Below are 55,617 nucleotides of genomic sequence, written 5' to 3'. Positions count from 1 at the left end.
GTACGCCCACCGGGCGAGGTCCCGGACGTCCACGCTCTGCCCGGGCACACCGCGGACGAAGACGCGCCGGTCGCCGAGATCGAGGTCCGCCGGAGCGGCCTCCATCACCTCGGCGGCGAAGGTCAGCAGCAGTTCCCGGACCTTGCCGGCGGCGCGCTCGCTCGCGCCTCCGGCGAGCACCGCGCTGCGGCTGGCGAAGGTGCCGTGCCCGTACGGCGTCTGGGCGGTGTCGCCGAATCTGACCCTGATGTCGTCCAGCGGGACGCCGAGCTGGTCGGCCACCATCTGAGCCATCGTCGTCTCGTGGCCCTGGCCGTGCGAGTGGGTGCTGAGCTGGACGGTCACCTGCCCGGACGGGTCCATCCGCACCATCGCCGTGTCGTACCCGAAGATGATCGGCACACCGCGCTTGACGAACTCGGAGGTGGCGTGCGCGCTCTGCTCGGTATAGCAGGCGAGGCCGATCCCGAGGTGGCGGCCCTCGCGGCGCCCCTCCTCCTGGAGCCGGAGCAACTCCTCGTAACCGCCGTCCTCCAGGACCTTCTCCAGCGACTCGGTGAAGCTGCCCGAGTCGTAGACGAGGCCGGTCACCGACTCGTAGGGGAACTCCTCCGGCCGCACCAGGTTGCGGCGCCGCACCTCGACCCGGTCGATCCCCACGGCCCTCGCCACGGCGTCCATGGCGCGTTCGATCGAGAACGCGGCGGCCGGCCGGGAAACACCGCGATAGGGGCCCAGCGGGCACTTGTTGGTGGCGACGCTGTACGCGCGGCACTCGTAGTTACGAATCCGGTACGGGCCGGGCAGGATGCCGAGCGCCATCCCGGTGTCCATGGTGGACGTCCACGGGTACACCGAGTACGCGCCGCAGTCCACGTGGACCACCGCACGCAGGCCGGTCACCACCCCGTCGGCAGTGTGGGCGACTTCTAGCTCGTGGTGGTGTTCTCTGGCATGGATGGACGCGAGCATGTGCTCGACCCGGTCCTCGATCCATTTCACCGGCCGCCCGGCGCGCTTCGCCAGGAGGCACACGGCGATCTCCTCCGGGAACAGGTGCCCCTTGATCCCGAAGCCGCCGCCGACGTCCGGGGCGATCACCCGGATCCGGTTCTCCGGCATGCCGAGCACGTCGGCCAGTCCGGTGCGGACCAGGTGCGGGATCTGCGTCGCGGTGTAGAGGACGAGCGTGTCCTCGGCGACGTCGTAGTCCGCGATGCACCCCCGCGTCTCCAGCGGAATACCGGAATGGCGATTGCTGACCAGCTTCAGCCTCAGCACACCGTCGGCGGATTCGAACGCGCCGTCGACGTCGCCGTTCCGGAGGTGGCGTTTGATGAACAGGTTGTCTGTCCAGGTCTCGTGGAGCAGGGGCGCGTCCTCGGCGATGGCCGCGGGGATGCCGGAGATCACCGGCAGTTCGGCGTAGTCGACGTCCACGAGCTCGCACGCGTCCTCCGCGAGGTAGCGGTCGTCGGCCGCCACGACCGCCACGGTCTGGCCCGCGAAGCGCACCCGGTCCGTCGCCAGCGCGGGGAACTCGGTCGACTGCCAGGTGTCCATCGTGGAGTCGCAGATGATCCCGCGGGCGGCCCCCTCCAGGTCGCGGCCGGTGAGCACGGCGTGCACGCCGCCGGCCGCGACGGCGTCCGTCACCCGGACGTCCCGGACGTCGGCGTGCGCGACCGGGCTGCGGACGAAGGCCGCGTGGAGCATCCGCGGCAGCACGATGTCGTCGACGTAGCGCGCCTTGCCGAGAAGGAAGCGCGGGTCCTCGGTGCGCTTCACACGGGCGCCGAGCAGCTTCGGCTGGACGGCGTTTCCCGTCGCCGTCATCGTGACGCCTCCGCCGCGGCGTGCTTGATCGCGTCGACGATGAACACGTATCCGGTGCAACGGCAGACATGGCCGCTGAGGGCGTCACGGATCTCCTGGTCGGTCGGGTCCGGGTTGTCCTCCAGCAGGCGTGCCGCGGCCAGGACCATGCCCGGCGTGCAGAACCCGCATTGCAGGCCGTGTTTCTCCCAGAACGCGCGCTGTACGGGATGCAGCTCGCCCGGGTGATCCGCCAGCCCTTCGATCGTGGTGATCTCCGCGCCGTCCGCCTGCACCGCGAACATCAGGCACGAACGGACCAGGTCACCGTCGAGCCGCACCGTGCAGGCGCCGCACGCGCCGTGCTCGCAGCCGACATGGGTGCCGGTCAGGGCCAGGTCCTGCCGCAACGCGTCGCACAGGAGCCTGCGGGCGGGAACGGAGATCGAACGGCGGTCGCCGTTGACCGTGACGGAGACGGTGTGCAGGTCACTCACGTCGGTCACCCATCCTGTCCAGCGCGGCCGTCCAGGCCCGCGCCACTAGTGTTTCGACCAGGTGACGTCGCTCCGCGTCGGACGTCTGGCCGCCGATCTCGTCCCGGACGGCCCTGCCAACGTCGGCGGCGACGACATCCGCCGGTGGCGTCGAGGACAGGGTGTATTCCGTGGCCGTCGCCCGCAGCGGACGCGGCCCCAGCCCCGCGACACCGATCCTGGTCCGCGGCACCGCTCCCGCGGTGGTCGCGAGGTCGACGGCGACCGCCGAGAGGGCGAAGTCACCTGACTTGCGGGCGAACTCCTCGAATCCCCACGTTCGCTGCGTCTGGACCGGCACCCGCACCGCCGTCAGTACCTCGTCGGCCTCCAGCGCGCTGACGAAGTGCGACACGAAGAACCCGGCCGCTGGGATCGTCCGGGCGCCGCGCGGGCCCGTCACCTCGAATTCGGCGTCCAGGGTCACCGCGACGCACGGCAGTTCCGCGGCGGGGTCGGCGTGCGCGAGGCTGCCGCCGATCGTGCCCCGGTTGCGGATCGCCGGGTAGCCGATGACTGCCGACGCGGCCGCCAGCAGCGGGCAGTTCGCCGCCACCAGCTCGGAGCCGGCGATATCGGCGTGCCGGATCATCGGGCCGATCTCCAGGAATCCTTCGCGAAGCCGGAGGCCGGACAGTCCCTCCACACGCCCGAGGTCGATCACGACCTCGGGCCGGGCCAGCCGCAGGTTCATCAGCGGCACCAGGCTCTGGCCGCCCGCGAGCAGCTTGGCGTCCTCTCCGTGCCGGACGAGAAGGTCGAGGCACTCGCCGAGCGAACGGGGCGCGTGGTAAGCGAAGCCGGCCGGCTTCATCGGCGCGCCTTCGCCGGCTTCATCGCGTCGACCACGATGTCGCCGTCGAGCACGATCGGCTCGTCGTCGAGGAAGAGACTGCAACCGCGCATCGGAACGTCCAGGTGGCACGCCGTGTCGTTCGGGCCGCCCAGCTCGTTGTTGGGACCGGTGGAGAACATGACGTTGCCGTACACCGACCGCAGTTCCATGCCCATCCCGCCGGGGAAGGACGGCTCCCGCAACCCGTGCCAGTGAGCCCGCTCGTCGATGCCCCAGCCGACGTGCGACATCCCGTAGCCACGGGGATCGTCGAACGACTCCATGTACGACTTGATCAGCTCGGCGTCGTGGCCGCCGCGGATGTCGGTGATGAAGCCCTTCTCGATGGTGTACTCGACCGGTGTGGTGACGTAGACGTTCTGCGGCAGCAGCACGTCCCCGGGGCCCAGCACGATCTTGCCGTCGACCCCGTCGTCGGCGGCGCCGGTGAAGACGAACGCCGCGGGCCAGTGGTCCCAGCGCCCCGCCTGGTCCGTGTATCCGTACTCGCTCACCGTGGGATACACGCCGAGCCGGTAGGTCACGTCCGTGCCGTGCGGGCCGGTGATGCGCATCGTGCCGGCCTTGGCCAGGAGCTCGGCGCCGGCCTCGACCCTTTCCCGGTGTTCTCCGGTTGGGAACAGCCGGGCGAGAAGGTCCACCGGCTCCACGGCGGTGAGCACCCGGGTGCCCGCCGCCTGGACGGCGAACTGCTCGGGCGAGAACAGCAGGAACACGCAGTCGATGAGCAGGTCGGCCCTCTTGAGAGCCTCGACGGCCTCGGGAGTCCTCGCCAGCTCCGAGGCGCCGACCGTCCAGTTTCCCGACTCCGGCAGCGGTTCCGGCAGGACCAGGTGGTACGCCTGGCACCCCAGGCTCCGCGCGGCGTACAGGAACGTCTCGGCCCGACGGGCGTGCCGCCGGCCCTGTGAGAGCACCACGACCGTCTCCCCTTCTTGGGCGGCGCACAGTCGCAGGTGTCTGCGGAACAGCTCGTAAACCTCATGCTGGTTGACCATCTGAAACTCCATCGCCATTCGGGCCATCAGGGCAGTGCCGACGTGGACGGGTCGAGGAGGTGCGCCAGGAGCACCGCCCAGAACCCGGGCCAGTTGTCCCAGGGCACCATGTGCCCGGCGCCGTCCACCGAGACGATCGGAACGTCCGGGTTGGCCGCGGCCAGCTCCCGCGCCCCGTCTTCGGTGACGACCGGGCTCTGCGCGCCGCGGATCAACAGGGCCGGGGGACGGACGGATCGCCAGTGACGGAAGAAGTCCTCGCGATGGAAACCGTCATGGGTCTCGAGCACCGCGGTGCGGTCGCAGGTGGCGAGTTCCTGCGCCCTGACCCGCAACTGCTCCACCGGCCAGTTCGGATAGTGAGCGCGGACCTCCTCGGCCGTCGTCCCCCGGTAGGCGGCCAGCAACTGGGCCTCGAAGCCGGCCCGGCTGGTCGGATATGGAGCGCGGCCGGGGCCCGACAGCGGCGGATCCACCAGGACCAGCCGGTCATGTTCGCCGCCGCTCCGCACGCTGTAGGCCGCCGCGATCCGCGCCCCCAGCGAATGTCCGATCACGCTCGGCCTCGCCAGTCCCAGTTCCGCGACGAGACCCCGGACGTCATCGGAGTAATGCCGCAGGGTGTATTCGCCAGGGCTCGCGACATCCGTACCGCCCCGCCCGCGAAGGTCCGGCACCAGTACCCGGTACCGGTCGGCCAGGGCCAGCGCCAGGAATTCCACGGTCAGGGCGGGGCTGGTGATACCGGGCAGGACGACGACGTCCGGGCCCTGGCTCCCGTACCGGAGCACGCGATGACGAAGACCGTTGGCATGCACGTGAAGCGACTCTCCCGCCGGTTCGATCACGGAGCGCACCCCAGCAGCGCGCCGCCCTGGGGCACCACGGGCTCCAGTCCGAGCGAAGTCAGCAGCTCGCGGGCGGTCGCGGTCGCCGCGGAGAGCACCGGCAGCCCCAGCGCGTCCTGCACGGGCTGGATGGCCTCCAATGACGGCATCTGCACGCACGCGGACAGCACCACCGCCTGCGCGTCCCGCAGATCGAGCCGCTCGGCGTGGGCCGGCAGGCCGGCGGGGTCCAGCCGGGCGACCGCCCGGTTGTCGTCCACTTCCAGGCTGATCGAATCGCAGACGGTGACCCCGTACCCGGCCAGGTACTCGATGAGGCACTGGGTGAGCGGCTCGACATAGGGCGTCACGATGGCCACGGTGGAAACCCCGAGGACCCGGAGTCCGCGGACCAACGCGCCCGCGCTGCTGGTCACCGGCGCGGTGCAGCTCGCGCGGGCGGCCGCATCGGCGATCCGCGCCTCGGCTTCCTCATGCGCGTTCGGTCCCTGAGCCGCGATGGCGATCAGGCAGGCATAAGCGATCGCGTCAACGTCCGCGTCGGCGACCTCCGCCGTGCAGCGCTCCATCTGGTCGACCAGTCGCCTCAACGATTGCGGATCGACCGCGTGCAACGTCGCACGACTGGAGTGGAAGGTGAAGCCGCTCGCCACGGGGTGGCGGCGCAACAGCTCGGGCAGCTCGGTTTCCATGGTGGTGTTCGAACTCGGCACGACGAGCCCGACCCGATGTGGTGACCGCACAGTCATCCTCTCCGTGATTCGCGACGCCCGGAGTTCGCCGTCCCGCCCAGGTAGTCGATCGCCTCTCGCGCATCGATCACGTCGGCATACTTCTGCTCCATGTCGAACAGGGCGGCGTCGTGCGGACCGGCCGCCCGATCCGCCACGCACTCCCGCGGGACGAGAGGGGCCCAGCCGTACGACAGCGCGTCGACCACCGTGGCCCGGACGCAGCCGCTCGTGGTGGCTCCGCAGACAACGAGGGTGTCGACCTGCCAGGAGACCAGTAGCGAGGCGAGGTGGGTTCCGAAGAAGGCCGAGGGCCCCTTCTTGATGACGACGACGTCCTCCGGACGCCGGGGCAGTCGTTCGTCGATCTCCACAAGCCGGGTCCCGGTGCGCAGTCCGGCCATCCCGGGGGCCTTCGCCAGCCACATCCCGCCCTCGCCGGGGTGATCGTAGGCGATGGTCGTGAAGACCACCGGCAGGCCCGCGACGCGTGCGCCGCCGAGCACCTCCCCGGTGAACTCGACCGCGGCCGTCATGTCCGCGCCCGTCGGGCGGCTCGGGTCGGTGAACCCGACGGTGAAGTCGACGACGAGGACCGCAGGCCGCACGCCACGGGGCACGGACCCGCCGAAGCCGGCGTGCCGGTACCGCTCCACGACAGCCCGGTCGGGCACGTTCTGCTCCTTCAACGCGTGTTGCACTGGTTGATGCAATGCATTGCGCAAACTTAAGCTATCGATTGCAGCCCGTCAAGGACGCCGTTCACCAGGCCGCGCTTCCAGGCCGCCCGGCCGCGAGCGCCGACGCGGATCGCCCGGCGGACGCCCGCGCGCCCAGGTACCGGAGCCGGTATCCCGGCGGGTGACCGCCGCCCTGCCCGGTCTCCGACGCGGCCGGTGTCCGACGCGGTCCGGTCTTCGACGTGGCCAACTGCGCCAACGTCAGTCCTGGCTCACTCGCCGGTCACTGCTGCATCCTCGGGTCCTGGGTGGGATTGGCATACATGCGCGGGCAGCCACGATCGACCGCATTGGTGCGCAGTTCGTAGTGCCAGGGTTCGTTCCTGTAAATCTGGCACAGCCCGTACTCGGCGCCGTGCTCGGACAGCCACGCCGTGGCATTGGAGCGCCCGATGTCGATCGCCTTTCCCTTCACGTGAAGTGAGGTCGCCGCGGTGGACACCCATTTGGCGGCCACTTCTTTGGACCCGTATTTGGAGATCGCCTTGCGAAGAAGCTGATTCTGGTACGCCGGGGAACGCCAGCCGCTGTTGACGTAGAACTTGATTCCGTCGTCCGCGGCGTCCGTCGCGGCCCGGCGGACGGCCCTGAGGAGGTCTGGATCGAGTTTGGCCACGGCAGGAATCTCGTCGTCGAAGACCGTCACACCGCTGGGGACGACGCCGTCGGCCTGGCCGATCGCACGATGCCCCCGGGAGCGATGAACCTTCCTGCCAGGCGAAGCGCGTTCCTCGCCCGGAGGACGATTCAAGGATGAGGCGGCGGAGGGGGTCAGGGACACGGCCGAGGAGGGCGGGGAATTCTGCGACCGGTAGCCGAGGGCCGCGCCGATCATCGCCATGGCGACGATCAGGCTGATGCCAATGACCAAGTAGATCCTGCGTCGCGCTTTTCGCGCTGATGGCTGAATTTGATGCATGCTGCCAGTCAAGGCAGTGGGGTGTTGCCGGGGCGTATGGGTTTTTCGATATTCCGACGATATGTTCCGGCTTATAGCATTGATCGAATGCGGGTGTTGATCTTCGAGGAAGAACCCTTTCTCGCGGAGACCGCAAACGCGCCCCCAACAGGCCTCGTGTGCGTGCCCGGCATACCGGGCACGCACACGAGGATCCCGTCTCTTTGTTTCGGCTGGCGGTGGCCGCGCGTCAGCCCTGACCGATGACGGCCCGGGTCTCCTGCTCGATGATCTCCGACAGCGGCGCGCCGTCGCGGTTGGTGAGGATGACGCCGACCCAGCCGGTGTCGGGATAGATCGTCCAGTTGGCGCCGACACCCGGGTTGGCTCCGGCGCGGCTCCAGACCCACGGGCCGCCGACGATGCTGACCGGCATCCGATAGGCCCCGAACGACGCGTCAGCGGGGGCTGCCCGGCGGGCCAGACCGCCAACCTCGGGCGCAAGGGGGAGCTTGGCCCCGGTGAACAGCTCGGCGTAGTGCCGGTCCAGCACCGTGCCGTCGCCCAGCGCACGCGCGAACCGGACCAGATCCGGCGCGGTGACGAAGCCGCCGTCCCCGGGGGCGTCGATGGTGGTGGGGCGAGGCCGAGCTGCTGGACGAGCATGGCAGGCTCAGGTGGGTCTACTGCGAAGAGATCCCTTTCCGCAAGGCACCTCCATCAGGAGGCCAACTGCCCGGCTCCGGGCCAGGAGATCTTCCGACGTCGCCGAAGTTCGACGAGGGACCGATGCCCACGCCTCCGTTGAACGCCCGCCCGGCCGTCGAAGTCAAGAACCAGGAAGCGTTCCCACCGCGTACAGAATTCGAAACACCTTCGCAGGGCATTGCCGACGATGAAGGACAGTGAGCAACTACGCATCTTCAGTGACCGTGCAGGAGACAACTCCCAACCGACTCCGAGTCTTGTCTCTGTCGCGTTCGAAGCAACGCGGCTGACCCAGGCGCGCAGGCTGGCCGCGCTCACCAAGAAGGAAGTCGCCGCACGTATCGGAGTGTCCCCTGCGGCTGTCGGCCAATACGAGACCGGAGCGAGTAGACCGCGCCCTGACCTAATGCCGCTGCTTGCTGACGTCCGGTCCGTGCCAATGACCTTCTTCCTGCCCGGACGCCCTCATGGCAAGCTCGACGGGTCCATGGCACATTTCCGCAGCCTGCGTTCGGCTCGGGCTTATCAGAGGGTTGTTCGTTAGGGGTTGTCCTGTTTGATGGCGAAGCGGCCGGGTTGGGGTTCGGTGGCCAGGTCTCGGCCGACGAGGCGTTTGAGTTTGGCGCGGATGCCTTCGATGGTGTTCTTGCCGGTGGCGGGCAGGTTGAGGGCGAGATCGGCCACGCCCACCGCAGCGAGGTCGAGCAAGTCCTGCGCGACACGCCTCGACACGAGTTCGTCCCGGACGCTGACCTGGAGCTTGCCTACAACCCGTGGCAGGCAGTCATTACTCACCGCTTCGAAGACGGCCGGTCTGCCTCTTGCGCATCGGCGCCATGGCTGGTCGCGGCTATGCTCGATCAGTTGCACGTCCAACCCGGCAACCGCATCCTGGAGATCGGCGCCGGCACGGATACAACGCCGCCCTCCTCGCTCAGTTGACCGACGGCGCGGACCTGGTGACCACCGTCGACATCGACCCGAATGTGACCGCACAGGCCACGCGGGCCCTGACCGCCACTGGCTACGGCGACGTGCATGTGATCACCGGCGATGGCGGGCTTGCTACCCGACCACGCGCCATACGACCGCGTCGTCGCCACCGTCTCGCTGTGGGATATCCCCGCCCCGTGGTGGAACCAGCTCGCCTCCGGAGCACGGCTCGTTGTTCCACTGCGGTGGCGTAGCCTGGGACAGAGCGTGGCCTTCACTTACACCGACGGCCGTCTGGTCTCCGATTCACTCCATCTATGCGGCTTCGTTTACCTCGTCGGCGAAGGCGAGGGCGAACTTGCCGGCCCGATCACCGCTAACGAGCTGGTTACGCTCCACTGGGACCGCGACCAAGCGGTGAACCCGGACGCGTTGCAGGGTGTGCTCGACCAGCCGCCGGTCACCACCCTGGTCTGGAATCACACTCGGCGGCAACGAGTCCCACGACGAGTTGTGGCTGCGCCTGACCGTCACCGACCAACGCGTCTGCCGAATCAAGGTCCACGCCGGGGTCCCACCCGAAGTGTGCGACCCGGTACCGGGATGGTGGCGCCTAACGCTGGTCGACGGCGATACGCTTGTCTACCTCACCTCCCGCCGCCTGGACGACGGCTGACACGAGCTCGGCGCGATCGGCCACGGCCCGGCCGCCCTCGACCTGACCGAATACCTCTGCGACCGGATCCGCACCTGGGCGCCCGAACGCAACCAGCACACGCCCACGCTCACCGTCTAGCCCGCTGGCACCCCAGACAGCGAACTGGCCGGCCCGGCCTTCGAGAAGAACCACAGCAGGTTCATCCTCACCTACGACGACCTGCCCGGACCTACGCGATGATCACCGAGATGATGTGACTGAGCGCCCGAGTTGGCCAGTTAAGCACGGGAGTTGGCCAGGCGCCCAATGGCTCGCCCTGCCTGTGCGCCTCCTGCGGTGACCGCCGCTCAGTGCGGCTGGGCAAGAATTCCGTCGATGATGACCCGAAGTTTCCACGCCTCCCGCGATGCGGAGTCGCCGCTCGTCAGCAGAGGGGCGAGGGCGCGGATCGTGGGATAGCCCTCGGTGGGGAGCACGGGGGGCTGTGTCGCGTGCTCCAGGGCGGACGAGGCGATGTACTGCCCGAACAGGTCGACAGCCCAGGCGCAGGCGTTGTCCGCGACGCCACCGAGGCGTAGCAGCCACAGGATCTCCTCGATGATCCGCAGGGAGTTCGGGCCGGTGGCGAGGTTCGTCCGGCCGATCGAGGCGATGTCCGCGTGGGCGGACAGGGCGTTCACCACTCGTTGGATGAGGAGTTCGAGCCGGGCTCTCCAGTCGCCGTCCGCGTCGGTCGGCAGGTCGATGCCGGTCAACGCGAGATCGTGGGCGAGGGCCATCAGCTCGTTCCTGTCGGCGACGTAGACGTACAGCGATGCGGGCGCGGTGTCGACGGCCGTGGCGACGCGGCGCATGGTGACGGCATCCGAGCCGAACTCGTCGACCAGGGCGAGAGCGGCGGCGACGATCGACTCCTGACTCAGGGCCGGCTTGGCTGGTCGGGTTCGCGGGCTTCCGGGCATGGGCTCAGCCTAGCCTTGACGAACGCAGTTCGCTACGTACACTGTTTATCACGAACAATGTTCGCCACGAACGTTGTTCGTCTAGGATTTGTCGATCACTGGAGGCCACCTTGTTGACCACTGAACGCGCGGCGCCGCCCAACCGATGGCGATGGCGCGTACTGGGCGTCGTCCTCCTCGCGGGGGTCATGGACTTGCTCGACTCCACGGTCATGAACGTCGCGGCGCCCTCGGTACGTGCCGACCTCGGCGGCACCGAGGCGGTCCTGCAATGGCTCGCCGCCGGCTACACTCTCGCGTTCGGTGTGCTCTTGATCGTCGGCGGGCGACTCGGCGACCGGTGGGGACGGCGACGGCTGTTCGTCGCCGGTGCCGTCGGTTTTACCGTCGCGTCCGCCGCGTGCGCGGTCGCTCCGAACCCGTCCGTGCTGATCACGGCCCGAGTCGTACAGGGGGCGTTCGGTGCGCTGATGATCCCGCAGGGCTTCGGCACGCTCACCGCCGTGTTCGGCGAACGGGAGCGCGGCCGAGCGTTCTCCCTGTTCGGGCCGGTGATGGGACTGGCGGGGATCGGCGGGCCGATCGTCGCGGGCGGACTGATCGCCCTGGACCCGGGCGGACTCGGCTGGCGGCTGATCTTTCTGGTCAACGTGCCGATCGGCGTGCTCACGGTCCTCGGCGCCCTGCGCTGGATGCCCGCCGATCCCGGCGATCGCGGTGCCCGGATCGATCCTGTGGGCGTCGCGTTGGTGACGGCGGGCTCGGCGTTCCTGGTCTATCCGCTCATCCAGGGGCGCGAGGCCGGGTGGCCGTGGTGGAGTTTCGCCGTCCTCGCAACGGGAGTGCTGATCTTCGCCGTGCTCATCTGGCGGCAACGCGCCAGCTCCGCCCCGATCCTGGTACCGAGCCTGTTGGCGAAACGAGCGTTCGTCGGCGGGCTCGTCGTGGTGCTCGTCTTCTTCACCGGAGTTGGTGGACTGCTGCTGGTTCTCTCGCTGCACCTGCAGCTGGGCCTCGGAAACTCCCCCTTGCAGGCCGCTGTGGCACTCGCCCCGATCGCTGTCGGGATCATGCTCGGCTCACTCGCCGCGCCGCGGCTGGTCCGCAAGCTCGGTCGTTCGAGCCTGCACATGGGCCTGGCCGTGGAACTGGTGGGGCTGCTCGCAGTCATGGGCCTTGAGACATCCGTCCTGCCGATGTTCGTGGTCGGCACGGGGCTCGGACTGTTGTTCGGCCCCCTGATCCAGACGACCCTCGCCACGGCGGACCCGAGCGAGGTCGGTAGCGCCTCCGGCAGCCTCAACGCCATGCAACAACTCGCCACCGCACTGGGCGTGGCACTGGTCGGAAGCATCTACTTCGGACTTGGCGACATCGACGGCCTGCACGCCGGAGTCCTCGTCACAGTGGGCGCCTGCCTAGTCTCAGCCGCCCTGGTCCCTCTCATCCCCCGCACAAGGAGCCAACAGTGAGCAACCTCGTCGTGTTCGGCGCGAACGGCGCCACAGGTCACGTCATCGTCGAGGAGGCCCTGCGCGCGGGCCACACCGTCACCGCCGCCGTGCGCGACCCGAATACCTTCCCCGCGCCGGTCAAGGCCGTCCAGGCCGACATACGCGACCACGAAAGCGTTCGCACCGCTGTGACCGGCCATGACGCCGTGATCTCCGCAATCGGCCCATCGGGTCGAAAAGCCGAGGGTCTGTACTCCGCCGCCGCCCGCACATTCGTCGACGCGGGCATCAACCGCCTCGTCGCCCTGTCCTCCAGCGGCGCGCGCAGTGACGACCCGAACCACCCACTGTGGTACCGCGTTGTCGCTCGCACGCTGATGAGCGAACTCTACGGCGACATGCGCCTGATGGAGGACATCGTGCGGGACAGCGCACTGGACTGGACGTTCGTCCGACCGGCCAGGATCGTCGACGAGCCGCCGACCGGGGACTACCGCGTCCTGGACGGCGTCAACCCGAAAGGCGGGACCAAGATTCCCCGGGTCGACCTCGCGCGTTTCGTCGTTGCTGCGGTCAGCGACAAACGCTGGTCATACACATGCCCGACCATCGCTCAATGAAACGGTCAGGAAACGCCTGCCGTCCAGAGCCGGTGGCCGCGGGCCGGTCACCCGGCGCAGGGCCGACGGAGGCGAATTCGGGGAAGGTCAGGGGCGCTGACCGGGAACTGTCGTAGCCCAGGGGTCCGGTCCGGCATGGCTCAAGAGTCGTCCAGCACTGGCCAACTCGGGCGCTCAATCACAGATGACCGCCTCCACCTTCCTGGTACGTCGCGACCACGACCAATGGCAGCTGGGACTGGTTTGGCACCAACGACTCGGCGCCTGACTGCCCACCGGCGGACACCAAGAGAACGGCGAAACGACCGAGCACACCGCATTGCGGGAAGGGCGTGAGGAAGCCGGAGCGCGCGCTCGCCTGCTGCCCTTGCCGCTGCCCAGCGCGTTCCCCCACCCGGTCCTCACCGCGCCGTGGTGGATCATGGACGTCCCTGCGGCGCCGGACAACCAGACGGGGGAACCACACCTGCACCGTGACCACGTGTTCGTAGAGGGTTGTTTGTCATGGATTGCCCTGTTGTCGGTTGGCGGGTTGGTGAGGGCTTCGTTGCCGCCTGTTGATGCTGGGTCGTTTCCGGGTTGCTGCGGGTGGCATGGGGGGCGAGGAGGTAGGCGGCCGGAAGCCGTATCGCAGTGATCTTTCCGATGAGCGGTGGTCGCTGATCGAGCCGATCATCGCGGCGTGGAAGGCGCGGCACCCGTCGGTGTCAGGGCATCAGGGGCGGTATCCGATGCGGGAGATCGTGAACGCGCTGCTGTATCAGGAGCGGACGGGGTGCGGGTGGGAGTACCTGCCGCATGACCTGCCGCCCCGCTCGGCGGTGTACTACTACTTCGCCCGGTGGCGGGACGACGGGCTGACCCAGACGATCCACGATCTGCTGCGCGGGCGGGTCCGTGAGGTCGCGGGACGGGCGGAGGACCCCTCTGCGGTGGCGATGGATTCGCAGACCGTGCGTGCTGCGGCCGGGGTTCCATCGGCAACGACGGGCCTGGACGCGGGCAAGCGGAGCCGGGGCCGCAAACGCGGCATCGCCACCGATGTGCTGGGCCTGCTGATCGCGGAGGTGGTGACCGCCGCGAGCGTGCATGACAACGCCGTCGGGATCGAGCTTTTGGACCGGGTCGCCATCGACAACCCATCGGTGCGCACCGCGTGGGTGGACGCGGGGTTCAAGAACGCGGTCGCCGCTCACGGCGCCGCGTTGGGCATCACCGTCACCACGGTGCAGCCCGAACCCGGAAGCAAGGGATTCACCCCGGTGCCCAAGCGGTGGGTGGCCGAGCAGACCTTCGGCACCGCCATGCTGCACCGGCGGCTGGCCCGCGACTACGAGAAACTGCCCGCCAGCAGCGAAGCCCACCTGTACTGGGCGGCCACCGACCGCATGACGCGCCGGCTGACCGGCGCCACCACCCACTGGCGCGACACCCCACCCCCGGCCTCGAATGCGGCCGCGTGACCGGCCGCCCCCGCCGGTCCCCGACCAGCTCCTGCGCCGCCTGGCCGACGATCGTGACGCGGCCCGCGCACGCGTCGAGCGGCTCACCGCCGAACTCGCCGACGCCTGGCAGCAGCTGGACCGGCTGGAGGTTACGTACCAGACGCTGCTGGCGCTCGCCGGCACCGCCGGCCCGCCGCTACCGCCCGCCTACCAGGACATCCTCCAGGTGCTGACCGGCCATCCGGACGGCATCCGCCCCAAAGACGTCGCTCTCGCCCTCAACCTGCCCGCCACCAGCAAGAACACCATCGAAGGCATCCGCGCCAAACTCAAACGCCTCGTCGGCCGAGACCTGGCGACCGAACCCCAACCCGGCCTCTTCGCCATCAAACAGGACAACCCCTAACGAACAACCCTCTCAGAGCCACTCGCCTGCGACCTCATGCGTCTACAAGCCCGCCTCGGACAATTCGACGCCGTCCAACGAACCCACCGAGTCCTCGCCCACCAACTCAACGAACTCGACATCGACCCCTCCCCAGAAACCGACCAACTCCTCACTGATCTACTGCGCCCACGAAGGCGGCGATCCACCATTTAGGTTCCGCAGGTTGATGTCGTGTTCCGCAGAAGCCATCGTCACGTGTCCCGTCCTCCATGGCTCACGGCCGGTTCTGCGGCGAATCCGTCGACACGCGGTTGGCTGGCCGTCTGGACGGCGTTGGTCGCTGAGCGGATCGGCTGGGAGCGGTCGATGACGGTGTTCAAGGACCGGGTCCGGTTGCTGCGGCCGGAATACAGGCCAGCCGATCCGGCGTCGCGGACGAACTATCGACCGGGTGAGCTTGAACTCCTGTGCGCGTCGTACACCCCCTCACATCCTGATCACGAGTGTCGATCTAAAATCGCCGCCCCTGGGCAGTTTGGTCATCCGCCGCAGGTTGATGCGAATGAGATTGGTGGAGTCCACCGGGTTGACTCCATGGTGCACGCCGTTAGCAGACTCGCTGACCGGGGGCTGTGCCTGCCGCAGTTTGGCTTGAATGGGTACCGTCTCAGCGAGACTAGTCGAAGGTGATCGATGGAGCGCTACCGGGACTACGAGGCGCGCGGCCGTGAGGCCGTCGCCGCCGGGCGGCTCGACTTGGCGGTGGCGGCCTACCGCGCCGCGGTCCGGCTGCGGCCCGGCCACGTGCCAACTCAACTCGCCCTGGCCGGCGTACTCCGCGAGGCGGGCCTGATCGAGGCAGCGCGGCAGACCTACGAACGGGTCTGCCGGCTCGATCCTGGCAACGCGAACGCCTCGGCGGCGCTGCGGACGTTCCCGTCCCGCCCGGCAGGTCGGGAAAACTTCCACGTCGGGCAACTGCTGCGCAGCCAGCGGCAACGCGTCTTCGAGGTCCTCGACGTACTGACTGGTGGCTTCGGTGTGGTCTACATCGTGCGGCAGGCCGGCAGCTCAAAGCCCGAGGAGGTGCTGAAGACGTTCAACGCCGGTTACCTATGGAGCGACGACGACCGGCGGCGTTTCGAACGGGAGGCGGCGACCTGGATCAACCTGCCGCCCCATCCCAACGTGGTAACCGCGACCTCGGTCGAACCGATCGAAGGTTTCCCCTGCCTGTGGATGGAATACGTCGCCGGTGGAGACCTCGCCCACCGCCTCACCGCCGGCCCCCTGCCGATCGCTGACGTCATTCGACTCGGCATCCAATTCTGCGACGGCATGAGCCACGCCTACGAGCACCTCGGTATCGTCCACCGCGACGTTAAGCCGGCCAACTGCCTGCTCACCAGCGACGGCGCGCTCAAGGTCACCGACTTCGGCCTCGCCCGCACGTTCGCCCCGGACGAGAGCACCCCCGGCCACGTCGGCACCGTGGTCGCTGCGGTGGACCACCTCACCACTGTCGCCGGCACCCCCGCCTACATGGCACCCGAACAGTTCCGCGCCGGCATGACCCTCGACACCCGGACCGACATTTACGCTTTCGGCGTCATGCTCGATCAGATGCTGACTGGCAAACTGCGCCGCCCGACCGACATCCGCAGCCGGCGGCCGTGGTGGCCGCATCGCTCGGGCACCATCAAACGGCTGACCCGGCTCATCAACGGCTGCACGGCAGCCCGCCGCGCCGACCGGCCCGCAACTTTCGCCGATGTCCGCGATGAGCTGTCGGAGGCCTACAACACCCTGCCCGGCCGACCAGCGCCCATCCGTCGTCCCGAACCCGCCCTGGAGACCGCGCACGTCCTGCTCGAACGAGCCGTCGGCCAACGCCACCTCGGCCTAAACCAGGACGCATTGACGACCGTCGAACAAGCACTACAGATCGTCGGCACCGACGACACCCAGCGCGGCTACCTCTGGCAGGTCAAAGGCCTCGCGCTAGTCGACTTGCACCGATACGCGGAGGCAGTCGCCGCCCACGAGGAGTCGGTGCGGCTCAACCCCGACGAGTTCAGCGCCTGGGTATCCAAAGGAGCCGCACTGGAGAAATTGGGCCGCTTCACCGACGCTCTGGAGTGCTACGGCCGTGCGAACGAAGTTGCCCCTGGCAACGGGTACGGCTGGCGCGGCCGAGCATCGTCGCTGCTCAAACTCGGCCGACTGAACGAGGCGCTGGAGGCTACCGCGGAGGCCTCTCGGTTCATCCCGGACGACGAGGAGACAATCTACTTCCAGGCCACGGCCCTGGAGCGACTGAACCGGTTGCCCGAAGCCCTGGACACAATCGAACGGTTGCTGCGACGGGCCCCCCGCGACGCCCTAGCCTGGGTCACCAAGGCCCGGATTCTGCAACTCATGGAAGCCCCCGACGAGGCTCGCACCTGTGCCGACCGGGCCGTCGAGGTGGCACCGGACCGTCCTGTCGTCCTCCACCAACGGGCCTTGGTGCTGTACTACCTGGGCCACCACGAGGACGCCCTGACCAGCGTCGACCGGAAACTCGAAGTCGTCACCGACGACCACACCGCCTGGTACATGCGGGGCTGCATCATGTCGGCACTGCACCGGCCCGACGAAGCACTCGCCTCATACGAACGCGCGCTCGCCCTCGACCCCGGCTACGAAAAGGCACGCACAGCCATCGACCTGCTGCACCATAACTCAGACTGAGCAGACGCGGGCGGGGCATGAAGACCGGCAGGCGACGACCGCCATGATGTCCGCGCATGGATCAATCCCACGGCGAGATCGGATGTGGTGTGGGTGACCACACTAGACGACAGCCGCCTCACGGCCCCCTGGGAGCCCGCCGTCCAGCAACTCTTGCGCATGCAGTGCCTCCAGCTCACCGGCCGCGACGTCGACCGCCACATCCCCGCCGTGATCACCACAGTCCACGCACTGCTCGACCTCGACGACCACACCACCGGTGTTCCAGACCAGAGCCGCGATCACCGCCCTGGACCTGTCCCGGCCCCGAACGCACTCGCCTGACCGTCCGGCTCGTCGAACTCGCCCGAAGCGACGGCTACGCCGCCCACGACCTCCTCACCCACCCACGCCTCAGCCACGAGCTATCCACCACACAGAAAACTCCCTGACACACCTCGTCCGCACCTGCGGACTCGACATCGGAGCCCTACCAGAACCACTCCACACCCAGCTTTTGACCGCCGCAACACACGCAAAACGTAGGCTCCGCCTCCTCCTGACCGCCTTCCGATCACCAGCATGAGGCGATGAATCGGGTGTGGCACGGCCTCGCCCGTCGAGGCTCATGTCTTTCCTTTTCAATCACCGGAGCGGCGCGGTGCTCTTCACGTCCCGGCCCTGCTAAAATCCCCAGCGGCCTCACTCGACGACGGCGATAGCCCAGGGCCCGGTAGCTGCTCGGCTTGGGCGCCCTAGCGGCGACCATAGCTCGATGTGCGCGGTTCCCTGTTCCGACGGTTCCGTCCAGCTGGCTATGGCGACCAGTAGCGGCACCCTGTGCGTATGGGATCCGTGGGCCAGCAGGGAGCAGTGGCAAGGAATTGACCACGATGGCGCCATCAATGCGATGTGCGTCCTGCCCGACGATCGCGAATTCATCGTCACGGCCAGCCAGGACCGCACCGTGCGCGTCTGCAGTTCCAACGGCGCGTTGCTCACCGTGATCCAGCTCCATCACGAGGGGCGCTTGCGCCCTCGCCGTCGGGTTGTCTGATCGGTTTGAATGCGGGCACCGTGCCGCTTGACATCAGCATTGGAAGGCGAAGCGTAATGTCATCGCTTCGATGGCGTGACGGGCTCGCGGGTAGCACAGGAGCTGCGAGAGCGGCCATGCGATCGCCTGACCAGGGCTCGCAGGCGTGGTGAAGGCGGAGCCTGGCCCGATGCCGCTACCTAACCAGCTTGCGTTTCAACCGCCGCGCTGATCCAGGTCACCGCCGAATTACGGGTGGAGCGAGGTTGCCGCGGCGCTCAGGGTTGTGGGTTGATTTAGGCCGAGCCGGTCACCACGCTCCGCCGTCGACGGAATAGAGGCTCTCCGAAGTGAATGGCTGCCTCGGTTCCGCACTGAGGCGGGTGACGAGCCTCTGGACGGCGACTGCGGCGGGATGCTCGATCTCACGGTAGAAGCCAAGAGCCGCGGTCCAGGCTGAATCCGCCTCCGTGAAGTTGCCATGGATCGCTTGGGCCAGCCCGACCCGTACATGGCAGCTTGCCTGCGCGAGCTGGTCCTTGAGACGAGCCGCGATATCACCGGCCTCTATCGCATGAGACAGAGCAAGGCGTGTGTCCTGCTGATGAAGCCGTGCCTCGGACAGAGCAAGGTGTGCGCGGAACTGCCCATAGTCATCGGCATGCTCGAGGGCGAGCCCAAGAGCCGCATCGAGGTGAGGCAGCGCTGCCTCAGAGCGGCCATCGAGCAGCTCCAACAAACCGAGGTCAAAATGTGCGTGGCACTGACCGTTGGTGATACCGAGGTCCTCATAGATAACGAGCGCCGCACTGGAATTTCGCCTGGCGTCGGTCAGACGTCCAGACCGGCCATCGGCCAGGCCGAGGTCCCGATGGGCGTTGGCCTGGCCGGGCACGTCCCCCAGCTGGACGTAAGTCTCGAGCGCTCGCTCAGCGTGCAACTTGGCGAGTGAATATCTCGCGAGCCTGGCTTCCAGCACACCCATCTCACGCCGACTGTCGGCGGCTCCTTGAGCATCGCCGTGTCGCTCTGCGAGTTCAGTGGCCGAGCGCAACAACTCCAACCCCACGGTGTAGGAATTCCGGATGCGGAGGGCGTAGCTCATGGCAACGACAAGCCGGCACGCCTGGGGATACCGGTCTTCGTTCCAGAGCCGTCCGCGCACAGGCCATGAGGTTGGGAAGCTCCTCATCGAACCACTCCAGTGCCTGCCCGAACGTCGCCGGTGGATCATCAATCGGGTTGCTTCCCGCAGGCTGACGCCGCAGTGACCTCAGCGCATAGTCCGCGTGTTCCGCAGCGTTCGTGTAGTAGTCGAGCAGGCGCGCGCGTGCAGATTGCTGTTCCACCCCGGACATCTCCTTTCTCGCGAGATCGGCTCCATAGCTGCGTATCAGATCGTGAAATCGAAATCGTCCAGGTGCGATTTCCTCGAGAAGGTGACGAGCATGGAGCGTGTCCAGCCGCAGAACGGCATCGTCGGCGGAGATCCGCATCATCGCCCTGGCCACCGCTGATGTGAGGTGCGGCGTCGGACTCAGACCCAGATGGCAGAACAGGGTGAACCCGGATTGGTCCAGGTGACGGCAGGACAGGTCGAACGACCGGTGGACTCGGGCGGTCACACCGTGTCCGTGCTGCTCGGTCTGGTTCAGTTCCGTCACGAGGTCGGCCACTTGCCAGGCGCTATGGGCGCGCAGGCGTCCCGCCGCCAGGCGCAGCGCGAGAGGGACGCCGCCGAGCTGGCCTGTGAGTTCAGTGAGATCTTGTTCCCGCACTACCGACTCCCCGGCCGCTCGAGTGAACAACGCCTTCGAGTCCGCTGTGCTCATTACATCCATCGGAAACGTGTACGCGTCTCCAGGTCGGTCATTCGCATCCGGCTGGTGATGATGACCAGCGATTCGCCTGTACCAGGAAGGAGAGGTCTCACCTGGTCGGGTCCCGCGGCATCATCGAGAACGATGAGACATCGGCGGCGGGCCGCCAGGGCACGCCATCGTGCCGATCGGGCATCGACACCATCGGGTATCTGGTCCGCCGGAACTCCAAGGCTGGACAGGAGGAGCTCGAGAGCGACCTCTGTACCGAGTGGTGCCTGTTCCATGGCATGCGCCCGGAGATCAAGGTATAACTGCATTTCTGGATACTGATCGGCCAGCAAATGCGCTGCGTGGACGGCGAGAGCGGTCTTGCCGATCCCGCCCATCCCTTCGAGCGCGCAGACTTTGATGCCTGAGCCCGCGGGGTTTCCCACCAACCGAACGATCTCTGCGATCTCCTGGTCCCGTCCGGTGAAGCCGGACGTGTCTCTGGGCAGGGTGTTGAGCCTGCGCTCGAGCGGCAGAGGCCCGGACGGATGAGAGATCATCCCCAGGTGCGACCGGGACTCGCCGAAATACGCCAGCGCGCTCGCTGCGGCGACCAAGCTGATCAGTGCGACGCCTGGCCAGAACTGCCAACCTTCCGTGAAGACATCCGAAAGGATGCCGACGACGGTCAGGACGATCACACCACTGGCCGCGATTACTCCGTAGCGAATCGCCTGTCTCCTGCGGTCCCTGTCCTGACCGATGGCCATCCAGCTCCTCCGCCGCGCTCGTCGCGACTGGGACGGATCGGCCACACAAGTCGTTCCAGAGCAGCCTGAGCCAACCGCACCTGCGCTTGCCGCGAGTTTCTTCCCGCTGAAACAATACGATGTTCGCCGTGCGGCGTTAAGTGTCCGGAAGGTAGACGTCTCCAAACGATCATCGTGCTTACACCCGCCCGCACGGGGTCCGGCACCTGCTCGCCGCCTACGACCTGGGCACCGACAAGCTGTACGGCCACATCAAGCCGAAGAAGAACCGGACGAGGTTCCTGGAGTTCTGCCGTTACCTACGCAGCCTCTACCCGCCCAAGATCCGCATCGCGATCGTGTGCGACAACTTCTCCCCGCACCTGACCACAAAGAAAGACAGCCGGGTCGGCGACTGGGCTGCAGCCAACAACGTCGAGTTCGCCTACACGCCGACCAATAGCTCCTGGATGAACCGCATCGAGGCCCAGTTCACCGCTCTGCGTTACTTCGCCCTCGACGGCACCAACCACGCCAGCCACAAACAGCAGGGCAGCATGATCCGCCGCTACATCATCTGGCGGAACAAGCACGCCACCGACGAACGACTACGCCAGGTCGTCAACAGGGCGAACGTTGCCTGATGCGGCACTAGCTGCCCTCCTCCAGCGAGCCACCGAGCGCCGCTACTACACCGTCCCCTTCCCGGTCGCCATCTACGACCTCAGCCGAGCGTTTTGATCTCGTCCGGGGTGAGGGCCTGGTCGAAGACCTGGACATTCTTGATGCTGCCGGGGAAGAAGTCTTTGTACGTGTCGCCGTACTCGCGGGCGAGGCCAGCGCCTCCGATGATCAGTTGGTCCGCTGGTGACTCGGGTACGGCAACGTTCACGCTGTCGTCTGAGCCCACCTGTTTCCCGTCAACGTAGAGGGCCAGCATGCCTCTGTCGCACACGCCGACAAGGTGGGTCCAGCGATGCGGGACGGCTTCGACGGACGACTGCACGCGAAACTCGTCCCTGGGCCCGGAGAAAGCCCAGCGATTGGGTTTCGCCCAGTACTGCAAGAAGAAAGCGGTCAGGTCACCGGCGGACTGGCTGACGACGGTGACAAACTCCGAAGTTGTGTCCAGTGTGTCGAGCCATACCCATACGGAGACGGTGTAGCTGTGGCCCGAGCTGGTCTTGAGCACCGGCCCAGCGGTGGCCACCCGACTGCTGCGACCGTCGAACAGGGCGGCCCCACCGCTGCCTACGCCCCAGCGCACCGCTGTCGCGGTGCCGTCATGGCTGCCCGCGGTGTCCTTCGCGATCTTCGCTTCGCCATGCTCGTCGAGCAGCCACGCGGCAACCGGTTCGGGTGTGCTGTCCTGCGTCAGGTAGATGCCGGTGGATACGCTGGCCGCGGCGAGGGCGGCGAGGGCGCCGAGGACAACGGTCCGACGTGTGCGGACCTGCGGGGCGTCCTGCCCGATCCCCAGGGAGGCGGCCGGGCCGGGCAACCCCGCCCGGACCGCGCCGCCCGGCTGGTCAGAGAGCGACACCGCGTGCCAGGAGTCGATCTGCGCATCTCGGGTGACGGGAGCGACCGACTCTGCGGATGTGCGGTGTGCATCGGCCCTCGCCCACCGACGGTGCAACTCGGTCAGCTCGGCGGGGGTGGCCTTACACAGACGGGCGAACTGCTCGATGGGGGCGTAGTCGGCGGGCACTGTGGTGCCGCGGCAGTACCTGTGGAGCGTGGAGGGGCTCACCCCCAGCCGCTTGGCGAGAGCGCTGTAGCTAAAGGGAGTGCGATCCTTCAGCTCCTGAAGCAGGGCCGCCAAACTACCCATTTCGGCATCGGTCATGACCGCCTCCCCATCACACGATGTTCCCGCGCCATGGTGCGTCCCGGAGGATATCCCATCCGCCCACGTTCCCGCAGGCCAGGTAGGGGAGAACGTTCTGATGTCCCATCCCATCTCAGACCTCTGGCGATGTGCCGACCGCTGTGGCCAAGGTGAGGTGGCCGCCAAGGCAAGGGACGACCTGGGCCAGCAGATTTGGACCCACGATATTGCCGGCCAACCCAGGAACGCTGTTCCACAAAACCAGCATTTATAGACTTATTCGAGGAGAGCGTGTTGACAGATACCATGATCTGCCGTCTTCCATTGGCGCTATTCAGGCGCCTGTGGACGGACGGTTTAATCCGAGTTCTTGGAGGTATCATGTTTAAGTCCAGAGCGGCAAAGTCGTCTCCGGCCAAGCGTCGATCTCTACGCCAAACAAGTCTCGGCATGACTGCGATCGGCATTTCAGCAGCAGCGCTGCTGATCACTGGCCCGGCCGACAGCGCATGGGCCGACCCTCCCACCGCGCTGCCCCGGGCCGCCGACCTTGCGGACCTGGCATACATGCCCGCAACCGACTATGACGTGGACGGCTGCTATCCCTCACCGGCAATCGGCCCGGACGGCACGCTGAACCCAGGGCTCAAGAAAGGCGGCCACCAGAACGGTAACTGCCGCGACCAGTCCGACCTGGACAACGCCAACGTGTACTCGCGTAGGAAGTGCAACAACGGCTGGTGCGCCTTCATGTACGACTACTACTTCGAGAAAGACCAGTCGGCCTTAGGCCCCGGCAGCGCCGGCCATCAACACGACTGGGAAAACATCGTAGTCTGGGTCAAAATGGATCCAGGCGGCTTTCACATTACACACGTCTCGGCCTCTCAGCATAAGGGGTATGAGAAAAAAGCGGTAGGCGAAGGCATCCAATTCGAGAACCTGACTCACCCGAAGATGGTCTACCAAAAGGACGATGCCGACCCTGGCCATACTCACAACTGGCGCTTCGCCAAGCCCGACGGCGGCGACGAACCACCCGAAAACCACTACGGAACCTGGCAGTATCCAAACCTCGTCAGCCACGACCGATGGCCCGCAGGCCTACGCGACAAGGTCTTCGATAAATGGCCAGAAGGCGTCGCCCCGAAGATTCAGGACCGGCTCTTCAACGAATGGCTAGGCAAAGCCAGACCCGACAACATTCCATTTGACCCTAACGCCTAATATCCTCTCGTTGGGTGTCGGCCCGGATATGAACAACCGAGCCGACACCCCAGGTCACGGGGGGTATCTCAGCAAGCGTGGAAATGATCTCCAGGAGAGTGTAGGTGAGATCACGCGGAGATCATCTGAAACATCCGGGGAATTATTATTATGCCTGTTTCGGAGAAATTGCCTGCTCAGGCTGGTTTTGCTGCTGCGGGTGGGGTGGTGGGGGATTTGTCGTCTCCTGCTATTACGGTGGAGGAAAAATCCCGCCTCTTGTGGCGGTTCGCTGCGTGAGGTGCTGGATGACAACGTACTGGATCTGTTGTTGGAGCGGTCGAAGGGACGAGGCCGGGGGTTGCGGTTGACCGGCGAGAACTCGTTGCTCGGTCAGCTGGTCAAGGCGATGTTGGAGCGGGCTCTGGAAGCAGATCTGACTGCCCATCTCGGCTACGGGAAGCACGATGTGGCCGGCAACGGGTCGGGGAACTCCCGCAATGGGCGGGGCAAGCCCAAGACCGTGCAGACCGGGGTTGGTCCGGTGCGCCTGGACGTGCCGCGGGACCGGGCGGGGACCTTCTCTCCTGTGTTGGTGCCCAAGCGTTCGGGCAGGGTCACCGGCGGGTTGGATGACATGGTCATCAGTCTGTACGCCCACGGCATGGGCGTGTGCGACGTCCAGCACCACCTCCGGCAAGTAAATGGCACCGAGTTGAGCCACGAGACGATCTCGCGGATCACTGATCAGGTGTTGGCCGAAGGGCGCACCCGTTCAAGCATTTTCGGCACGGTCCACATCACCGCCAGCCGCGACAACCTTGACCAGGTCGATCCACGCCTGCGCCTGGTGGCGGGCGTCGGAGATGGTGCGTACGAGGGCTCCGGCACGGTCCACATCGCCGCCAGCCGCGACAACCTTAGCCAGGTCGGTCAACACCTGCGCCTGGTGGGATGAGTCGGTGATGGAGAGCGCGAGGTTTTCGGCACGATCCACATCGCCGCCCTGGCGAGGATCGAGCCTGCGGCAGCGTATATGCAAATGGTTGCGCTTGGGTCTCGGACACACAGTTTGTACGTGACCGAGTATTTCTGGGCATTTCAGAGTGCCCCTTGGAGCTTGGTCTGCAACCAGGGGTCGGCCCTTTCCGCTGTTTGATCACTTCCTTCCATCATCATTGTGAGCGCCGTGAGCACACGGGCCGCAATCCGCGTGCCGGAACGGCACGTGCAACGCCGCGAGGCGTTGTGGTGTCAGCGTTTCTGGTCGATGGTGACCTTCACCTCCTTCGGGGTGCCCGTCCGCAGGGTGCGGGTCTCGGGCTCGTAGGTGAGCGTGATCTTGCTGGTGCGCAGGTGGTCAATGACCTCCCTGGGGTCGGGCGACGCGCCGTCCGGCACAATGTCTGACGGTCCGGTCAGCAGAATGTGCAGGGCCGGCAGGTGGGGCAGAATGTGGTCCTCACGGACGTAGAGGTTCTTGGGCCGATCCGGGTCAGAGCGCGACGCGCCGGTGTGGCCGTGCCGACACCGGTACGCCGCCCGGTTGTTGGCCCAGCACGACTCCAGCTGCCGCCCGCAGATCCCGCAGCGCAGCAGCCCCGCCAGCAGGTGACAGCGATCCGGCCTGACAGCTGCGCCGCGCGGGGTCTGGATGCCTTGGACCGTGATGTAGTCGGTTTCGCTGACCAGGGCCGGGTGCGCGGGGCGGGCGGAGATGACCCAGCCGTCAGGCAGACCCCACCGCTGCACCTGCCGGTGCCCAGCCCGGTGTTGGACGGATCGATCAGATCATGCTCGGAAGGCTGACGGTTCCACACCTACCGGCCGGTGTAACGCGGGTTGGCCAGAATCGTCCGCACCGTAGTCAACGTCCACACCCTGATTGGTCCGGTGGGCGTTGCGCCGCGGATCGGCCACTGACGGGCAGGGAATGTGCATGTCGTTGAGCGCCCGGGTGATACGCGCCATGGAGTGCCCGGCCAGCCGGTGCGCGAAGATCCACTTCACGATCGGCGCGGTCTGCGGGTCGGGCTCCAGCCGACGGGCCCGCCGGCCCAGGCGGCATGCGCCCGATTCGGGTGGGGACCCGCGTCTACAAGCTGATAACCGTACGGAGGGCGGCCGCCCAGGTACCGGCCCTGTTCGCGGGCCTGCGCGGCCATCGCCGTGGACACCCGGATCCTGGTCCGGGTGATCTCCCGCTTGGACTGGATACCGAGATTGATCATCAGCTGCTCGTGGGCTTCGGCAGTGAAATCGATCGGGCCGCCGGTCTCGGGCATCCACAGTTGCACGCCGTAATGCTCGAACAGCGGCGCCATCAGAGAGACCTGGTTGCCGTAGAACGCCCGCTCATACTCCCCCACCACGATCGCGTCGAACCCGCGATCCAGATCGGCCAACGCCGCCGCCTCCGGACGACGCGACCACGGCAGCACCCGGCTATGCCCGACATCGAAATACTCGGCCACAATCCACCCGTGCTCACTGGCCAACTCGGTGGCCTGATGATGCTGCCGCGCCCGCGACGTCACCGGATCCTGATGATCCTCGGGCGGCACCCGCCCATAGAACGCGAACGCGCCCCGTCCCTCCGCGACTGTGTCACCTGGCGCTTCCCCGACCGCTCAGCCCACGCCAGAAGGGAGTCCGACCCGGCATGCCTGTCCGCGTCCCTGTGTACGCTCAACGGCCTCGCCGCCATGACCTGCATCTCCTCCAACTGGAAGCACCTTTTCGGCATCAACATCCGGCAAGGAGAGGTGAGCCATATAACGAACGATGGAACGGTCCCCCGGAAGTAATCCTTTCCTCACGTTCGAGAGACCATGAGAACTGGCCCTACAGGCCTCCGGTGACTCGGCGTCGGCGACAGCGGACACGTCCACCTGCGGCCCAGTATGCATGTGATTCATAATGTCAAATATGCATTTGCCTGATGCGAGTGTCGGCGGTTTCGCTTGGTTACCGAATGACTAACGAGGTGACCGATGACTGACTCAGGTGCTCCCGTCTCCGAACTCGATCTGTTCGGCGACCAGGTACTCGTCGGCTCTTATCCGTTCTACGCGGCGCTGCGCGAGCTTGGGGGCGTCGTCCGGCTCCCCGCGAACGACGTGTATGCGCTCACGCGGTATGACGTGACCCCGGTTCGAGACCGGCGACGCGGCGCTGGAGATCGCCCCTGTTACAGCCACAGGGCGGAGCGCACGCCGACGACCGGCTGTTCGGGGTGGAGGCGGCTGGAGCGGCTGTCGGACGACACCCGCTCCCGGTCGCGACGCTGGCGAGCCGCCGCTGGGTGTCCTCGCGCCGGACCGCGCACCATCGCCAGGCCGGGGTGTCGTATGGGGTGCACACGATCCTGGCCCCCGTCTCCGACGACCAGCGGCGGTGGGCGACGATCGCCGAGACCCGCTCAACGAGCGCAACGGGCGCCTTGAGTGGACCGAGGACAGCGCAAAGCGTCCGGTCGGGCACAAGATCAACCACCCGGTGTCGATGACGGAGAAGGTGCGCGCGATTCACGACGTGGCACGTGACGGGCAGGTCGCCGCCACCGGGACGACCGGGTTACTGTGCCGCCCGACCGTCGCGCGTCAGGCCATGGACGACGCTCAACGGCTCCGATCGGGAGCCTGTGACCTGGGCGGAGGCGAGTCCTTGCCAGTTGCGGGTTCTTGAGGCACAGCCCTGGGGGTCAAGGGGTCGTGAGTTCAAATCCCGCCGTCCCGACAGCACAAGGCGGTCTGATGGTCTCTCCCCACCGGCATGCCGTCCGGCCGGGCGTTCGATCATGGAGGCGGAAAGTTCGGTCAGAGTTGTCCAATCCGTCAGCGCCAGGGAGGGGTCGTTCCAGTTCGTCTTCGGTCTGTTTGTATTCGCTTGCGTCTTCGGGTGGGCCCGAAGACACGCATTGCTTCAGAGTGCTGTTGGGATCGCCGCGCGGCGTGGTTCACGGTTTGCGTCCGACCCCGCACATCAGCCAGGGCACCTTGTTCTGGTAGTCCTCGCCTTCGAGTTGGTCGACGGCGTCCGGTCGCCATTGGACGCACGGCACGAGCCCAGGTTCGAGAAGTTCGAGGCCCTCGAAGAAGACGGCGAACTGCTCGCGGGTGCGCGCGACGATCGGGTTGACACTCTGCTGGTTCCAGACCCGGATGCTCTCCGCGAGGGTGTCGCTGATGCCGGCGACCGGATCGGCGATCACCAGGTGACTCCCCGAAGGAACGGTGGACAGCAGGTAACGCACGATGTTGTACGCATCATCGTGGTTGGTGATGTGTTCCAGGATGCCGAGCATGCTGATCGCGATCGGCGCGGTGAACGTCAGTGTCTTCTTCGCCTCCTTCACGATGTACTCAGGTTTGCGGGCGTCGGCGTCGATATAGGCGGTCTTGCCTACTGGGGTGCTGGTGAGCAGCGCGCGAGCGTGCGCCAGTACGAGAGGGTCGTTGTCGACGTAGACGACGCGAGAGTTCGGCGCGATACGCTGGGCGACCTCATGAGTGTTGTCCGCGGTGGGGAGGCCGGTGCCAATGTCGAGGAACTGACGGATGCCGACCTGACCGGCCAGGTGGCGTATGGCGCGGCCCAAGAAAGCACGATCGGCGATCGCGGCGTCGACGATGTCGGGGAGCACCTCGCGGACCTGCTCCCCGGTTACCTGATCAGCGGGGTAGTTGTCCTTGCCTCCGAGCCAGTAGTCCCACACCCGGGCGGAGTGTGCTTTGGACGTGTCGATTTCAGGAGGTAGCCGGTTACTCGGCGGACCGGGCGGAAAGGCATCGGCAGCCATTACAGATCTCCTTGAAGGCGCAGGCTTCACGTAGACCTCTATCCTGCCTTATAGCCGGGCTCCTGAGGAGTGTGATTGGCTCACCGTCCGCAGCAATTCGGGTGAATACGCTGGTCGTGGCCATGCAGGGGTCGCAACGGTCGCCGATGTTCGGATCTTGCAGGGATGCCGCAACGACCTCGGATGGCACTCGCTATACTGTCGCCCACTCCGCAGAGAACCCAATTAAGTCTGCGACCTGTGAATAGTGCTGCGAAACCAGATGCCTGCGGTGAATGCCGCACCGGCTCCGAAATACTTGTAAATATCTCGTCGAAAACGTTGCGGTCGGCGGTGAGTCCGGCGAGTATCCGGACGAGTCGGCGGCGGGGAACGGGAATGACGGTTCTATCGTGGATTACCGGCTGACGAACCCCAGGCCCGGGCCGACGGTGACGTCGATGCTGGTGGGCGCGCGGCTACGGCGGCTGCGGGAGACGCGGGGGATCAGCCGCGCGGCCGCGGGTGCAGTGATCGGAGTGTCGCAGGCCAAGCTCGGCCGTCTTGAACTCGGCCGTACCGCGATAGATCTGGACGACCTCACGAAGCTTCTCACGCTGTACGAGGTGGACGGCTTCGAACTACAGACGCTGCTCGCCCTGGCCGGCCAAGGCGACACCCCGGCTTGGTGGCAGGCGTATCGGGAGGTGGTCCCGCCCTGGTTCGAGGCATACCTCAACTTGGAGCCCCTGGCCATCCGCATCCGCTCGTACGACGTGGACTACATACCGGGCCTGCTACAAACCCCTGACTATGCGCGTGCTGTGATCCGGCATGGCCACCCTGATGCAGATGATCGAGCGATTGAGTGCCGCGTGCGCATGCGCCTGCACCGCCAGCAAATTCTGCACCGGTCTACCCCGCCTCAGGTGTGGGTGGTGATCGACGAGACGGCGTTGCGTGCTGGGTTCGGCGGACGTGAGACGATGCGGGCGCAGCTACGGCATCTGATCGAGATCGCGATCTCGCGGCGCCATGTGACCGTCCAAGTGCTGCCGTTCACCCGCGGGGGACATAGCGCCGCCGGCGAACCGCTGGCCCTCCTGCGTCTGCCCGAGCCGACGCTACCCGACGTGGTCTATCTCGAACGTCTGACCGGCGCCGAGTACCCTGCCCGCCGATCCGACGTCCTTCACTATCAGCAGCTTCTCGATCATCTGGTCGTACAGGCTCACTCGCCGCCGGTCAGCATCGACATGCTGCGCGATGCCTACGAGCATCTCTGAGTCCCGAATGCAGGGACGACCGCAAGGGCTCAGAGCCGACGAGCCGGCGGAAGGTCAGGCGACCAGCGTGGGCGTCGGATGATCTCAGAGAAGTCTCGGGCGACCACGAACCGCGTCAACGCCCCGAGGGCTCGTCGTCCGAGCGTTCGGCATCGCCCTCACTTCGTTCCCGGGCGGCTCTCACAGGAGGCGTCAGCCCGTTGCGCAGAGCGTCGCGGCTCATCTTGATCAACCAGGTGACCGCGAGCGGATGACCGTGCTGAGCGGCCCGCTCGAACCAGGTGTAGGCGGCCTCGGGACCGCCGAGTTCAAGGTAGATCTCCCCCAACTGGAACTCCGCCTCCGCATCGGCGAAGTTGGCGGCGCGTTTCAAGTAGATCAGCGCGACGTCCAGGTCAGCGGCTTCCGCTGCGGCGGCTCCGAGCTCGGTGGCCTGTTGGACGGCGAGTCGGACGGGGTCGCTGGAGTCGAGCAACTCGACGGCGGCCGGGTGCCCCTCGACAGCGGCCCGGGACAACCATGCCCGGGCATCGAGGTCCTGGCCGTCGAGTAGAGCCAGGACACCCAGACGACGGGACGCGTCCAGGTCGCCGTGTATCTCCGCGGCGCGGTACAGCGTCACGCCATGCTGGTCATAGCGCAACAGTATCCGCCACTCGGGTGCCGAAAGATTTCTCGGACTCGGGATGTGTCCTTCCCACATTGCGCTGATCTCTGCAGGAACCACGTCCCTGGCGGATTCGGGCGAGGGCCGTGCCGCTCCGTGGTCTGCCCTGTGGACTGCTTGCCAGCGCATGCGCCACTCCGAGAGCACCACGCTCTGGTCACGCGCGGGCTGCCCAGGCTGCGTCTCGGCATATTTCAGGCATGCCAGGACAAAACAGGAGATCCAGTCCCATGGTTGGGGTGTCTTGCGGACGTGATTGAACACGTCACTTATTGCCGTCGCCGACAGGACGGGGAGCTCCCATCGCCCCCGATACTCCCGCTTCACCTGCACCGAGAGTCTCGCGAGGGCGCGGTTGGAGGGGCCGCCGCAGTCATGTTGGAACTGCTTCAGCTCATTGAGGAGCTCCTGGTACCTGTCCGGATCCCAGTACAGAACGCGCTCCATCCAAGATCACACTCGCAATTGTCGGATCGCCGGAAGTCTCGGACAATAGCGCCCGAGACAGTGATTATCGTGCCAGGCCGTCCACGGCTTCGCACTCACCCCACCGAATTTCCCGTGATCCGTGTCGTCCCGAGCCACGCCAGGCTCGGCTACCTGCACTTATCCGGCTTGCCACGCAAGGCGGCGGGCAACCTGCTTCCCTATTGCCGCGGCCGCAATTCTCCAGGGCTGTTACCCTGCGGTCTGCATTCTGTGTCACGTGACACAAACCGAGGAAAACAAGCGCTCGCTGACATGTGGCCCGGTTGCTCGTGCGGCGCTCATGCCGGGCCGAACACCGACCTCGCAGAAGGCAGCAAGATCGAATTATGGCGTCGATACAAGGGTGCGCGACAGCGGGGTTTCGGGCGGGAGTCTAAACAGGACCCGGGGTAGGCGGAAACCAGACCCAACCCTGAGCCGAGGTCTCTTTGAGGATGCACGCCACGGCCTGATATGCAGCGGTGTCGATCAGCCCACCCTGACTGATGACGTCGGCGTAGAGCTGATCGGACACGATCAGGCCAAGGTCTGCCCTCGTCTCTGCCAGCTTCTGCTTGAACATCGGTGCTTCGAGCAGCCGGTACAGAAGGGTGAGCGCCCGGCCGGACACGCCATGCGCATCGCGCTGCACCAAGCCATGATGCACGGCCATACGAAGGCGCATGTGGGTGCGGAGACCGGCCAGTTGGTTGCAGCGGCGCAGCACGGCCGTCAGGTGGTGGGCCAGTGGATCCGTGAACAGATAGGAGGGAATGGCGGGCGGTCCAATGATCATCACCCCGTCCCCGCGGTCCTCGCTGTAGCACTGCCGCCACGGAAGCAAGGTCATTGCGAAGGCGGCCTCCAGCGCGTGATACAACTGCGCGCGAAGGACCCGCTGGGCGTCGTTCGTCCGCTGTGGGTCACCGAATCCGACGACATCGACTGCCACCACGGTGGTGTACATGCTTTCCGGCAGGTCATCCGGCCAAGAGGCCGCACGGTCGGCATTGAGGGACCGAGACACGGGATCGCCGGGGAATGAGGCGCCGCTCGTCACAGAAGCTCCCAAGCCGGATCGGCCCAGAACTCGATGAGCTCCTGCTCTGAGAGATCAGCCACCGGAGCCGGCCGGAGTCGCCGTCCAGTGTACAGCATCCATACCGTGATCAGCAGGTACGCACACAACTCATCCTCACTGCGGGGAGAGTTGAATACTCGCGGTGGTTGATCGCCGGCAGGGCGGCCGCCCGACCCGGCCGCAGCACAGTCGCAGGCAGGTGCCGCCCGGTGACGCTGGCCACGCCAACAACCCCCAGGAGCGAACTTGAGTGGCGCCATGAACGTCCGCCATTCTGTTGATCGGAAAATTCTCCGGCGCCCAGTACGCCAGTCCGCTCGCCGCCTGTGAAGGACTCCCAACAAGTCGGGACAACCCGGTTCACAGAGCCCCCGGCGAAGCCGCAAATCCACGACATTGCGACATTCACCACAAAACGTCCACATGCTGTTCGCCGTCACCCGGACGGCACCCAGAAAGCGGGCGCCCCACCGGCAAGTGGCCACCCTCTATGCGGTGCTCCTTGATACAGAGACGGCGGATATGTGATGCTCGGGTTCTATTGCTGACGCAGGACCACAGAATGCTTCTGATTCGAGTGGTACATCCGAGCGCCAAATAGGTGAGCAAATATGGCGCCGTGGGCCCGCCATAAGAAGCTTCAGCGATCGTGCTGCCGCACTGGCCCGATCCCTGCGGTCGGTCCACGACCAGCGCGACCAGGTCGCCGCCAAGGTGGAGGAGATCCTTGATCCCCACCCTCTTGCCAAGATCCTGATCTCCATGCCCGGCATCGGGATCAGGATCAGCGCTCGGATCCTGCTGGAGATCGGCGACATCACGGCATTCGCGACCGCCGGGCACCTAGCCGCCTACGCCGATCTGGCTCCCGTCACCCGCCGCTCCGGCTCTTCCATCAAGGGCGAACACCCCCAAGGCGGCTACAAAGCCCTCAAACGCGCCATGTTCCTGGCGCGTTTGCCTCGCTCTCCGACCCGCTGAGCAGGCCTACTACGACCGGAAGAGGGCCGAGGGCAAGAAACACAACGCCGCCCTCATCTGCCTGGCCCCCCGCCCAGACGTCATCTACGCCATGCTCCGAGACAAACACCCATACCAGCCCACACGCAAACCCGACGCCAGGGCGGCTTGACGAATCCCATGGGGACACCCCCGGGTGTGCGGTTGGCCACCGATCACCCTGCCCTGGCGGCAGATCCTCTCCGACGTGCGTTTGCTGCCCATGAACGTGCGGGATGAGCAGGTTGCCTCGTTGACTCCCATCAGGTCAAACGTGGCGCCTCACCTCCCATGATGCCGCTTCGGGCTATCAGGAGACGCTCCAACCCGGAAGGCAGCCCTTGGACGCGGGATTGCCCGACTGGCACGACACACGTGCTGCGCGAACTCGGATGCTGTCCCCGCTCCACAAGATCAACTGTCGCAGTTCTCCAGGCCCCGCGCTTCATCCTGAAAGCATGTCATTGCCGGACGACCCGAATGAGCCGACTTTCTGATCAGGCCTATGGGAGTTACAGGAATCGCGGCCGAGCGATGATCACGATCCGTCAGCGACCGGATCGGCCGGAGCGAGGCGCTGACCTGGGCTGGTCCGCGTCGCCCTATGGCCACCTTCGGCGAGGTGACTGGGTTTACCGAGAACTGTCGTAACTAACCATCACACTTGTCCGCGGAGGGACGAGGAAGCGCGGGCTTCAGGAGGTCGCGGTTGGAGCAGCCTCGACGGTGGTGGCAGTCGGTCCTCCCCGCCGACTGGATCGTGTTCGCCCTGCCGGAAGATCTGGTGAGAGAGCGATATACGGCCCTCCTAGCCGCGCTGGAAGAGCTGTCCACCAGGTGTCCGATGGCCAGTCTCGACGAGATCGCCGCACAGGCGCGGAGTGTGGGCTTTCATGATCCGCTGCCAGAGTCGGAGCTGCTGGGCGCGCTCGACCAGCTTGCGAAATGGGGTTTCGCGGAGCCATTCCGGGATTACACGGCACCGGTGCGCGACTACCAAGGGGTGATCGTCCGCCAGGAGGCATGGGCGCTCACGCGCAAAGGCCGGGGGATCGTCGCGGCCGTCCGGGCGGCGGGCGTCGATACGCGGCGAGCGCTGCAATTGCCCAGCAGGCTTCTCGACAATGCGGAGCTGACCATACCGTCCACGAGCGCGACATCATCATCGGCACCCTGGAGAACGTGGGATGGGGCCTGGGTGTTAACGGCCACAGCGCAGAGGCCGACGAGTACTCGGCCATCCGGCATGAAGTTTGGGAGCACACCGACCCTCCCCTCGACAGCCCGGTCACGGTGTCACTGACACCCCACCACTGGTTCCTGCTCGCCGGTCTCCTCGACAGGACGGCGTTCCAGGACGTCGATCCCGAAGAGTCCCCGGTCAAGCTGCGGGTCCGCGACCGGATCACCGAAGCGCTCGGCGGCGCCCTGCCCGCCCCCGCACAACCGTCGGCCCCCAACGGGGCCAGGCCGACCTTCCCGTCGGTGAACTGGGCTTCTATGAGCTGTATAGCGCATGGAGCGCGGGCGGGGACAGGTTCGCCGGAATGGACGGGGGCTACGACGCCTGGATCGGCGAAGGCAACGGGCTTCTGGTCAGCTCACACATCCTCACCGGCACGCGTGACGGGACCGTCCACGTCGCCGTCGAACTCCTGAATGGCCCGCCCTCGCTGGAGACCGGGCCGTGGGACGACGTCGCCGAAGCCTCATCGTGGTTCTCGACCGTCGGCATCCCGGTACCACCGCCCGAGGGGAACAAGCTCATCGCCGCCGCACCCGGACGCGACGGCGTCGCCCTGCTCCGACTCGACCCGGTCTGGCCGTCCGATTGCATGTACCGCGTCCGGGTGAGCGTCCGGGGACGCGACGCGGGCACCGCGGAACAGCACCTGATCCAGCTGTGGCGGGCACCATCGGCACCCGGGAAACTCATCAAAGCGACCGATCTGACCGGCCGCCGTCGCCGCCCGGAACGGCCCGCCGCAGCGCGGCGACCCCCCGCCGACAGTGACATCCGAGCCTGGGCCCAAAGCAACGGACTCCCCATCAACGAATACGGTCGCATTCCCGCCTACATGGTCGCCAGATATGAGGCCGCACACCGAGCAGAGGGCGGGGATGAGCGACCGACCTGACCGGCGCAATCCACTGATCACAGTGGGACGACGACCAGGAACACCAAGATCGAAGGCCACAAGGCCCAGCAAGTCGACCCCACGAAACCCGGGGCAGCTCAGCGAGCCACCACTCCAAACTCGCATCCCGAGCTAGGACCGACCGGACGCCCGCCTCTAGTCGGCAGCATGGCGGGTGCCGAATACCGCACCCTTCGAATAAGTGCTCTGCCCCAGTACGCGCCGTCCCCCCGCCGCAGCCTCGAACCGCACAGCTACCCCGCCGAGCGACCCGACCGACCCTCGCGACCCGTCCAACGGCAGCCGGAACCGCGGCCAAGAGAAGTACCGGGAAGCGGCCGAACGGTCTCTACGCCGCCAACCAGAACCGGACTCCTGAGACACGGGACGTCAGGTCTTCATGACGACGATCAGCAGCGCCCCAACCGCGCACGCGGCCCCGATCGCGGTCGCAAGCTTCGGATCCCGGCTCCCAGGGGGTGGCGGGTCTCCGGGCGAGAAGCCGGCCGCAGCCGGTATGGCCGCAGCCGCCACAGAACCCGCCGGAGTTACAGGCGCATCCGCAGCAGCGCGGGGCCTCGCTTTGAGGGCGTTCACGGGGCCCTAACCGGCCATCCCACCACCGGCAACCGGGGCAGAGACGGTGGTGTCCTGATGGGCGAGAGCGGCGGCGTCCTCGTGGAGGATGTCGGTGGCCTGCTCGTCGCTCGCCCCGCAACATGGCCTCGGAACGCATGGAGTCGGATTTCGTGAGAACGATGCGCTGGGTGCGCCACGCAGCCACGCGGTCCCACGGGCTCGGCGAGGGTGCCTATGCTCGCCATGGTGACGTTCCATACCCGGACGGCGCACGTCTGCTTGCTAACAACTATTGCGGCTAGTCACGGATTTCGGACACCCGCAAACCCACCTGCGACACAAGATTCTATGACCCCCATCGTCCATAGATGCCCTCCGAAGTGCACCGATCTAGATCTTGTCCCGTTTTGCGAGGGTTGGGAAAAGGCCCGGAATATGATGCGATTCATACGCTCTCTCCGGCAGGTCGAGACCGATCGGCTCGACCTGGGGATGGTCCGGCCAGGTTGAACCACCTATCCGACCGGGCCTGATGGGAGAGGGAGGTTCCGATGGCGGAAACGCCAGAGGACCCCTCCCGCGGTGACGATGCTCAGACCGAGCATCCCAGTTCGGGTGATCGAAAGTGGAGCAAGGGAGAGGCCGCCTGCCAGGTGGCGCAACTCCTGCTCCAGGCCGCCATGGTCGGCATGACGGTTTGGAACACGCTTCACTGAGCCGAAACCTGGACGAGCCCCAAGCCGTAAGGCCTGGGGCTCGCTCCGCGGGACTGAGGACGGCTTCTCTCTGCTTGGCGGCGTGGGGAGCCGTCCTCTTCCTATGTCCGTGTGCTGCCATCAAGTACCATAACCGACTTCCGGTCTTTACAACCTTGCTTACTGTGTGTTGGATCTCTGGTCTGCAATGCTGCTTCTCTGTGTGACTGCTGGTGGGAGCGCCTCCCGGTGGCACCACTGGCTGGTTTTCGATCGGGAAAAGATCACCTTGTGTGAGGACCGAAATTAGCTACCCCGGAGGGGTAGGCTCTCTTTGCCGCTGTCGACCGCGCGGTATCCAGGGCTGCGTGGTGTCGGCCCAGACCGTGCCTGGGTGTCCATGCCGTGATGATGCCCCACCAGACATCGAACGGCCCGTGCAATGAAGCGAGGCCCGTTCGATGTCTGGTCGAGTGCTGTCCTACTGCTCAGTGCAGCTGCGCCGCCAGGTCCAGGGCGCCGGCGGCGATGAGGTTCCCGAGCGCCCCCGCAGCAGCCGTGTTCAGGTGCGCGCCGACGAGCTGGAGGCCGCGCCAAATCCGCCCGACGTCGGGGGAGCCGCTGTTGACCTCCCGCTCCAGTTCCGCCATGGTCTCGACGACCTCGGCCTCGCCCTCGGCGGGGAGGTTGATCGTCGGCTTCGCCTGCCGGTATTGCTGGACCACTCCCATGACCTTCGCGGCCGTGCCGACTTCGATGACGGTCACGTTCTACGCGAAATGCTGGCTGTCGACGGCGAAGGCGCCCTTCTTGTCGCCACCAAAGCTGATTTGCGTTCCGCTCTTGTCCTTCGCCAGGTCGCCCCACTCAGCCAGGATCTGCATCCAGCCCGCGAGATCGAGGGCGAGCACGTCGACGCCGAGGAACAGCCGCGTGCGCCCGTCCGGCAGAAAGGCCGCGCGGACATCGAACAGCGGCCACCGCGCCGCGTCGCGCACCTGGTGGGAGCACTCATGCCGGAGCGCGGCCAGCCGCGCCCCCGCCTCCCCCGGGGCCGCCCGCCGCAAGATCCACGGCCTCGATCGTGTAGGGCGGCACCGCGGACAGGACGTGCTGCTGGCCGTCGCCGTCCACGATCATGCGGAGCATCGGGTGATGTTCGACCAGGCGGTTCCAGGCGACGGTGAGCTGGGCCAGGTCTTTGTCCGGCCCCTCCGGCCCAGGCGCCCGGTCGTACTCCCGGTAGTAGAACGTCGCCACTCCCCCGGGCGGGAACGCTGGATTCCGGCCGATCCAGTACGCGGCCTGCAGCGGCGTCAGCGCAAAGCCCTCATCTGTCGCGCCCGCCACCTCCGGTGCCTCCCCCGGATCGGTGACCCCCGCCGCGACGCTCCGCACAGTGGCGGCCCCGAGGAAGGCCGTCATCGGCAGATCGAGCCCGAGATCTCGCAGCCTGCGGCGTAGCCGGACGGCAGTCGACAGGCCCGATTCACTTCATTCCCTGACCCAGATGTTCACCGACCCGGCCATGCTGCGAGCCTGGGAGCACCTGGAAGACAGCGTCCGAACCGGCCGGACCTCCTTCGACCAGCTGCACGGCAAGAACTTCTTCGCCCACCTCAAGGAGAACCCCGGACTGTCGGCCCTGTTCAACGCCGCGATGAGCCAGGGCACACGGGCGACCGCCGACGCGCTGCCCGCCCGCTACGACTTCGGCCGGTTCCGGACAATCGTGGACGTGGGCGGCGGCGACGGAACACTGCTCGCCGCGGTCCTCCGGGCGCACCCGCCCGCGCGCGGGATCCTCTTCGACACTCCGGAAGGGCTCGCGCAGGCCCCAGACACATTGCGGCGGGAAGGAGTGGACGAGCGCTGCACCCTGCAAACCGGCGACTTCTTCGCCACCGTGCCCGGCGGAGGGGACCTTTATCTGCCCGAACTGCTGTACATCGATTCGAGCATTCCGCAAAGAGGCTGGGTCAAGGTCGGTCCCGTCGTCGAACCGAAGGGTGACCTCGCCGTCGCGCATCACCAGCAGCTTGGCCTGGTGAGCGCCCGCCCCCCTGCACGGCCACGAACATCTTGGAGGCCGTGCTGACCAGGTACCCATCGGCGTGCTCGAAGGTGATGACCCGGTACAGGCCCCGGATGCGCACGGCGGTGCTGATGCGGCCGTCCTCGGCCAGCTGCGCCGGCCAGGCGGGATGTCCCACGCCCCCATCGTGACCAGCCTTCGGTCGTTCATCGGAAAACGGTTCAGGCCGGCGGCGCGTAGTCCTTGTGCGGCACAGCGACCGCCCACGCCGCTTCGAATGCCTCCCGGGACCGTGCTACCAGAGCCGGGTCATCGTCCCACTGCTGCCCAGCCGGGCCGTCATCACGATCGTGCAGGTTGAACGTGACGAACGCGCCGTCGATAACGAACATGTCGTTGCCCGGCAGGAACAGAGAGGAGGCCAGGCGGCGGGGCAGCCAGCGGATGTCCTCCCCGGCCTCGACCAGCTGGGAGAGAACTCATAGGCCCCGAGCACGTACTTCGAAACCGGTTCGGAGATCGTCTTAATCCGGCGCATCACGACCCTTGCGGCGGCCCGCGCTGCGGTCGCTTCCACCGCGTTCGCCCGCACCGCCTTCGCCGCCTCCGGATCAGCGGCACGCCGGCTGATGTCGATGCCGTACCGATCACGCAGTTCCAGCGTCCACCTGGTCGCCGTCGCGCCCGCGACAAGCTCGTTGCCGCGTCGGTCACAAAGCTGGGCTGGCCATGCATTGCACCGCCGCGGCCATCGCCAAAGGGATCAACGGCGCCACTCCTGCACCCGGAACAGCCGCCGCGCAGTGGAGGCGTTCACCCGGCTACTGGATCGCCCGACCTCACCGCCCAAGACCTCTCTGCTGGCCTCAGCCTCCGGAAACCACCTTGGAACCCACCCGCCCTCAGGGTCAGGATTCGCCCGACATGAACATGAAGAGGTCCCCCTTCGACGACCCGCGGGTGCGGCAGGCGCTGCGGTTGGCGATCGACCGGGAGCAGGCGCTCACGGCGTGCACGTCCGGGCACGGCGTGGTGGCGAACGACCTGCCCGAGCCGTTCGCGCCCGGCTATTCCAAGTCGCTGGTGTGCAGGCGGGACGTCGCCCGAGCGCGCCAGTTGCTCAGGGAGGCAGGTAAGGAGGGCGTCATGGTCGAGCTGGTCACCGGCCCGGTCTCGGCCGAGGCCGTGCCCATGTGTACGGTGCTGGCGAAGAACGCCGCCGAGATCGGGATGACCATCAAGGTCCGGCAGGTCGACACCGCCACGCTGTTCGGCCCCAACTTCCACGACTGGAAGTTCTCGGTCGACAAGTGGCCGCCGCAGGGCGACTACCTGACCCTGATGACGCTGACCGACCTCAGCGACACCACCACGCTGACCCACCCGCCCGAGGCCGACCTCCGCGAGCTGCGGTCGATCTCCGAGAAGGCGCAGGCCACCGGCGACCGGGCCGAGCGGCTGCGGCTCACCGAGCGGATGTACCGGATCCAGTTCGACCGCGGCGGCTGGATCATCCCGTTCTTCGCCAACGTCGAGAGCACCCACAAGGTCCAGACTGCGGCTGGCCCAAGAACGACTTCTCCGGACGGACGTTCGGCAACGCCCACTTCGAGCAGGTCTACCTGGCCTCCGGCTGACCCGCGGCGGGGGGCGCGGGCCAGCCGTTACGCCGGGGTCAGCGGACGGGCGCCGGAATGATCGGCAGCGTGATCGACGACGGGTGCGCCGGGTCGTGCAGGACGGTCTGCGACGCGGGCTGCGTGGTCGTGTCGGCGCCGAACTTCCCGCCCGTGTTCGGGTTCCGGTCGTACATCGGGAAGTTGCTGCTGGAGATCTCCAGCCGGATGCGGTGGCCCGCCTTGAACAGGTTGCTGGTCGGCCACAGCTTGATCGTGTACTTGTAGACCTCCCCGGGGGTGATCAGCTCCGGCTTCTCCAGCGAGACCCGGTACCGGGCGCGCTGGATGCCGTCCCGGACCAGCATCGAGATGCCGTCCGGCTGGACGTCGGTGAGCTTCGCCGTCCAGTCGGTGTCCTTCGCCGAGGACCTGGCGTACAGCGTGACCGAGATCGGGCCGGTGACCTCGGTGTCCTTGGTGAGCTGCGGGGTGCTGTAGACCAGCACGTCCGGCCGCTGCTCGACGGGCCGCTGGTCCCGCGGGCCGCCGGGCACCGAGCTCTGGAAACGGCCGCCGACGCTCGGTACCGGGTTCGCCGGGTCGTACTGGTACTGGTCGGCCTTCTCGTCCGTCGCGGGCGCGGTGGTATCGAGCGTGCCGCCGCCGTTCGCCGTGTTCGCGTCGCCCTTGCTGTGCAGGTAGTACGTGGTGTTGGCGGTGCCGGGGATCGGCCAGGAGTCAGCCGTGCGCCACTTGTTGGCGCCCATCACGAAGACCTTCACCGCCGGATCCTTGTCCACGCCGTTGTCGATCCCCTTCAGCCAGTGGTCGAACCAGCGGAGGTGCAGATCGCCCCACGCGACGACCGCCTCCGGACCGAAGTCGACGTCGCCCACCCTGCGGCCCGAGCCGCCGTGCGTCCACGGCCCGACGAGGAGCTGCGTGCCCTGCCGGGCGACCTCGGACCCGCCCTGGGCGCGCACCCCGGCGAAGTTCTCCACCGTCCCGTTGAGGAAGATGTCCGACCAGCCGCCGAAATTCAGCGATGGCACCTTGACCTGCGGATACTTCGTGCGGATGCTCCAGCGCTTCCAGTAGTCGTCGTCGCTCGGGTGGTCGATCCAGTCGAAGTAGTACGGCGCGATGCGGTCGTCGTCCGGGTACAGCGGCGGGAAGTTGTTCAGCGGCTGGTGCCGGTACCACTTGGCGTGCAGGTCCCGCGACGCCTGGGTCATCTCCGCCCGCAGCTTCGCGCCGTCCGGGAGCTTGCTGGTGACGCCTCCGGTGAGGAAGCTCAGCAGCCAGTCCTGGATGAACGACTGGTACAGCGCGCCGCCCTCGTAGGTCCATCCGTCGTAGATGTCGGAGGACGTGAACCCCGGGGCGATCGTGACCAGGTGCGGGGGCGTGAGGGTGGCGGGCAGCCACTGCGTGAGCCCCGGATAGGAGAACCCGTACATGCCGACCTTGCCGTTGGAGTGCGGCAGAGCGGCGGACCACTCGATGGTGTCGTAGCCGTCCTCAGCCTCACTCCGGTACGGGTAGAAGGTGCCGTCCGACTTGTACTCGCCGCGGACGTCCTGCACCACGACGAGGTAGCAGGCCTTGGCGTAACGGTCGGGGGGGCCATAGACGAAGCTCAGGGCGCCCTCCTTGTTGTAGGGCAGCCGCATCAGGATGACGGGGAACTCGCCGTCCCCTTTCGGCGTGAACACGTTGCTGCGCAACACCGTCCCGTCCCGCATAGTGGCAGGGACGTCCTTCTGGACGCTGAATTCGCACTCCTCCGCCTTCGGCGGGGCGTCGGCGGCCGCACCGGGCGCGGCGGCGACGCCACCCAGCAGCACCACGGCCGCCGCTACAAGGGACAGCCGCCAGCTGCGACTTCTTCTGTTCGCCCAGGTCGTCCGCCGTCTCGCGCGCATCGCCGCAACCCCTTCCTGGCCGGGGCGGCGGGGCCGCCCGTCAACTGTTCGACGTCGTCGGGCGGAGCATCGCATGATCACGACGGCTGGTCAGGAGGGCGGTCAGGGGCTGTCGGTCGGACGGTCGATCGGGTGCGACGAACGGTCCGTTTGTAGCGAATTGCCGGAATCTATCGGACGCGCGAATTCGCCCCCTTCGTCGGTGCAGCACGCCGCACGTCTAGACCGGCTCGGCCCCGTGCCCGGCCGCGATCGCGTCAATGTGGCGGGCCAGCTCGAAATCCTTCACGGTGATCCGGCCGCCGGCGTCGTGAGTGGTGATCGCGAACCTGATGCGCTGCCAGGTGATGTGGATGTCCGGGTGGTGGCCGACCTCGCGGGCCTTGGGCCGCCACATACATCGCCAGGTGAACGGTCTCGTGGTAGGTGTGCCTGAACGTCCGGGTGATCGCGTCGCCGTCGCGGGTCCAACCGGGCAGCCCGGCCAGGTGCTCGGCGATTTGGTCGTCCGTCAGCGGTTCGGGGATGGACACGGCTACCTCCGCAGTCAGGCGACGGACGCGATGATCTCAGCCAGTTCCCGGCCGCGGGCTCGGCGTGGCGCGCTCAGCCGTCGGCGAGTGGGTCTTCCGCTGGCGCGCACAGCTCGCGGTACGCCTCGTGCAGCTCGGTCGCTTCTGGCACACTCCGAGCCTGCACGGCCCTGATCACCTCGGCGGCCCGCCAGTAGTTCGACGGCACCAGCCGACCGCTCGTCACCGCCTCCAGTGCGGTCTGTGCCGCCTCGTCCGGCTGATCCGCCGCGAGCAAGTGCGAGAGCCAGGTCGAGCCGTGCGGACGCCGCACGCCGGGGCCGGGCCGGGCCAACGGAAGGTGTTTCCAGCCTGGCCAGCACGCCGCGGGCGTACGGCTCGGCCGCTGAGTCACCGACCCATGCGAGCGTGGTTGCCGTATTAGCGTCGCTCTTCGCCGGGTCGTATCGGTAATGGTGCTCGGGACGGTCTGGCATCGGTAGCGGGTTCCACAAGCCGCTCAACCCGGGTGAGCGCGTCTCGCGTCTTAGGGCCGTCGCCGAGCCGTTCCCACGCACGGCCCTCCTGCGCGGTCGACTGGATGAACGCTGAGCCGCATCGCCGCATCGGCCCTTCATCACAGAGGCCCGGCCCCCAAGAGACTGACCCGTCCTGGTCGCTCCAACACAACCGGTCTCCAAAATGCGGAGACAAGTTTGGAAAGGTGCTGTGACACCGCCGCGATATGCGCCCGACCACTTCGGCCAACTGGTCGACCGCGCGCTCGTCCTGGGAGACCGGCAGGATCTAGACCAGGCCCTCGGCGCGGCGAACGATCTCGGGCCCACCGATCCGCGGGCGAAACCATCGTCGGCGCTCACCGAACGTGACGCCCAGGGCTTTGCCCGACCGGCAGCGCGTCACCGAAACTTGTTCGGTGATGCCTTCTGCTATACGAGGATGACCTCTTGTGATTGTTGACCAAGCGATCTACCGCGAGGGCCAGCGCGGCGACATCAACGGCGACATCAGTGACGCCTTCGACGAGGCCCGCAAGGACGCCCGCGGCTGCTTCGTGTGGATCGCCTGTTCGAGCCGACCGCCGAGGAGTTCGACCTCATCCAGGAGGAGATCCAACTCCATCCGCTGGCCGTCGAGGACGCCATCAACGCCCACCAGCGCCCAAAAATCGAGCGCTACGACAACACCGTCTTCGCCGTCCTGAAAACCATCGACTACCACGACGAGACCTCCGACATCGAGGTCGGCGAGACCCTCGGCTGGACCAAGCCCCGACTTCGCGACCCGCACGCGGCCGACCGGTGGACCCGGCTGGTCATCACACCTGCTCCGGCTCGCCCGGCCCCTGGCGGTCGACCTGCGCCGCCCCTGGGAGAAATCGGCCGAACCCACCAGGTTGAGCCCGGCCCGGGTGCGGCGGGGGTTCCGGAACCTCCACACGAAGGCACCGTCTCCAGCACGTGCACCCAAACCCACCACGCCAGGCCCCGGGCGCCCACCCGGCTCGAAGAACCGCCCGCCCGGCGACCCGCCATGACGTGGGACGCGTCCTGGCCACCGGCGAGGCACACGCCCGCCCCGTCCATCACAAGAAGGGCACCAAACCCGCCGAACTGGATAGATAACGAGCCTGGTCTCTCGGCTCCGGCCGACCGCTTTCCGGCACAAGGCGGCCATCGCCACCGCCTCGGCCGGCGTCACGGCGGCCGTTGGCCGTCCTGGTCTTCGGCACCGTCTCCTCGGCCGCTACCGGCTCGGACGCGGCCAGCGCTCAGGGCACCGTCACCCGTGGATCCACCGTCTGCGCCGGACCGGTGAACGTCCACCCGGACACGGGTTCGTTCCTGGCAGCCAACGGCTTCGCCTTTAATCGCAACAATCCCGACGGGCATCGACTGGACGGTCCGGCGTGGCGACGTCATCACTTCCCGGGGCGGCACGGGCTTCTTCACCGCCGCCACCGTCATCCGCTCGGAGCACACCGCCCGCTTCCAGGTCACAGCGCCTGCGGGCGACGCGAACCTGCCCGGCTCCATCTGGATCTGCGGTACCTCGTCCCAAAGCCGGTCCATTTCGTGGACATGTCGCTGGACACTGTCGGAGCCTGCCGCGCGGCCGCTGACCCGGCAACCTTCCTCGTCCGCGCCTCTCGCCTGGTTCGGTTGGGATCGCGGCACAGCGCCCGCGATCCCAGCCGATGGCCCGGCCATTGTTCGGCCCGGCAGCGGCTCAAGCCAATGGACGCGATCCGTCCAGCTCGGCGTGGATCGTCTCCTGCTGGACCCTGACCTCGGCCTGCCTGGCCTCCTGGCCGAGCTGCCGCCAGATGGCCAGGCTCGCCTCGGCGTGATCGAGGGCCTCCTCCAGGCGTCCGAGCCGACGCGTCGTCACCATCAGTTCCTGCAGGGCCATCGCCTCCTGGAAAGGGGAGGCGAGCGCGCGGCTGGCGGTGAGCGCGGCGCGGAAGTCCTCGACGGCCTCGTCCGGGCGCCCGAGCGCCCGCTTCGCCCGGCCGCGGTTGGTCATCAGGTGCTGCCAGGTGGCCGACTGTCCCCCGACCCTGTCCGCCAGCGCCAGCCCGCGCTCCAGCCACGGCAGCGCCTCCAGGGGACGCCCGAGCCCGATGATGTAGAGGGAGGCGATGTTGTTCAGCACCTCCAGCTGCGACCACCAGTCGCCGGAGCGCCGGCTGATCGCCAGGCTCTCCTGGAAGATCGCGAGCGCCTCCTCATGGTGTTGCCGGTGGAAGGCAAGCAGGGCGGACACGTTGAGCAGCCGGTCCAGGATCGCCTCGTCCCCGCCGTCGTGGGCGGCCCGGATGCCGCGGCGGACCTGCGCTTCGCCCCCGTCCAGCCTGTCGACCTGCCAGAGCCCGCCGCCGAGCATGTAGCGGGCCCGGGCTTCGGCGGGGAACTCACCGCGCGCTTCCGCGGCGTCGGCGATCTCGGCGGCGGGACCGTTGAGCCGCGGCCATAGGAACGCGACGTCGCCCAGGGGGTCGAGGGCGAGCAGCAGGTCCGCGGCGACGGCGATCGGCGCGCCGGGGTCCGCGGCGGCTCTGCGGACGGCTCCGAGGATGCCGTCGAGTTCGCTCAGCACCCAGGTCTGTCCCTCGGCCAGGTCGGCGAACGCGACCCCTGCCGAGTGGGTGGCCGCCATCGCGTCGGCGAGCTTGCAGCCGTTGCGCAGCAGCCGGTAGAGGTTCCGGGCGGAAGCGAGATAGTGGTCGAGGAGACGGCCCAGGACGGCGCGCCGGTCGGCCTCGGTGTCCTCTTCAAGGGCGAGGTGGGCGGCGTAGGTGTGCAGCAGGTCATGGAAGCGGTACCGGCCGACGGTGCGTTGCTGCAGCAGGTGCACGTCCAGCAGGTCCTCCAGGAGCCGTTCGGCCTCCTGGAGCGCGATGTCGGCGACTCTGGCGGCGGTGTGAGCGTCGAAATCGGGACCCGGGTGCAGGCTCAGCAGCCGAAACAGCCGCTGCTGCACGGGTGTGAGCTGCCGGTAGGAGAGGGCGAACGCGGCGGCGACGCTGCGGTCGCCGGTGGCCAGCTCGCCCAGCCGCCGCTGCTGGTCACCCAGGCGTTCGGCCAGGTGGGCGAGGGTCCAGGTGGGGCGGGTGCGCAGCCGGGCGGCGGCGATCCGGACCGCCAGCGGCAACAGGCCGCAGAGCCTCACCACCTCGTCCAGGGCCTGCGGTTCGGCGGCGGCGCGCGCGTCGTCGGCGATCCGGGTGAAAAGTGCGGCGGCGTCGGCGGGCGGCAGCACCTCCAGGGACAGCGTGCGGGCGGCCTCCAGATCGGTGAGCCGGCGGCGGCTGGTGATCAGCACCAGGCTGGCGGGGTCGCCGGGCAGCAGCGGCCTCACCTCTTCGGCGCTGGTGGCGTTGTCGAGGACGATCAGGGCCTTGAGGCCGGCCAGTTCGTCCCGCCACAGCCCGGCCCGTTGATGCAGCTTGTCGGGAATCCGCTCCCTCGGCACGCCTACCGCGCGCAGCAGCGTCTCCAAGGCGGCGGCCGTGGCGCCGAGCTCGTCTCCGGCGGTGTGCGCGCGCAGGTCGATGAACAGTTGCGCGTCGGGGTAGCGGTCGGCCAGCCGGTGTGCGGCGTGCACCGCGAGGGCGGTCTTGCCGATCCCCGCCATCCCGTCAATGGAGCTGATCACCACCGCGGTGGTCGGCTCCCCCTCCGCCGGCAGGGCGGAGATGAGCCGGTTCAGTTCGGTGGCGCGGCCGGTGAAGTCGGCGAGGTCGTGGGGCAGCTGGTGGACGCGCCTGCGTCGATCCGGTGGCGACGCCGCGAGGCCGGGGTCGTCGGAAAGGATCTGCTGGTGCAGTCGCTGTAACTGGTCGCCGGGGTCCAGGCCCAGTTCCTCGGCCAGCGTCTCGCGGGTGTCGTGGAAGACCCGCAGCGCTTCTGGCCGCCGACCGGCTCGGTGCAATGCCAGCATCAGCTGTCCGGCCAACCGTTCCCGGAGCGGGTGCGCGGCCACCTGCTCGCTCAGCTCGCTGATCACGCTGTGGTGCCGTCCGAGGTCCAGTTCCAGCTCGATGTCCTCCTCCAGCGCCGCCGTCCGTCGCTCCTCCCAACTGGTCACCTGCGGCTGAAGCGCCGGGCATTCCAGCCCTGCGAGCACCGGCCCCCGCCACAGGTGCAGGGCCGCGCGGAACTCGGCGACCGCCTCCGCCGGTTGCCCGTCGGCGACATGCCGGCGAGCCCGCCTCACCCGGCTGTCGAACACGGCGGCGTCGAGCTCGCCCTCTCCGACGTCCAGCCGGTACCCGGCGCCCGCCGCCACCGGCCCTGCCAGGCCCCCGTCGGCGAGCAGCCCTCGCAGCTCGGACACCAGATTGCGGACGCGTTTCTCCGCGGTGGGAGGCGGCTCCCGCGGCCAGACCACATCCACCAAATGGCTCAGCGGCACCACATAACCTGCTGACAGCAACAATGCGGCCAGCACCTTCCGCTGCCCGGCACCGCTCAGTCGCAGCTGCTCCCCACCCGTCCAGACCTCCAGCGGGCCCAAGATCTTGAATTCTCCAGCCATACGGCATCAACTCTCGGCATCTTGGCAGGCAAGGCCGGTCGCCGCCCAACTCGACACTGACCTCGAACACAATACTGCGTGTTTCGCGGCAGGCGAATGAATGCCTTCTTCACCTGCACGGCAAGGATCTGGCCCGCCTCACGACTCTCCGTGACCCGGCGAACTCATGCGAGCGAAGACCGCCGTCTTGTCGGCATGAGTACGGGCACCCGGAAGCGAAGAACCTTTCTTTTGAAAATCTCATTTCGTTGCATAATTACGTCCGCCCTTCGGGCATCTTCGCCGATGCCGCGCCGAGCCATTAGCCGTCCCACCCCTAACTGCTATGGACCGGGCATGGACGGGACATGGACGGCGCCCGCCAAGCTTCTCGCATGGAAAGGCCCCAGCAGCTCTCACTCACGTACCTGGCCGTGGCCTTCGCCCCCGGCCACTCCAACGTCGCCGTCATCATCGGTCCGTGCTCTTGCGACCGGCTCGATGACCGCTCACCGTCAGCGACGACATCCTCGACAACGAGCCGCGGCCTGACAGCGCGATGACCATCCACGACAGCCACGCCGCTCCCGGCCACCAGCTGACACGCGGCGACAGATCCGCACTGGAAACGGTGGCCCTCCTGTTCGGACTGGCCCTCATGCCCGTCATCACCGCGCCGCTGGACGCCCTGATCGGCCCCGCCACCGACAGCAAGCAGGCCGCAGCCGAAAAGACCGCCACCGCGCCAGCCCACGGCAGAGCGATCGGTCACACGACTGCGCTGACGACCACCATCCGGCGATGGACTCCTATCACCCACACCACCGTCACTTTGAAAAAACGAGGGACGTACGAGGTGACGCAACAGGTCCGCGGCCAGTTCGTCACCGCACGGAACCGGTCCACTCACGCCTGGATCATCTCCCGGGTGTTCAACCTCACCGCCGGCGTCCCGGTCAAGGAAAGCAATCTCCTGGTCGCCACCAGCGCCAACCACCCGCCTGCCATCAAACGCGATTACGGCACCACCGCCAGCGGCCGCGCCTTCATCGACATCGACAGGCCCACCACCGTCCGCCTGGAAGCCATGCAGGCATGGGACGCAGGCACAGTGACCAAAAGCCAGATCATCACCGATTCCAACGGATTGACCCAGCTCCTCTACAAAGAACTCGCCTGAGCCGTCCAGTGAGCTGCCCCGGGTTGTGTGAAGTCCGTGATGTGCCCCGAGTTCCGTGATGTCGCGTTACCGGAATCTCATGCCAGCTGTCGGGTCGGGTGGATCCTCTCGTACTCGATCGGGGTGGGCATTCCCAGTGCGCTGTGGCGGCGTCGGCGGTTGTGGAAGATCTCCAAATACTCGAAGATCGCATTGGCCAGTTCGATGCGGGTGCGCCAGCGCTGCCGGTTGAGCAGTTCGGTCTGCATCCGGTCCCAGAATGACTCGACGACGGCGTTGTCGTAGCGGTCGCCGATGGAGCCCATGGAGGCGACCAGGCCGGAGGCTTTGGCGCGTTGGGTGAACGCCCAGGATGTGTATTGCACTCGGTGGTCGGAGTGGATCAAGGTGCCCGGTGGCGGTTGGCGGTTCTGGATTGCCATTCCCAGCGCGTTGGTGGCCAGCGCAGCGGTTTGGGTGGAGTCGATCTCGATCCCTTCGGCTTGGATCTGCCAGCCCGGCGCGAAGCGCCTGATGAGGGTGTGCATGTTCAGCCCGAGGTGACGTTTCCGGGGCCAGCTCACGACTCGCCAGAAGGCGAAATGGTCGATATAGCCGAACGTCCGGGACGAGACCCCGTGGCGGAAGTAGTTGCACCATCCCCGCAGCACCGGGTTGAGGCGGTGCAGCAGGTCGGCCAGTGTTCGATGACTCCGGCGGCGGGTGAGCGTCCGTATTTTGTCCACGATCGAGGCCAGTGCCTTCTTCGAGGGGTAGGTGTAGACGGCTCGTTTGCCGCTTCGGTTTCGCCAGGCTCGGCGCTGGATGCGCCAGCCGAGGAAATCAAAGCCCTCATCGATGTGGCAGATCCTGGTCTGGTCGGCCGACAGGCACAGGCCCATCGGTGCCAGGACCGCGCCGACCTCGTCCCAGAGCGCTTCGGCGTCGGCGCGTTGCCCGGCGAGCATGACCACGAAGTCGTCGGCATAGCGGACGATCTTCATGACCGCGCCTCCGGCGCGTCGGTGCTTGGCGCGTGTCCATTCCGGGCCGAGCGCCTTCCACTTGGCGGCGAAGTGCTCGTCCAGAACCGATAGGGCGATGTTGGCCAGCAGCGGTGACAGGATCCCGCCCTGGGGTGTGCCGGTGATCGTCTCGCGGTTCAGGCCGTCCTCGGACAGGACGCCAGCGCGCAAGAACGCCGTGATCCAGGCCAGGACACGTTTGTCCGCGATGCGTGCCCGCACCCGCCCCATCAGCGCCGGGTGCGAGATCTCATCGAAGCACGCCGTGATATCGCCCTCGAACACCCACTCGTAGGTCCTGGTGGGTGAGGCGAGGTAATGGATCTCGGCGATCGCGTCCTGGGCCCGGCGTCTCGGGCGGAAGCCGTAGGAACACGGCTGGAAGTCCGCCTCGAAGATCGGCTCAAGCACCAGTTTCAACGCAGCCTGCACGACCCGGTCCGCGGTCGTGGGGATCCCCAGACGCCGGACTTTGCCCGACGCCTTGGGGATCGCCTTCTCCCGCACCGGACGCGGAGCGAACCGGTTGGCCTTGAGATCGTCGCGCAGCCCGGTCAGCAGTTCCGCTGCGGCCGGGCCGACATCGCGCGGTGCGATGCCACCCGACTCCGGCCGTTCGTGCGCCCCTGTTGCCCCGCACCCGGCTCCAGGCCACCACCAGGAAGGCCGGGTCATAGACGAGGCTACGGAGATCATCGAAGCGACGGCCAGGACCAGCCTTCGCCCATCGGTGCAGCTTGCGTTGCATCGCCCGTACTCCCACCTCGGCCTCATCCAGACCGGGCCACGACGCGCCGGTATTCACCAGCGACCTCCGGGATCAGCACCCATGCCGCGAACACGCTGGACCCCTTGGCCATGTGACCGGCTTTCCCGGTCCCGGACTACTACGGGTCCTCCGCCCCACCCCGGCGGCATCAGCCGACGGCGGGCCTTCCCACCAGATCGCCGGCTGCGATCCGGATCGGGGGCCACCGGGATGGTTCCCACGTTCACTGTCGAACCGTTCGACGGGGCCGGCGCCCAGCTATGCCCCTGCAGCATCGCCGCGACTACGCCGCAGACCTTCACCGCGGCCTCCCGACCGGCGACATCAACCGGCCCAGAAGTTCCCCGCACCACACTGCCATGCGGGTGCGCGCTGCTACCCAGCCCTGATCCGCCAGGTTCGAGCTGGTGGCTCTCTTGAGGAGCGTTCAGCCGCTGGTTCCTCACGTGCGCCTTTCCGTCTCGCTTGCCGAGCACGGGCCATCTGGCAGTACTGACCCGCCTCGTCGTTGACAGGGCTGCTTCCCGCCCTCCCCGGCACCTCCTGGTTCAGACTGCCCTCTGCTTCACCCGGCCCGCTGCGACAGGCCGGGGGCGGTGTCCTTTCACCACCGCACGGTTCGTCAGCGCCTCGTGGCGCTCGATATCGGTAACCCACAACTGGTCAGGGGCGCTTCGGGTGAAGTCACGGTCGACCAGGTCGGCGGCGGTCGGCGTCTGGTGCTTAAGCCGCGGTCGCCGCACGCCGGGCAAGTCCCTGAGCCGGGCCCTGCGCATCAGAAGCTCTACTGCGCCGTGGCCGACTTGGATGCCCAGACCGAGGGTGAGTTCGGCGTGAACGCGGCGGCCACCGTAGGCGCCGCGGGCGTCGGCGTGGACGGCGCGGATCTGCTCGGTCAGCCACGCGTGCCGCAGCGCCCGGGCCGAGGGCGGTCGGCGGCGCCACATGTGGAAACCGGACTCTGACACCTTCAGGATCTTGCAGCAGGCGGCAATGGGCAGGCCGTCGGTGGCCATCACCTCGATGGCCTCGAACCTCCTTTGGGGGCACCGCCTCTCTCAGCAACTCGACTGCCCGGCGGGTGACGGCCAACTCGGGCTCCAGCTCGGCGATCCGGCGCCGCGCCGCCACCAATTCCGCATGGTCGGACGAGGTCAGCCCAGGCTCCAGGCCAGCGTCGATGCGGTGTTGCCGCAGCCACACGTAGATGGTCTGGCTGGGCATGTCCAGGTCCGCTGCGACCTGCCGGACCGGCCGCCCGGACTTCACCAGATCCAGCACCTTGCGCCGGAACTCAGGGGATAGCTACGGGGCATCGACTGCCTCTCCTCGTGATCAACGGCACGAGGATTCCAGCAAGCCGACACCACGGAAGCCAAGACCCACGTCAGCCGGATCCTGACCAAGCTGTCCCTCACCAACCGCGTCCAAGCCGCCATCCTCGCCCACCAAGCGGATCTGCTCGACTGACGTCCCCTGCGGAGCCCTCGCCCAACCGAGACGCGTTCACCGACAGCGGCTCCCGCAACCATCGGGTTCCGCAACCGGCTGTTCGCCGAGTTCATTGCAGTGTCCGCCCAACCATCAGCCGACGGAAGACAGACGGCTACGTCGCCCGCCTCCGCGCCCTGCTCCCCCAACCCCGCCCGGCTCCACGACTTCACACCCCGCGAACAGGACGTCCCTCCATCTCACGGGACCCAACCACCATGCGAAGAGCGCAGCCGCCCTCACTTTCAGGCTCCGGATCCCGTGCGGCGCCCTTGCGCGGCACCACAACAACCGGTCCCACTGTCCAGCGCATTCGAACTTGCGACCGCGGAGACAGACCTCACAGCACCATTCCTCGCACGCGAACTGTGCACGAGTGTTCCTCGCGTCCGCGGCCTCCCCGATTAGCGCCTAACGCCGAGGCTGGTGCCACAGCGACTCCGCCGCTTTCACGCGATCGTCGCTCTTATGCGACGGCGTCAAGTCGCCCGGCACGGCCGGCCTGTCTGACCAGCCGCCCCCAGCGCTCAATGCACCCAAACTGGCTGCCGCTCGCTCGTCCCGATGGGTTCGCCGCGGGAGAACACCGGTGAGCGCGCGGACCGCAATTTCGTTGAGCTCCTGCACGGTGTCCGGGTCGCGGTCACCGGGGTGCAGGTGCTGTTCGGCTTTCTGCTCATTGCCTCGTTATCGCCCGGCTTCGCCGAGGGCGCCGACTCCGACCGCGGCCTGTCCTACCTCGCGCTGAGCCCCGCCGCGGTCGCGTCGGTGTTCTTCATCGCGCCCGTCGCCCAGGTCCGCAGCCTGATCGGCACCCTCGCCCTGGCCGTTGCCATGACCTCGGCGGCCCTCATGGTCGTCGGCTTCCTGTTCGACGGGCCGCCGCCCCTCCTCACCGCGCCGCGCTGGCCGGGCTGACTGTGGTCCATCCAGCCCGTCCTGCAACGCTCGAAGGACTTCTGAAAACGGTCACCTTCATCAGCTGGGCACAGGACCGGCCCTGGGCAGGGGCCGTTGGCGATCGCTCGGCGCCTCGATCGTCTCGGCAGGGGGCGCGGGCAGCCCGTGTCGTTCCCGTCCGTCCGGCTCCTGGGAGGCAGCGGTGGTGACACCGGTCAGCGTCTCCCGAGCGGCCGATGCCGTCCGACGCGGTCTGGATCCGGCGCCCATGCCCGTGCCCTCGCCACCCTCCGCGCCCGCGTCCGCGCCGAAACGGCGGGTGGTGACGTATCTGCGCCCGTTTTTGCCGGTGGTGATCGTCGCGGCCGTGTTCGGGGTCCTGTTGCCGCGGCTCGGCTCATACGACAGCGCGTGGGCCGGCCTGACGTCGATGTCGTGGCGGCGGACGGTGCTCGTAGCGGCCGTCGCCGCGCTGAACCTGACGGTGTCCTGGGGCGTGATCGTGTCGCTCGTCCCGTCGTTGCGGCTGCGCGAGGCCGCGGTGCTCAACCTCGGGCCGACCGCGGTGGCCAACACCGTCCCGGCGGGCGAGGCCGCGGCGCTGGGCTTGAGTTGGACGATGCTGTCGAGCTGGGGCATCGGCACCGGCGAGTACGTGCGTTACACCCTGGTTTCGGGGATCTTCAACGTCCTCGCCCTGACCAGCATGTTGTGCGCCGGGCTTGACGGCCCCGCGGCCGCCAAGGCCACGGCCGCCGTCCTCCTCTTCAGAACGATTCACATACCTGCTGCCGATCCCGCTCGGCGCCGCCGCCTACCTCACCTGGCAGAACAACACCAGCTGGCGCATGACGCCCCAGCACCGAACGGCCCTCGGGCGTCGGCACTGAGCCACCCGGCGACAGCTCGAAGACCGAGCAGGCACAGCCTGGGCGACGATCGCGATGTCACTCGTGGCTCGGCCGGTCCATGTGCGTCCGGTGTTCGTTGCGCCCTCGGCCACGGAAGGCCCTGCGGACCTTCCTCGCCGCGTCTTTGGCCTGCTCACCGACCTGCCCGGTGCCGCCTTCGGCGCGGTCGGCCCGGCCCCTGCACGGCCGTTGAGCCGGGCATCGATGCGGATGAGAGTTCCCAGGTCCGGCCGGGTTCGAATCGGTCCGGCTCGGTCCGCCGCCGCGCGTGCGGCGTATCACGCCTGGTGATGAGTTGTTCTGAGACCGCCTGTGTCCGGTGAGACGCCGGTGCGGTGTGCTGTGAGAAACAGCTCCGCCGCCGCGTCCTGCGCCTTGACCGCATTGCGGGCCCGCCCTCGATGCCGGACGGACCGGGCGCGAAGCACCCGAAGCACAGGGCCGCCACAATGAAGGGAACGAGACGCTCGTGACCATTGAAAGGCAGTCGGCCGCCATCGCCGGACGGCTCAGACTCGGCACCGGCTTCGCCGATTCCGAACGCGATCAGATCGTCGAGTGCTTCACACCGCTCTGGACCCGGCTTCGGTCGTTCGAGCATGGCGCAATCCAGCTCGAACTCAGCGTCAAGGACCGCGGGGGCGCCGACCCTCTGACGACACTCACCTGCGAAATCGCCGACCGGCCCGGCCTGGTGGCGACATCGGCCGAACACGACGTCACCGCCGCGCTGTTCGAGGTGCGGGACGGTCTCATGCACCAGGTCCAGGGCGCCAAGACCCGCCGCGAGCCCCGGATGCGACCCGGATCCCGCCACCGGCCGGCATGAGCGTGCACGCCCCCGGCCCGCCGTATCCGGGCGACCCCGCGCGGCCCGGCGGCTTCCGTGTCCTCGGACGGCCGAGCGCGGGCGGCCAAGGTGTGGTCTATCTCGCCGAGGCCGACGGCGGAGAGCCGGTCGCCGCCAAACGATGCGGTGATTCGGACTGCCGCTGAGCGCGCAACCGCGATCAGCCGTCACCGCCGTCGACGCCACAGCGGGTGTCGCGGCCGGGGGCGCGCGGCGCATGCTGGTGGCTGGTGGTCCCGCACGAATGATCCGGCCGCGGAACTGCCGGGACCGGCTGCGCATCGAGCATCCCGATCATCCTGCGGCCGATCACCCTGCGGCCGGGCGGGCGGGCAGGTGGTGAGGCTCGGCTGGTTCACCACCATGCCCGCCGGACTGTGCGTCGACGGCCGGCGCATCGACCTGCTCACCGTCCGACCGGACACCGGTCACGCCGCAGGCCGGTGCCGTACCGGTAGGGGGGAGCGGGGGTCGCCAGGCGGTCGGTGAAGGCGTAGTGACGGTGGTGGATCGCGACCCAGTTGATCACGCTGTCCTGGATCGAACCGACCACCTCGACCGATCACCGTGAGCGGGCGGGGGCCGATCGGTGATGTTCAGCCGGTCGTCTGGTCCGCGGCGGCCAGCCAGCCGAGCCGTTCGGACATGTTCCGGGCGCAGGTGACGACGGCATGTACGTGATCGGAGTCGTCGGAAGCGCGCCACAGGATCGACCAGGGGTAGAACGAGACCGGGCCGGTGAGCGGGCGCCAG

Annotated in this window: 55 protein-coding genes and 7 pseudogenes (1 of these 62 only partly in view); 27 read left to right on the top strand and 35 right to left on the bottom strand. The window is 67.3% G+C overall.

Annotated elements, in window-relative coordinates; genetic code table 11:
• From ACH34T_RS41100 to ACH34T_RS41060, 9 genes and pseudogenes are all read right to left on the bottom strand, one after another.
• A protein-coding gene (locus ACH34T_RS41100) for a xanthine dehydrogenase family protein molybdopterin-binding subunit (RefSeq protein WP_396026429.1) crosses the window boundary here: on the bottom strand, positions 1-1,836 show its 5' portion. 570 nt of this gene lie to the left of the window's left edge; only the first 1,836 of its 2,406 coding nucleotides appear in the window; its start codon is at positions 1,834-1,836; the stop codon falls past the left edge of the window.
• Positions 1,833-2,321: a (2Fe-2S)-binding protein gene (locus tag ACH34T_RS41095; protein WP_396026428.1), complete on the bottom strand. Its 489-nt coding sequence runs from the start codon at positions 2,319-2,321 to the stop codon at positions 1,833-1,835. Before ACH34T_RS41095 ends, ACH34T_RS41100 begins: the two co-directional genes overlap by 4 nt.
• Complete coding sequence (locus ACH34T_RS41090) at positions 2,305-3,165, bottom strand: FAD binding domain-containing protein (protein WP_396026427.1); 861 nt, start codon at positions 3,163-3,165, stop codon at positions 2,305-2,307. Before ACH34T_RS41090 ends, ACH34T_RS41095 begins: the two co-directional genes overlap by 17 nt.
• Positions 3,162-4,205 carry a leucyl aminopeptidase gene (locus ACH34T_RS41085; protein ID WP_396026426.1) on the bottom strand — a complete coding sequence of 348 codons (1,044 nt, stop codon included), beginning with the start codon at positions 4,203-4,205 and terminating at the stop codon, positions 3,162-3,164. The genes ACH34T_RS41090 and ACH34T_RS41085 overlap by 4 nt, the downstream gene beginning before the upstream one ends.
• Positions 4,206-4,231: 26 nt before the next feature.
• Positions 4,232-4,996 (bottom strand): alpha/beta fold hydrolase, encoded by a 765-nt coding sequence (locus ACH34T_RS41080; RefSeq protein ID WP_396026425.1) that lies wholly within the window; start codon positions 4,994-4,996, stop codon positions 4,232-4,234.
• A 53-nt stretch (positions 4,997-5,049) separates the two neighbouring features.
• On the bottom strand, positions 5,050-5,802 hold the full coding sequence (locus ACH34T_RS41075) for an Asp/Glu racemase (protein ID WP_396026424.1): 753 nt from the start codon (positions 5,800-5,802) through the stop codon (positions 5,050-5,052).
• Positions 5,799-6,458 (bottom strand): isochorismatase family protein, encoded by a 660-nt coding sequence (locus ACH34T_RS41070; protein ID WP_396026423.1) that lies wholly within the window; start codon positions 6,456-6,458, stop codon positions 5,799-5,801. Before ACH34T_RS41070 ends, ACH34T_RS41075 begins: the two co-directional genes overlap by 4 nt.
• Positions 6,459-6,747: 289 nt before the next feature.
• Complete coding sequence (locus ACH34T_RS41065; RefSeq protein WP_396026422.1) at positions 6,748-7,395, bottom strand: M15 family metallopeptidase; 648 nt, start codon at positions 7,393-7,395, stop codon at positions 6,748-6,750.
• Positions 7,396-7,672: 277 nt separating this feature from the next.
• Positions 7,673-8,056 (bottom strand): annotated as a pseudogene (locus tag ACH34T_RS41060) (serine hydrolase); the annotation flags it as partial.
• Between the two features lie 261 nt (positions 8,057-8,317).
• On the opposite strand from ACH34T_RS41060, the gene ACH34T_RS41055 reads away from it, so the two are divergent.
• The 3 genes from ACH34T_RS41055 (at position 8,318) to ACH34T_RS41045 (ending at position 9,978) form a co-directional block, all read left to right on the top strand.
• Positions 8,318-8,674: a helix-turn-helix domain-containing protein gene (locus ACH34T_RS41055; RefSeq protein WP_396026421.1), complete on the top strand. Its 357-nt coding sequence runs from the start codon at positions 8,318-8,320 to the stop codon at positions 8,672-8,674.
• Between the two features lie 32 nt (positions 8,675-8,706).
• The gene (locus ACH34T_RS41050; RefSeq protein WP_396026420.1) at positions 8,707-9,072 is read left to right on the top strand and encodes a hypothetical protein; all 366 of its coding nucleotides are present in this window, start codon (positions 8,707-8,709) and stop codon (positions 9,070-9,072) included.
• Positions 9,073-9,183: 111 nt separating this feature from the next.
• A complete protein-coding gene (locus ACH34T_RS41045) occupies positions 9,184-9,978 on the top strand; it encodes a hypothetical protein (RefSeq protein WP_396026419.1) in 795 nt (264 codons plus the stop codon).
• Between the two features lie 90 nt (positions 9,979-10,068).
• On the opposite strand, the gene ACH34T_RS41040 is transcribed toward ACH34T_RS41045, so the two are convergent.
• A complete protein-coding gene (locus ACH34T_RS41040) occupies positions 10,069-10,683 on the bottom strand; it encodes a TetR/AcrR family transcriptional regulator (RefSeq protein WP_396026418.1) in 615 nt (204 codons plus the stop codon).
• Between the two features lie 113 nt (positions 10,684-10,796).
• Between ACH34T_RS41040 and ACH34T_RS41035 the strand changes: the two genes are divergently transcribed.
• The 8 genes from ACH34T_RS41035 to ACH34T_RS41000 all read left to right on the top strand — a co-directional run bounded on the left by ACH34T_RS41035 (position 10,797) and on the right by ACH34T_RS41000 (position 18,359).
• Positions 10,797-12,155 carry an MFS transporter gene (locus ACH34T_RS41035; RefSeq protein ID WP_396026417.1) on the top strand — a complete coding sequence of 453 codons (1,359 nt, stop codon included), beginning with the start codon at positions 10,797-10,799 and terminating at the stop codon, positions 12,153-12,155.
• Positions 12,152-12,757 (top strand): NAD(P)-dependent oxidoreductase, encoded by a 606-nt coding sequence (locus ACH34T_RS41030; protein ID WP_396026416.1) that lies wholly within the window; start codon positions 12,152-12,154, stop codon positions 12,755-12,757. The genes ACH34T_RS41035 and ACH34T_RS41030 overlap by 4 nt, the downstream gene beginning before the upstream one ends.
• 268 nt (positions 12,758-13,025) lie before the next feature.
• A complete protein-coding gene (locus ACH34T_RS41025; RefSeq protein ID WP_396026452.1) occupies positions 13,026-13,394 on the top strand; it encodes an NUDIX domain-containing protein in 369 nt (122 codons plus the stop codon).
• Positions 13,351-14,220, top strand: coding sequence for an IS5 family transposase (locus ACH34T_RS41020; RefSeq protein WP_396026415.1), 870 nt, complete (start codon positions 13,351-13,353; stop codon positions 14,218-14,220). The genes ACH34T_RS41025 and ACH34T_RS41020 overlap by 44 nt, the downstream gene beginning before the upstream one ends.
• Positions 14,207-14,608, top strand: a complete 402-nt coding sequence (locus ACH34T_RS41015; protein WP_396026414.1) for a hypothetical protein — start codon at positions 14,207-14,209, stop codon at positions 14,606-14,608. Before ACH34T_RS41020 ends, ACH34T_RS41015 begins: the two co-directional genes overlap by 14 nt.
• A 675-nt stretch (positions 14,609-15,283) precedes the next feature.
• Positions 15,284-17,323: a tetratricopeptide repeat protein gene (locus tag ACH34T_RS41010; RefSeq protein WP_396026413.1), complete on the top strand. Its 2,040-nt coding sequence runs from the start codon at positions 15,284-15,286 to the stop codon at positions 17,321-17,323.
• 93 nt (positions 17,324-17,416) lie between these two features.
• Positions 17,417-17,647 (top strand): hypothetical protein, encoded by a 231-nt coding sequence (locus ACH34T_RS41005; protein WP_396026412.1) that lies wholly within the window; start codon positions 17,417-17,419, stop codon positions 17,645-17,647.
• Positions 17,648-18,077: 430 nt separating this feature from the next.
• Complete coding sequence (locus tag ACH34T_RS41000) at positions 18,078-18,359, top strand: hypothetical protein (RefSeq protein ID WP_396026411.1); 282 nt, start codon at positions 18,078-18,080, stop codon at positions 18,357-18,359.
• A gap of 289 nt (positions 18,360-18,648) precedes the next feature.
• On the opposite strand, the gene ACH34T_RS40995 is transcribed toward ACH34T_RS41000, so the two are convergent.
• From ACH34T_RS40995 to ACH34T_RS40985, 3 genes are read right to left on the bottom strand one after another with little or no spacing between them, the layout of a single operon-like run.
• Positions 18,649-19,323, bottom strand: coding sequence for a hypothetical protein (locus tag ACH34T_RS40995; protein ID WP_396026410.1), 675 nt, complete (start codon positions 19,321-19,323; stop codon positions 18,649-18,651).
• A gap of 52 nt (positions 19,324-19,375) precedes the next feature.
• A complete protein-coding gene (locus ACH34T_RS40990) occupies positions 19,376-20,170 on the bottom strand; it encodes a hypothetical protein (protein ID WP_396026409.1) in 795 nt (264 codons plus the stop codon).
• Positions 20,170-20,919, bottom strand: a complete 750-nt coding sequence (locus ACH34T_RS40985; RefSeq protein ID WP_396026408.1) for a hypothetical protein — start codon at positions 20,917-20,919, stop codon at positions 20,170-20,172. The genes ACH34T_RS40990 and ACH34T_RS40985 overlap by 1 nt, the downstream gene beginning before the upstream one ends.
• A gap of 206 nt (positions 20,920-21,125) precedes the next feature.
• Here ACH34T_RS40985 and ACH34T_RS40980 point away from each other — a divergent pair, with 206 nt between their 5' ends.
• Positions 21,126-21,542 carry a transposase gene (locus ACH34T_RS40980; RefSeq protein ID WP_396026451.1) on the top strand — a complete coding sequence of 139 codons (417 nt, stop codon included), beginning with the start codon at positions 21,126-21,128 and terminating at the stop codon, positions 21,540-21,542.
• A gap of 80 nt (positions 21,543-21,622) precedes the next feature.
• Here the strand turns inward: ACH34T_RS40980 and ACH34T_RS40975 are convergent, their stop codons facing one another.
• Positions 21,623-22,747, bottom strand: coding sequence for a LamG-like jellyroll fold domain-containing protein (locus ACH34T_RS40975; protein ID WP_396026407.1), 1,125 nt, complete (start codon positions 22,745-22,747; stop codon positions 21,623-21,625).
• Between the two features lie 432 nt (positions 22,748-23,179).
• On the opposite strand from ACH34T_RS40975, the gene ACH34T_RS40970 reads away from it, so the two are divergent.
• Together ACH34T_RS40970 and ACH34T_RS40965 are read left to right on the top strand one after the other, a co-directional pair.
• Positions 23,180-23,956, top strand: a complete 777-nt coding sequence (locus ACH34T_RS40970; RefSeq protein ID WP_396026406.1) for an NPP1 family protein — start codon at positions 23,180-23,182, stop codon at positions 23,954-23,956.
• A 280-nt stretch (positions 23,957-24,236) separates the two neighbouring features.
• Complete coding sequence (locus ACH34T_RS40965; protein WP_396026405.1) at positions 24,237-24,893, top strand: transposase; 657 nt, start codon at positions 24,237-24,239, stop codon at positions 24,891-24,893.
• Between the two features lie 296 nt (positions 24,894-25,189).
• Here ACH34T_RS40965 and ACH34T_RS40960 read toward each other — a convergent pair whose 3' ends face one another.
• The 3 genes and pseudogenes from ACH34T_RS40960 to ACH34T_RS40950 form a co-directional block, all read right to left on the bottom strand.
• A complete protein-coding gene (locus ACH34T_RS40960; protein ID WP_396026404.1) occupies positions 25,190-25,687 on the bottom strand; it encodes a zinc ribbon domain-containing protein in 498 nt (165 codons plus the stop codon).
• Positions 25,688-25,726: 39 nt separating this feature from the next.
• Positions 25,727-25,945 carry a hypothetical protein gene (locus tag ACH34T_RS40955; RefSeq protein WP_396026403.1) on the bottom strand — a complete coding sequence of 73 codons (219 nt, stop codon included), beginning with the start codon at positions 25,943-25,945 and terminating at the stop codon, positions 25,727-25,729.
• Positions 25,942-26,502: pseudogene (locus tag ACH34T_RS40950) on the bottom strand (recombinase family protein); the annotation flags it as partial. The pseudogene ACH34T_RS40950 and the gene ACH34T_RS40955, both read right to left, overlap by 4 nt.
• 668 nt (positions 26,503-27,170) lie before the next feature.
• On the opposite strand from ACH34T_RS40950, the pseudogene ACH34T_RS40945 reads away from it, so the two are divergent.
• Positions 27,171-27,622 (top strand): annotated as a pseudogene (locus ACH34T_RS40945) (DUF6192 family protein).
• Positions 27,623-27,893: 271 nt separating this feature from the next.
• Here the strand turns inward: ACH34T_RS40945 and ACH34T_RS40940 are convergent.
• Complete coding sequence (locus tag ACH34T_RS40940) at positions 27,894-28,736, bottom strand: SAM-dependent methyltransferase (protein ID WP_396026402.1); 843 nt, start codon at positions 28,734-28,736, stop codon at positions 27,894-27,896.
• A 275-nt stretch (positions 28,737-29,011) separates the two neighbouring features.
• Here ACH34T_RS40940 and ACH34T_RS40935 point away from each other — a divergent pair, with 275 nt between their 5' ends.
• Positions 29,012-30,001, top strand: coding sequence for a helix-turn-helix domain-containing protein (locus tag ACH34T_RS40935; protein ID WP_396026401.1), 990 nt, complete (start codon positions 29,012-29,014; stop codon positions 29,999-30,001).
• A 115-nt stretch (positions 30,002-30,116) separates the two neighbouring features.
• On the opposite strand, the gene ACH34T_RS40930 is transcribed toward ACH34T_RS40935, so the two are convergent.
• Complete coding sequence (locus tag ACH34T_RS40930) at positions 30,117-31,115, bottom strand: hypothetical protein (RefSeq protein WP_396026400.1); 999 nt, start codon at positions 31,113-31,115, stop codon at positions 30,117-30,119.
• A gap of 415 nt (positions 31,116-31,530) precedes the next feature.
• Positions 31,531-32,196, bottom strand: coding sequence for a hypothetical protein (locus tag ACH34T_RS40925; RefSeq protein ID WP_396026399.1), 666 nt, complete (start codon positions 32,194-32,196; stop codon positions 31,531-31,533).
• Between the two features lie 681 nt (positions 32,197-32,877).
• Between ACH34T_RS40925 and ACH34T_RS40920 the strand changes: the two are divergent.
• The 4 genes and pseudogenes from ACH34T_RS40920 to ACH34T_RS40905 form a co-directional block, all read left to right on the top strand.
• Positions 32,878-33,349, top strand: a pseudogene (locus ACH34T_RS40920) (transposase); the annotation flags it as partial.
• A 576-nt stretch (positions 33,350-33,925) separates the two neighbouring features.
• Positions 33,926-34,519, top strand: a complete 594-nt coding sequence (locus tag ACH34T_RS40915) for a hypothetical protein (protein WP_396026398.1) — start codon at positions 33,926-33,928, stop codon at positions 34,517-34,519.
• Between the two features lie 244 nt (positions 34,520-34,763).
• Complete coding sequence (locus tag ACH34T_RS40910; protein ID WP_396026397.1) at positions 34,764-35,354, top strand: histone-like nucleoid-structuring protein Lsr2; 591 nt, start codon at positions 34,764-34,766, stop codon at positions 35,352-35,354.
• A 1,130-nt stretch (positions 35,355-36,484) separates the two neighbouring features.
• Positions 36,485-36,649 (top strand): hypothetical protein, encoded by a 165-nt coding sequence (locus ACH34T_RS40905; RefSeq protein WP_396026396.1) that lies wholly within the window; start codon positions 36,485-36,487, stop codon positions 36,647-36,649.
• Between the two features lie 467 nt (positions 36,650-37,116).
• On the opposite strand, the gene ACH34T_RS40900 is transcribed toward ACH34T_RS40905, so the two are convergent.
• From ACH34T_RS40900 to ACH34T_RS40890, 3 genes are read right to left on the bottom strand one after another with little or no spacing between them, the layout of a single operon-like run.
• Positions 37,117-37,395, bottom strand: coding sequence for a hypothetical protein (locus tag ACH34T_RS40900; protein WP_396026395.1), 279 nt, complete (start codon positions 37,393-37,395; stop codon positions 37,117-37,119).
• Positions 37,396-37,398: 3 nt separating this feature from the next.
• Positions 37,399-37,626 (bottom strand): hypothetical protein, encoded by a 228-nt coding sequence (locus tag ACH34T_RS40895; protein WP_396026394.1) that lies wholly within the window; start codon positions 37,624-37,626, stop codon positions 37,399-37,401.
• 13 nt (positions 37,627-37,639) lie between these two features.
• Positions 37,640-38,053, bottom strand: coding sequence for a hypothetical protein (locus ACH34T_RS40890; protein ID WP_396026393.1), 414 nt, complete (start codon positions 38,051-38,053; stop codon positions 37,640-37,642).
• Between the two features lie 85 nt (positions 38,054-38,138).
• Here ACH34T_RS40890 and ACH34T_RS40885 point away from each other — a divergent pair, with 85 nt between their 5' ends.
• Positions 38,139-38,726: a methyltransferase gene (locus ACH34T_RS40885; protein WP_396026392.1), complete on the top strand. Its 588-nt coding sequence runs from the start codon at positions 38,139-38,141 to the stop codon at positions 38,724-38,726.
• Positions 38,727-38,884: 158 nt separating this feature from the next.
• On the opposite strand, the gene ACH34T_RS40880 is transcribed toward ACH34T_RS40885, so the two are convergent.
• Both ACH34T_RS40880 and ACH34T_RS40875 read right to left on the bottom strand, forming a co-directional pair.
• Positions 38,885-39,130 (bottom strand): DUF6879 family protein, encoded by a 246-nt coding sequence (locus tag ACH34T_RS40880; RefSeq protein ID WP_396026450.1) that lies wholly within the window; start codon positions 39,128-39,130, stop codon positions 38,885-38,887.
• Between the two features lie 20 nt (positions 39,131-39,150).
• Positions 39,151-39,351: pseudogene (locus ACH34T_RS40875) on the bottom strand (DUF6879 family protein); the annotation flags it as partial.
• 236 nt (positions 39,352-39,587) lie between these two features.
• Here ACH34T_RS40875 and ACH34T_RS40870 point away from each other — a divergent pair.
• Positions 39,588-40,361 (top strand): ABC transporter substrate-binding protein, encoded by a 774-nt coding sequence (locus tag ACH34T_RS40870; RefSeq protein ID WP_396026391.1) that lies wholly within the window; start codon positions 39,588-39,590, stop codon positions 40,359-40,361.
• Here ACH34T_RS40870 and ACH34T_RS40865 read toward each other — a convergent pair.
• The 5 genes from ACH34T_RS40865 to ACH34T_RS40845 all read right to left on the bottom strand — a co-directional run bounded on the left by ACH34T_RS40865 (position 40,339) and on the right by ACH34T_RS40845 (position 47,780).
• A complete protein-coding gene (locus ACH34T_RS40865) occupies positions 40,339-42,207 on the bottom strand; it encodes a CocE/NonD family hydrolase (RefSeq protein ID WP_396026390.1) in 1,869 nt (622 codons plus the stop codon). The two genes, ACH34T_RS40870 and ACH34T_RS40865, sit on opposite strands and share 23 nt — an antisense overlap.
• Positions 42,208-42,427: 220 nt before the next feature.
• Positions 42,428-42,604, bottom strand: coding sequence for a 4a-hydroxytetrahydrobiopterin dehydratase (locus ACH34T_RS40860; RefSeq protein ID WP_396026389.1), 177 nt, complete (start codon positions 42,602-42,604; stop codon positions 42,428-42,430).
• A gap of 209 nt (positions 42,605-42,813) precedes the next feature.
• Positions 42,814-43,134 (bottom strand): hypothetical protein, encoded by a 321-nt coding sequence (locus ACH34T_RS40855; protein ID WP_396026388.1) that lies wholly within the window; start codon positions 43,132-43,134, stop codon positions 42,814-42,816.
• Positions 43,135-43,709: 575 nt separating this feature from the next.
• The gene (locus tag ACH34T_RS40850; RefSeq protein WP_396026387.1) at positions 43,710-44,030 is read right to left on the bottom strand and encodes a hypothetical protein; all 321 of its coding nucleotides are present in this window, start codon (positions 44,028-44,030) and stop codon (positions 43,710-43,712) included.
• 939 nt (positions 44,031-44,969) lie between these two features.
• Complete coding sequence (locus ACH34T_RS40845; protein WP_396026386.1) at positions 44,970-47,780, bottom strand: BTAD domain-containing putative transcriptional regulator; 2,811 nt, start codon at positions 47,778-47,780, stop codon at positions 44,970-44,972.
• A gap of 538 nt (positions 47,781-48,318) precedes the next feature.
• Between ACH34T_RS40845 and ACH34T_RS40840 the strand changes: the two genes are divergently transcribed.
• Positions 48,319-48,939: a hypothetical protein gene (locus ACH34T_RS40840; protein ID WP_396026385.1), complete on the top strand. Its 621-nt coding sequence runs from the start codon at positions 48,319-48,321 to the stop codon at positions 48,937-48,939.
• A gap of 77 nt (positions 48,940-49,016) precedes the next feature.
• Here the strand turns inward: ACH34T_RS40840 and ltrA are convergent, their stop codons facing one another.
• The 3 genes and pseudogenes from ltrA to ACH34T_RS40825 all read right to left on the bottom strand — a co-directional run.
• A complete protein-coding gene (gene ltrA / locus ACH34T_RS40835) occupies positions 49,017-50,618 on the bottom strand; it encodes a group II intron reverse transcriptase/maturase (RefSeq protein WP_396026384.1) in 1,602 nt (533 codons plus the stop codon).
• Positions 50,619-51,260: 642 nt separating this feature from the next.
• Positions 51,261-51,728, bottom strand: a complete 468-nt coding sequence (locus tag ACH34T_RS40830; RefSeq protein ID WP_396026383.1) for an IS3 family transposase — start codon at positions 51,726-51,728, stop codon at positions 51,261-51,263.
• An 82-nt stretch (positions 51,729-51,810) separates the two neighbouring features.
• Positions 51,811-52,002: pseudogene (locus ACH34T_RS40825) on the bottom strand (transposase); the annotation flags it as partial.
• Between the two features lie 87 nt (positions 52,003-52,089).
• Here ACH34T_RS40825 and ACH34T_RS40820 point away from each other — a divergent pair.
• Both ACH34T_RS40820 and ACH34T_RS40815 read left to right on the top strand, forming a co-directional pair.
• Positions 52,090-52,182 (top strand): annotated as a pseudogene (locus ACH34T_RS40820) (DNA-binding response regulator); the annotation flags it as partial.
• Between the two features lie 585 nt (positions 52,183-52,767).
• On the top strand, positions 52,768-53,121 hold the full coding sequence (locus ACH34T_RS40815) for a DUF6328 family protein (protein WP_396026382.1): 354 nt from the start codon (positions 52,768-52,770) through the stop codon (positions 53,119-53,121).
• A 60-nt stretch (positions 53,122-53,181) separates the two neighbouring features.
• Here ACH34T_RS40815 and ACH34T_RS40810 read toward each other — a convergent pair whose 3' ends face one another.
• On the bottom strand, positions 53,182-53,748 hold the full coding sequence (locus tag ACH34T_RS40810; protein ID WP_396026381.1) for a hypothetical protein: 567 nt from the start codon (positions 53,746-53,748) through the stop codon (positions 53,182-53,184).
• A gap of 735 nt (positions 53,749-54,483) precedes the next feature.
• On the opposite strand from ACH34T_RS40810, the gene ACH34T_RS40805 reads away from it, so the two are divergent.
• Positions 54,484-54,843 carry a hypothetical protein gene (locus tag ACH34T_RS40805; protein WP_396026380.1) on the top strand — a complete coding sequence of 120 codons (360 nt, stop codon included), beginning with the start codon at positions 54,484-54,486 and terminating at the stop codon, positions 54,841-54,843.
• Complete coding sequence (locus ACH34T_RS40800; protein ID WP_396026379.1) at positions 54,840-55,010, top strand: hypothetical protein; 171 nt, start codon at positions 54,840-54,842, stop codon at positions 55,008-55,010. Before ACH34T_RS40805 ends, ACH34T_RS40800 begins: the two co-directional genes overlap by 4 nt.
• Before the next feature lie 260 nt (positions 55,011-55,270).
• Here the strand turns inward: ACH34T_RS40800 and ACH34T_RS40795 are convergent, their stop codons facing one another.
• A complete protein-coding gene (locus ACH34T_RS40795) occupies positions 55,271-55,417 on the bottom strand; it encodes a hypothetical protein (RefSeq protein WP_396026378.1) in 147 nt (48 codons plus the stop codon).
• Positions 55,418-55,617 lie beyond the last annotated feature (200 nt).

Origin of the sequence: Actinomadura sp. 9N215 (assembly GCF_044326345.1) — a bacterium.
Lineage (GTDB): Bacteria > Actinomycetota > Actinomycetes > Streptosporangiales > Streptosporangiaceae > Spirillospora.
This window is presented reverse-complemented; position numbering and strand designations above follow the sequence as displayed.

Excerpts from the sequence above, each read along its gene's own strand:
- ACH34T_RS41090 (WP_396026427.1), bottom strand. The coding sequence starts at position 3,165 with ATGAAGCCGGCCGGCTTCGCTTACCACGCGCCCCGTTCGCTCGGCGAG.
- ACH34T_RS41085 (WP_396026426.1), bottom strand. The coding sequence starts at position 4,205 with ATGGTCAACCAGCATGAGGTTTACGAGCTGTTCCGCAGACACCTGCGA.
- ACH34T_RS41075 (WP_396026424.1), bottom strand. The coding sequence starts at position 5,802 with ATGACTGTGCGGTCACCACATCGGGTCGGGCTCGTCGTGCCGAGTTCG.
- ACH34T_RS41055 (WP_396026421.1), top strand. The coding sequence starts at position 8,318 with ATGAAGGACAGTGAGCAACTACGCATCTTCAGTGACCGTGCAGGAGAC.
- ACH34T_RS41045 (WP_396026419.1), top strand. The coding sequence starts at position 9,184 with ATGGCGGGCTTGCTACCCGACCACGCGCCATACGACCGCGTCGTCGCC.
- ACH34T_RS41040 (WP_396026418.1), bottom strand. The coding sequence starts at position 10,683 with ATGCCCGGAAGCCCGCGAACCCGACCAGCCAAGCCGGCCCTGAGTCAG.
- ACH34T_RS41020 (WP_396026415.1), top strand. The coding sequence starts at position 13,351 with ATGGGGGGCGAGGAGGTAGGCGGCCGGAAGCCGTATCGCAGTGATCTT.
- ACH34T_RS41015 (WP_396026414.1), top strand. The coding sequence starts at position 14,207 with ATGCGGCCGCGTGACCGGCCGCCCCCGCCGGTCCCCGACCAGCTCCTG.
- ACH34T_RS41010 (WP_396026413.1), top strand. The coding sequence starts at position 15,284 with ATGGAGCGCTACCGGGACTACGAGGCGCGCGGCCGTGAGGCCGTCGCC.
- ACH34T_RS41000 (WP_396026411.1), top strand. The coding sequence starts at position 18,078 with ATGTGCGCGGTTCCCTGTTCCGACGGTTCCGTCCAGCTGGCTATGGCG.
- ACH34T_RS40995 (WP_396026410.1), bottom strand. The coding sequence starts at position 19,323 with ATGGGTGTGCTGGAAGCCAGGCTCGCGAGATATTCACTCGCCAAGTTG.
- ACH34T_RS40990 (WP_396026409.1), bottom strand. The coding sequence starts at position 20,170 with ATGAGCACAGCGGACTCGAAGGCGTTGTTCACTCGAGCGGCCGGGGAG.
- ACH34T_RS40985 (WP_396026408.1), bottom strand. The coding sequence starts at position 20,919 with ATGGCCATCGGTCAGGACAGGGACCGCAGGAGACAGGCGATTCGCTAC.
- ACH34T_RS40975 (WP_396026407.1), bottom strand. The coding sequence starts at position 22,747 with ATGACCGATGCCGAAATGGGTAGTTTGGCGGCCCTGCTTCAGGAGCTG.
- ACH34T_RS40970 (WP_396026406.1), top strand. The coding sequence starts at position 23,180 with ATGACTGCGATCGGCATTTCAGCAGCAGCGCTGCTGATCACTGGCCCG.
- ACH34T_RS40940 (WP_396026402.1), bottom strand. The coding sequence starts at position 28,736 with ATGGCTGCCGATGCCTTTCCGCCCGGTCCGCCGAGTAACCGGCTACCT.
- ACH34T_RS40935 (WP_396026401.1), top strand. The coding sequence starts at position 29,012 with ATGCCGCACCGGCTCCGAAATACTTGTAAATATCTCGTCGAAAACGTT.
- ACH34T_RS40930 (WP_396026400.1), bottom strand. The coding sequence starts at position 31,115 with ATGGAGCGCGTTCTGTACTGGGATCCGGACAGGTACCAGGAGCTCCTC.
- ACH34T_RS40910 (WP_396026397.1), top strand. The coding sequence starts at position 34,764 with ATGGACGGGGGCTACGACGCCTGGATCGGCGAAGGCAACGGGCTTCTG.
- ACH34T_RS40905 (WP_396026396.1), top strand. The coding sequence starts at position 36,485 with ATGGCGGAAACGCCAGAGGACCCCTCCCGCGGTGACGATGCTCAGACC.
- ACH34T_RS40890 (WP_396026393.1), bottom strand. The coding sequence starts at position 38,053 with ATGACGGCCTTCCTCGGGGCCGCCACTGTGCGGAGCGTCGCGGCGGGG.
- ACH34T_RS40885 (WP_396026392.1), top strand. The coding sequence starts at position 38,139 with ATGTTCACCGACCCGGCCATGCTGCGAGCCTGGGAGCACCTGGAAGAC.
- ACH34T_RS40870 (WP_396026391.1), top strand. The coding sequence starts at position 39,588 with ATGAACATGAAGAGGTCCCCCTTCGACGACCCGCGGGTGCGGCAGGCG.
- ACH34T_RS40865 (WP_396026390.1), bottom strand. The coding sequence starts at position 42,207 with ATGCGCGCGAGACGGCGGACGACCTGGGCGAACAGAAGAAGTCGCAGC.
- ACH34T_RS40860 (WP_396026389.1), bottom strand. The coding sequence starts at position 42,604 with ATGTGGCGGCCCAAGGCCCGCGAGGTCGGCCACCACCCGGACATCCAC.
- ACH34T_RS40845 (WP_396026386.1), bottom strand. The coding sequence starts at position 47,780 with ATGGCTGGAGAATTCAAGATCTTGGGCCCGCTGGAGGTCTGGACGGGT.
- ACH34T_RS40840 (WP_396026385.1), top strand. The coding sequence starts at position 48,319 with ATGACCATCCACGACAGCCACGCCGCTCCCGGCCACCAGCTGACACGC.
- ltrA (WP_396026384.1), bottom strand. The coding sequence starts at position 50,618 with ATGACCCGGCCTTCCTGGTGGTGGCCTGGAGCCGGGTGCGGGGCAACA.
- ACH34T_RS40830 (WP_396026383.1), bottom strand. The coding sequence starts at position 51,728 with ATGGCCACCGACGGCCTGCCCATTGCCGCCTGCTGCAAGATCCTGAAG.
- ACH34T_RS40815 (WP_396026382.1), top strand. The coding sequence starts at position 52,768 with ATGGGTTCGCCGCGGGAGAACACCGGTGAGCGCGCGGACCGCAATTTC.
- ACH34T_RS40800 (WP_396026379.1), top strand. The coding sequence starts at position 54,840 with ATGAGCGTGCACGCCCCCGGCCCGCCGTATCCGGGCGACCCCGCGCGG.